A 57671-nucleotide genomic window follows, 5' to 3' on the forward strand; every position below is an offset into this window, starting at 1 on the left:
GGTCGCCTAGTACTGTTCATCATCTATTCTGTCTTGCTCCGCAAGCCAATCATAGTGATTCACAGCAAAAAACTCGCCCTTGTTTTTTATACAAGGGCGAGTTTTGATTACACGCGGTACCACCTAAATTCGAGAAATGTTCTTCTCCTTCGCTCGATTAACGCTCGGTCACGGAACAGCTTTTCTTCTGTTCATCTCCAGATTGTCTTTCCTTTACACGTCCTAAACTGCTTTCAGCCGGGGCAGTTTTCTCTTTTAAGGAATAGAATAAAGTACTCGATCCTTCACTGATTTTTGATATTATCTATAAACTACAAGAAAGCTATGAAAAAGTCAAGGTGTTTCACTGTCTTTTTCACTCCGCTGCTTTCCAGTAGCGTTTTCTCTAGTGATCAACGCAAAGAAGTTCTCCTTCTGTTTGCTTTTCTTTCTTTTTGCGTTATGCTGAATAACGAAGGTTTTGTTTCTATGAAAGGAGCTGTTTTTATGTCTTTATATTCAGGCTATATCCGTCAACCACACTACTATGAGACCGATCAAATGGCGATCATCCATCACGCCAATTATATCCGCTGGTTTGAAGAGGCCCGCGTGGAATTACTGGCGTTTTTGGATTTACCATATCATACCATCGAAGAAGCTGGCTTGATCGTTCCTGTGCTGGAAGTCAGTGCGCAATACAAAACGATGATTCGTTACGAAGATGAGGTGCGAATCGATGTTTTGGTCGACAAATATACGGGCACGCGTTTGGATTTTCGCTATGAGATCTACAAAACTAGCGATGGTCAGTTGGCTACGACGGGGACTTCAAAGCATTGTTTTTTAGCAAAAGAGACCAATCGCATCGTGCAGCTGAAGCGTAGTTTTCCTGAAATCCATCAACGATTTGCTGATTATGCTGCCCTGTCAGGAGAATAATCAATTCTGATCACTCATTTAAGACAAAATCCTTGCTTTTTGAAACGGCTTTCGTATAATCAAAAGTAATTTCAGGGAAGGATGATGGCGATGTACGTGATTAAAGTTTTGCATGGTTACATTGGCAAAGATGGTCGTCGCACTCGTGAAAAAATTCCAGACAAGTTATGGGTCTTTGAAGATCGGAAGCAGTCCGAAGCATTTGCAGATAAAATTGGTGGTCGCGTCAAACCGTTAACTGAAGTCAAACAGCATACGTAAAGAAATAAGCCGTTATCGTCTTTTGCGCATAGACGATAGCGGCTTATCTTTTTTACTGCGTAAAAGGATTAGTCATCCAATTCTGTTTCAAGTACTTCACCTGTTTGGGCATTGATTTTCACATCTGTTTGTTTGTTGCCATCTTCTACTTTGACTTCCCAATAGGTTACATTCATTTCTTTGTCTAAGGACCAATCTGTTGCTTGACCACCGCCAGCTTCTTTCACGGCGATATCAGAAATTTCTTCCAATGAAAGCAAGTTGGTTAGGTCCAATTGATCGGCATCTTTTTTGACACCGTTTTGTTCATCGGCATCCAATTTTTCCGTTCTTTCTTCAGAAGTTTCTTTGGTTTCTGCATCGATCTTTAATTCAAACTCATTCGTGTCATCCACGCCTTCTACTTGGTAGAAGTAATTGCCAAAAGAAGTATCCAAATCAATCGAAGTGATCGCTGCATCTGGGTATTTGTCTTGGAATACTTGGATCGCTTCTTCTACGGTCACGGTAGGCAAGCCCCCATTGGCGATCGCTGCACTGCTTGAAGAGCTGTCCGCTGCTTGTGATGAGGTTGTTTCACTTGATGAGGCAACTGCTGTGCTTGAGCTGCTGTTTTGCGCAGGTTCTGAATTTCCCGTGTTGTTTTGTGTACATCCTGCCAATAACCCTAATGCGGCAATTCCGAATAAAATAGTTGTTTTTTTCATGTTTCATTCCTCCAATTGTTTGTGTATTCCTTTTTTCTATATATTTAGAATAACAAGTTCCCAAAGAAAAAGAATCAAAATTGCTTGAAGAAAATCTAAAAAAATCTTCATCTTTCTCTTTCATTTGGAAAGGCAAGTTTAAAGATACTGCCTTGCGGTTGATTGTCTATCACGGTGATTTTGGCATGATATTTGTCTGCCAGCTGTTTTACCAGTGAAAGCCCAATGCCTGAACCGGCAATCTGGCTAGAACGAGAATCTTCTACCCGATAGAACCGTTCAAAAATCAAGGCTTTCTTGTCATCGGGAATCCCAATGCCAAAATCGGCGACGGTTAAAGACAACTGCCTTTGCTCTTGTGTCAAGGTCACATGAATCGGCTGATCAACAGGCGAATACTTCGCGGCATTTTCTAACAGGTTTTGGATGATTTGCTGGAAGTCACGTTTATGTCCTCGCTTCATACATTGGTTCTCCACAAAATATTCAATCGATTGCGGAACGATCGTCGCTTGTTTTTCACACTCTTCTCGGACGATCTGGGAAACATTAACAAGGGTCATTTCTTCTTGGGATTGATTTTTTTCTAGGTCTAGCAATTGATTGCTCAATGTTTCCAAACGCTTCGACTCTTTGTCAATAAATGCCATCGAGGAAGGAATGACTTCGGGATGTTTGGTTCCACGCCGCTGGATCAATTGGACATGTCCGCGAATCGCAGCCAAAGGTGTGCGCAGCTCATGGGAAGCATCGGCAACGAATCGTTTTTCCCGTTCGATCGTCTCACGCTGTTCTTTCAACAATTTATTGAAAGCCAAGGCCACCGAACGAATCTCGATGGGTTCTTCAGACACTGACAATTCTCCTTGTCGGCTTTGTTCAATGGCAGCAATTTCTTGCGCCATGCCGGTAAGTTTCTGACTCCATTTCCCGACACTCCAATAAATCAGCAGGCTGCCCACCACAACAGCGATCAGATTCAAGAAACTGCTGATCATAAAGAGACCATAGGCTAATTCCACACTATCCTCCCCATTGATAGCGATCGTCACCTGATCCCCATCGACTTCTTGGGTTTTCGTGTAATAGATGCCATCCTCTGTAAAAACGATGTCTTCGAGAAATGGCATCACTCGTCCTTGATTGATATCGGCAAAAATCTCTTCCGCATCTTCTGATGAAACGACACTGCCATCGGCTAAGATCACTTGCAGGGCGTCTTCTTCATCTGCCGAAACATAGGCATTGACGAGAGTGTCCCAGGTATCCCCTGATGCCTCGCCTTTTTCGATGGCTTCAAGAATGTTGTTGGCACGATTTTCGATATGTTCAAACAAATAACCTACGGATAATAAAATAAACAGCAGATTGAAGAGAATCAGCAGACCAAAGAGTATCAAGGAAAAGCGGCTCGTCAATTGAAACTGGGCTGTTTTTCTACGTTGGTTGACTGACTTATTCTTCATGGTCGGTCCTCAAGACATAGCCTAATCCTCGAACGGTTGCGATCATTTTGCCTTTGCCGCAAACATCCAGCTTGTTCCGCAGTGTACGGATATAGACATCTACAACATTCGTTTGACCGTCGTATTCATAACCCCAAATCTCATTCAATAGGTCATCTCTGGTTTTGACGACTTCCGGCTCTTTCATTAATTCATATAAAATCCCAAACTCTTTGGGCGTCAACTCAATGGTTTCACCGGCAACCTGAACCAAGTGCTTGGCAATGTCCATCATCAACTCCCCCGCCACTAATTGGTTTTGCTGGTTCTTTTGTTGTTTGGCTTCTCGTTGCAACCGCCGCTCGATCACCCGAATTCTGGCAAACAGTTCTTCGATTTCAAAAGGTTTCGTTAAATAATCATCTAATCCGACATCAAGCCCCGTCACCACATCGGCGGTTTGATTTCTGGCGGTCATCATCAAAATCGGGATGTCGCTTTCTTTGCGTATCCGCCGCGCCACTGTGATGCCGTCATAGATTGGCAGCATCCAATCCAATAAAATCAGATCAAAGGCATTTGCTTGCTGATTGAACAAGGTCAATGCCTCTTGCCCATCTTTGGCCCAGACCGTGTCATATCCCTCAAAAGTCAATTCGGTCTGAATAAAACTGGCTAAACTTTCTTCGTCTTCTACTAGCAAGATCTTCAAGGCCATATGCACTCCTCCTCCTGTTTTGCTTCTATCATAACGGATTTTTTCAAAACTTCCTAACTGATTGAAAGAAAAAAATCATGAAGATTTTTTCATGTTCAACAAAAAAAGACGGCATGAACCAAGGTCCACTCCGTCTTTCATTTATTCCATATTTTTTGCTAGCTGATACGTGCCAACGAGTTCCCCTTGTTGGAGTTGAAGCACGTAAGGACATGTTTCAGCTAAAAACTCACGATCATGACTGATCACCGCTAATAAATCAACTTCCTTAGCGACTGTTCGCAACAGTTTTGCGACTTCTTCCATTTGCTGCAAATCTAACCCACTCGTTGGTTCATCGAAAAACAACAAGCGTTTACCAGAAAGCAGGGCACTGCCGATGGCAACTCGTTGTTTTTCCCCTCCTGACAAGCTTTGCGGATGTCGGGCAAGGAGTGGTGTTAAGTGCAACAATGAGACAATTTCTTCAAAACGAGCTGGGTTTTGGGCTTTGATCAGCAGCTCTTTTTCCACCGTTTCAAAAAACAGCTGCAAGTTGACATCCTGCATCACAAGAAAGCTTTCCTGCAGCAGCTGCTTTTGGGTCCGCTTTTGTCCATTGATGGCAAATACTGCTTCTGGGCATTTTTTCAATCCTGACAGGACTTGCACCAACGTACTTTTGCCAGCACCATTTGGTCCAACGATCCCCACAGCTTGCTTCGTCGGCAATTGTAGTTCAGGCAAGTTAAGCGCCCAATTTCTGCTGTTTGCTGAGCGTTTCGATTGCTTGATCTGCAGATGCGTTGCCCTTAATCCAGACTTTTCTGGCAAAGATTCTCGGCAGTGCTGGGCTGCCAATGTCACCTCGCCTACTTTTCGCAATCCCAACTCGTGAATTGCCTCCTCGGGCAGTGACAAAAGCTGAGCTGCTGGATAAGACGCCCGCAATCGTCCTGCTTCTAATAGACAGAAGCGATCTGCCAGTGGCGCCAAATACGCCAAGCGGTGTTCGGCGATCACAATGGTTTTCCCTTGTTGTTTTAAAGAAGCCAATCCTTGAGTCAACTTTTGGATCGCTTCTTGATCCAAATTACTGGAAGGCTCATCCAATAAGAACACATCATGGGGCAACATCGTGGCTGCAGCGAGAGCAATCAGCTGCTTCTCTCCACCAGATAGGTCAAAGACACTAGCATCAAGCAACGGGGTCAGGGAAAACTGCTGTGCTACTTCGGTGATTCGCTGCCGAATGTTTTCTGGTGCGACGCCCGCATTTTCCATCGAAAAAGCCAACTCCGAATAGACATCCGTGGTGAAAAATTGCGTCTTGGGGTTTTGAAAGACGACGCCAATCGTCTGGGCATAATGGGAGAAATCGGCAACTGGCAAGTCTGTTTCTCCGACACGGATCTTTCCTTGCACTTCGGCGGGATACAGCTCAGGGATCAAGCCATTCACAACATTGAGCAGGGTCGATTTGCCGCTGCCGCTAGCGCCGCACAAAACGATGACTTCCCCAGCTGCGACCGTCAAAGAAAGCTCAGATAATACGGTTCGATTTTCTCGCTTCACTGACACTTGTTCTAATCTGATCATCCAAGCCACATCCTTTTCACGATAAAGCCGCATAATGCTAAAAAGACCAAGCCATCCCACCAGCGCAGCTTCAGTTCGTGGACGGTGGTATGGGGAGTTTCTGATGCTAACCCGCGAACCAGCGCCGTAGCCGACAGTTCGGTTGCGGTCTTTTCAGCCGACATCAGTAATGGGATCAAAAAATACTCCGCACTTTGCAGTGGATGAAGCAAGATCGATCCTGCCGACAGCGAGATGCCGCGAAAGCGCATCGCTTGGCGAATACTTTTGAAATCTTGTACCAATGTGGGAAAAAAACGAAATAAGACTGCCAGCGGGACTAATAATACATTGGGCACGTGCATTTTTTGCAACGCCGCCATCCACTCACTGTTCTTCGTCCCACTAATGGCAAAAGCCGCCGCCATGATCGTTGGCAATAAGCGGCGATAACCGACGGAAAAGAAATCCAGCAACACGATCAATAGGTGGTTTCCTTGGCGAAACAAAAAACTATCTGCCAGTGTCAGCAAGACAAACACGCCATAGAACATCAGACCTTTTTTCCAAAAGCCGCTGACTAAAAATAGCAGCAGCAAGAACGTGACAAAGACAAACTCATCGATCCAGCTAATGGACACCATCATAGTAAAACTAGCAAAGAGAATCACCGCCAATTTGCTGCGGGGATCAAACCTTGTTTTCGACACATTCCTCACCCTTTATGCGATTGGATCGTTGGTTGAAAATGTTTTTCCATCAAGCGGCTGCCAATGCCTAAACCAACCACCGCACCAATCAAAACGGCCAATGCACAAAGCCCTAACATCACATTGGAGGTATGAGCAAACACGCCGGCAATGTAGGTTTCATCTTTTCCGCGAGCCACTAATGAATCGATATAGGCATTTTTCATAAACCACAGGGGCAAGATCGGGCCCATCAAGCCAAAACTAAAGACGATATAACTCGCCATTACGCGAACGTTCTCTTTGAGCTTTGTTTTGTATTGAATCAAATCAGCTACTAAGGCACAAAGCATATTGGGTAAAAAGGCCAATGGAAAATGTCCTGAAATCAAAAAAAAGAGCCCTACCACGGTACCCATAATGGTGATTGCGCCAAATTTCGGTACTTTATTCAATAAAATCAGATAGATAATGCCAGAAAACAAAGCGGTGACTGCTGGAATAAATAAATTATGAAAACCTGGGATCACAAAACGCAAAATCAATAGACAGACGCTCATTAAAAGAAAATAGATCGCTGTATAGATCCCTACTGCAATTAAATCTTGAACCTTTAGTTTTTTCACTGCGTATACGCTCCTTCTTGCAAGCAATCAATGAAAAAACCGTTGCTGCTTGCTTGTACAAACTTATTTTTACAAAGCCTCAGTATAGCACAAAGCAGACGTTTTTATGGGGAGATATGCTTATCAACAGTCGATTTTCTTCTAGAACAGAACCAACAAACAGACGTGACTTCTGAATGGCTCCATTTCAACACACAGGGACCTTTAAAGATCCACTAATGGAAAAATGATGCTTTCACACGCTTAGTTGCTTTTTCCTATTCCCATCTTTGCGAAATTAATGAATAATAGATAAAGACAAACATTAAAAATCAGCACAGACTCTTCATCATTTTCTTTATTAAGAAACCAGCAGGTGCTTCTAAAAAAAACAATAAGAAAGCTGACTGTCGCTTATTCGTTGAAGAAAATCAACGCTGTACTGCTGTGTAAACAGCATAAACCCAACTGTAAAAACATTTTGACACTTGATTTCAAGGCATTGTCAAAGACATTTGATCGTTAGAACGCAGACATTGTCCTACACTAATGGTACAAGGAGCGGATAAAATGAACTTAAGCAAACAAATAAAAAAACATCGGGAACGATTAAGTCTCTCTCAGGAAGGGCTGGCAGAAAAACTCTATGTCTCCCGACAAACGATCTCAAATTGGGAGAATGAAAAAAGTTATCCTGATGTTCACAACTTATTATTGCTCAGTGTTCTATTTGATGTTTCTTTAGATGAATTAGTCAAAGGGGATGTTGAACAAATGAAAGAAACGATTGAGAAAACAGCAATGGATCACTACACAAAAATAATGTTGGTCTTTACATTGTTGGCCGCATTATCTGTTGGGCCTGCTCTCTTTTTACCAGGACACTGGTGGATTGCCCCGCCTCTATGTTTTTGGCTCGTCTCCATGTATGCCGCATTGAAGATCGAAAAAATCAAGAAAACCCAAAATATCAAAACGTATAAAGAGATCGTTGCCTTCATGGAAAATCAAGACCTCGATGCCATTAGGAAAAAGCGGGACATCAAAAAAGATTTCCTCTCAAAAACAGTCATCGTCTTGGTCTTTGCCTTGATTGTCGGCATGCTTGCATGGCTTAGTACATTGCCGCATTTACTGATGCGCTGATCAAAACACAGGTTGAAGCTGCTTTTATGATGAAGCCGCTTCAACCTGTGTTTTTTTCAATTCAATGATCTCATCCGCATAAATCAAATTTTTCGGGCGATGGGTGATCATAATGACTAGTTTATTTTTCAATTGGTCTTTGATCGCTGCAAAAAGCTTTTCTTCTGTTGTTTCGTCTAAAGCAGAGGTGGCTTCATCAAGGACAATGACTTCTGCGTTTGTGAAAAACAATCGGGCAAAAGCGATCCGCTGTTTTTCCCCACCAGAAAGGTTGGCTCCTTTTTCTCCAATTTCAGCAGACAGTCCTCCCTTGAGTGCCTGATAGAATGCGCCTAATTGACATTTTTCTAATACCGCTATGATTTCCTCGTCTGCGATTTCCTTATCAAAAATGATATTTTCTTTCAGCGTTCCTTGGAATATTGGCGCATCTTGCGATAGATAAAAGACATGCTGATAGTAATCATTTAAGTTGTAAGCAGCCAAATTTTTGTGATTGATCAGAACTGCACCGGTCGTCGGCTGATACAAGCCTAAAATCGTTTTGATCAGCGTTGATTTTCCTGCGCCGCTTTCTCCTACTAACCCATAAATCGCTCCCCGCTTCAGCTCCAGTGTGCTATCGGTTAAGATTTTCTTTTCTTGAAGTATGACGGATAGATCCTTAACTGTGATATAGTTGATGGTCTCAGACAATGGATCTCCTTGTGTTAATGCTTTGTCCTCTGGCAGATAAAAAAATTCATTTAACCGTGCAAAGGCAACTTTATCTAAGCTGTATTGAACAAAAATCACGTTAAATATTGCAACAGGCGTATAGATTCGATCCACATAAATAATCAGTGCTGCTAAACCGCCCAAGCTGACTGTAATCTGATTTGTGAATGCCAATACCACAATTGCGACTTTGATCAATGCGACTAAAACTGCAAAAAAACCAAAGAAAAACTCATGGATCATCGTCATTTTCGTCAAACGTTCTGTTGTGTCAGCAGACATATTTTTATATTGTGCGATCTCTTTTTCAAACCGTTTATTGATCCGAAACGTGACCATTTCCGTTAATCCGCGGATAAAGGTGCTGTTCATGGCTTCTTCTGAAACTAGCGCACGTTCTTTGAGAGAGCGTAAAACTTTCAAAAGCAAATTGGTCACGATAAACACCACTAGATAGCCCACAAGGATCGCTGGAATCAACCTTTTATCGATCATAGCAATAAAAGCTAAGTTAAACAGTGTTTCGGGAAGCAATTCTTTAAACAAGCGTCCATAAAAATTCAAATGGATATTTCTGCCAGCCGCTGCTCCTGCTTCGGTTTTCTGTAAGAGTGCTCCAGAGCCGATTTGTAAGTATTCGGAATAGGCAATCTTGCTGATTTTTACTAAAGCTTGTTCTTTGAGATAGAAATACATGCTGTTGTGCAATTTTGTTTTTGGTTTCTGCTCGAGATAGGACAAGAGCGGTACCAGTACAAGCGTTAACCCATAGATAAAAACAACTGGCCAATCAAATGTCTTGCCAAATGAATCGAGTAATTTTTGAAAATAAAAGACATTCGCAGCACTCAAAAATGAGACCGCAATTCCAATCCCAATATATACCGTCAATCCTTTTTTAAAATGCCGCCATAAATCAATCGCCATCGTAAGCTCCTTTTGCTGCAGTGTTCGTGAAAAAGTCGTGAGATAAATAAAACAACCGCTTTCAAAAGTATAATCTATTTTTCGCTTAATGGAAAGAACCGTATGAAAGATAGTGAGAAACCATTCCTCGGTCATCGAGAAAAACAAAAAAACCCCGCTCAAAGAGCGGGGCTAACGTTGTTGCCAACGATTGATTATTTGTTTAAAGCGTCTTTTGCTTGGTCAGCTAATGCAGTAAATGCTGTTGCATCGTTTACAGCCAAGTCAGCTAACATTTTGCGGTTGATGTCGATTTCAGCTAATTTCAAGCCGTGCATCAATTTTGAGTAGCTTAAGCCATTCATACGAGCCGCTGCGTTGATACGAGCGATCCACAATTTGCGGAAGTCGCGTTTCTTTTGACGACGATCGCGGTATGCGTAGTTGTATGAATTCATTACTTGTTCTTTTGCTGTTTTAAATAGAGTGTGTTTAGAACCGTAGTAACCTTTTGCTAATTTAAGCACTTTTTTACGACGTTTACGAGTTACTGTTCCACCTTTAACACGTGCCATGTATAATTCCTCCTAATATGAAAATCGATAATTGTTTGTATACGTGAAGCTTGGGTTACGCAATTATTTCATGCGTGCTAGTTGTTGACGGATACGTTTGTAATCGCCAGCTGAAACCATTGAAGCTTTACGCAATTGACGACGTTGTTTTTTTGTTTTGCCGTGGAAACGGTGACTGGTAAAGGCACGGAAGCGTTTCAATCCGCCGCCGCCAGTGCGTTTTACGCGTTTTGCTAATCCGCGGTGTGTTTTTTGTTTTGGCATAACTAATTTCCTCCTCAAAATCTTTCGTTATCTGACTTTAAACTGAAACTCAGTGAGTCATTATTTATCGTTTTTTGGTGCTAAGACTAAGAACATACTGCGGCCATCCATTTTTGGCTTTTGCTCAACAGTTGCCAAATCAGCAGTTTCTTCCGCCAAACGATCTAACACTTTCTGACCAATTTCTTTATGGGTAATGGCACGGCCTTTGAAACGGATCGAAGCTTTCACTTTGTCCCCTTTTTCAAGGAATTTACGTGCATTACGCAATTTTGTATTGAAATCATTGACGTCGATCGTTGGACTTAAACGAACCTCTTTAATGTTGATTACTTTTTGTTTCTTACGAGCTTCACGGTCTTTTTTCTGTTGCTCAAAGCGGAATTTCCCGTAATCCATAATTCTTGCTACTGGCGGCTTAGCATTTGGTGCCACCAATACCACATCAAGGTTTGCTCGTTCTGCAATTTGCAATGCTTCAGCTTTACTCTTTACACCAAGTTGTTCGCCGTTTTGATCAATCAAACGCAATTCACGTGCACGAATGCCGTCGTTTACCATCATATCCTTTGCTATGGTCATTCACCTCCGAGTTTTTTGAGAGAAAGAAAAGCTTGTCGATTCGAAATCAGACAATAAAAAAACGAGTTCTTCACGAACCCGCACGTACTCCACACAAATAAATGGTAGGAATCCTATTCTGCCCAGCGATATCTTCACTCAGGCGAGAAGCGGGTGCTTCTGCTTTTGTTTCTCAACTTTTATAGTATACTGCTTTTTCCTCTTATTGTCAACAGTTTTCATGATTGTTTCAAAAAAAAGCCGGAGCATACGCTCCGACTTTCGTGTTTCTTATTCTGCTTTCAACGCAGCCATCGTGATGTAGTTGTATGGTTGATTGAAGTGAGGCAAGAAGAAGATATCTAATAGCTTCATCTTGTCGATCGTTACGCCTTCTTCGATCGCTAGTGAGAACATGTGGATGCCCATTGCGATTTCAGATGTTCGTGATGCCATTTGTGCACCAACGATGCGGCGTGATTCTTCTTCATAGACGATGCGGATTTTAACCGTCGCATTTTCTTTCATGAAGCCTGGTTTTTGGGTATCTTCGTAATCAGAGTATTTCACTTTCATGCCATTACGTTCGGCAGCTTCTACTGACAAGCCAGTTGAAACCATGTTGTAGCCGAAGATCGAAATCCCGTTTGATCCTTGAACACCTGTTGATTCTAAAGAAGTTCCGCCGATATTATGGGCAGCGACGATCCCTGAACGTACGGCATTCGTTGCTAATGCGATATAAGTGGTTTGTTGCAAAGCATTTGAGTACACAGTTGCACAGTCACCGACTGCGTAAACATCTGCATCGCTTGTCCGTTGATGGCGGTCCACTAAGTACGCGCCGTTAGCAAACAATTCCAAATGATCTTTGCCTAGCTCATTGTTTGGTAAGAAACCGATCGCATTGATCACTAGATCAACTGGGTATTCGCCGTTGTCTGTTACAACTGCTTCTACTTTCTCTGTTCCTTTGTATTCACGTGCTAATTCACCGAAATGCAATTCAATACCATTGTCAGCTAAGTTTTTGTCCATATCTTCTGTGAACCATTTGTCGTAGTAGTTTGGCAATGCCCGTGTCGCTGCATCAAAAAGCAACACATTTTTACCACGGCGTTTTGCTGCTTCAGCAATTTCAACACCGATGTAACCAGCACCGATAACGGCAACGTTTTTCACGTCTTCTGAGGCTAACTCTTTATCAACCGTTTGTCCATCTTGGAATTTTTTCAAGAAATGGATGTTTTTCAAGTCACGTCCAGGTACTTTGGGTGAGATCGGAACAGATCCAGTTGCGATGACAACTTTGTCATAAGATTCAACGATCGTTTCACCTTCACTGGTCACAGCGTGTACTTCTTTTTTCTCAAAATCGATATGGTCAACCACTGTTTCCATATGGATTTTTGCACCTTTTGCTTCAAAATCTTCACGTTTTGTATAGAACAAGCCTTCGTATGAATCGATTTGACGTCCAACCCATAAAGCAGTCCCACAACCTAGGTAGCTTAAGTTTGTATTACGGTCGATCATTACGACCTCTTGGTCTTTGTAGTTATCTAATAGTGTATTGGCAGCAGCAATCCCCGCGTGGTTTGCACCGATAATAACTGTTTTTGTCATGGAAAATTTCCTCCTTTTGTTTACATTGTCATTATAGCTCGCTTGTGAATTTGAAAACTATCAACTTTTTCGCGATTTTAAAAATTTGTGACAGTTTTTCGTTGATATACGTCACTTTCAGCGGGTTAAGTTTCTATATCAAAATTATTTTCGTCTTGCAAGTAAAAAGATTGTGAAAAAATATGTATTAAAAATCAAAGATTTTCCTTGTTATAAAAGCATTCTGCAAACCGATTGAATAAATTTCACAATACCCTGCCGCTTTTTCGTAACTATCGCGGCATCGATTCGCCGTGTTATACTGAGAGAAAAACATACAGGATGGGATCTTGATGAAGAAAAAAATCGTATTGCCACTACCGCCCTTATTGTCGGCATTAGAGCCACAGGATTTTTATTTAGAAGAAGAACTGCTTTTCGAAGGGGGGGGTGTTCGAAGGCGGTGATTATAGCTATGATACTTGCAAAAACCTTATCTTGAAGCAATGTCATTTCAAGAAAGTGACGATGCAAAAAACACGCTTGAGTCAATGGGAATGTCAAAATGTCCTCTTTGAGAACTGCGATTTTTCTAATCTGGAATGTTTTGGTGCCAGCTTTCATCGTGTTCACTTTAAACAGTGTAAATTGACTGGTACGAATTTTGCGGAAAGCTATTTCCGTGACTGTACCTTTGAAGATTGCGTGGCAAACTTTGCTTCTTTTAGCAATACCAATTTACGGACGATGCTGTTTCGTCAGTGCCAACTAAACGACAGTGAGTTTTATGAGATGGATTGGAAACACTTGACGCTACAAGAAAACCAGTTGAACAATAGCAACTGGTTTCACACAAAATTAGCAACTTTAGATTTTCGGACCAATCAATTTCAAAAGATCGCGTTGTCCTTTGAACACTTGCGAGGACTAACAGTCGATCAAGAACAAGCCTTGGTCATCGCCGCCGGTCTAGGTTTGGTGATCGACTAACGAATTCTGCGCCATAAAGCAATCAACATCCAGACGGATAACACTAAACTGATCAACAAGGCAATACCCCAACCGAAAATACTATTGGTAAAAGGCAGCGGAACATTCATGCCAAAGAAACTGGTGACGATGGAAGGCACAGTCAATAAGAGGGACCAAACGGTCAAAAACTTCATGGTATCATTCAAGTTATTGTTTAATAGATTATTGTAGGTACCAGACAATTGTTCCAAAATTTGGAATGCCAGTTGGGTCATTTCCACTGCCTGTTTGGCTTCGATCAAGGCATCATCCAGTTGTTCCCGCTCATCATCATCCATCAAACGATAAATGGATAATGCTTTGATTTGCTCCAAGAGGACCGCATTTTGTTTCGTGGCAGACACTAAAAAAACCAGTCCAACTTCCAAATCAGACATTTGCAGTAAGTTTTTATTGGTTGTTTTTTCCCGTAGTCGCTGATTCAAGCGAATCCGCTCACTATTGACTTCTTCGACTAACGGAAAAAACGTGCCAGAAATCAAGAACAAGCTTTGAAACAAAAAATGAATGGGCGTTTGCAGCGGGTTTTGCAGGATCAAGCGCTCCATCATTGGAATCACATAACGGGTATTGTGGGATGCAAAAGTAAAGAGTTGCTTCCTTTTTAAAATAAACGTCATCGGGCTGGTCTCAAAATGATTTTCACGCTTTTCTTGCTGAGGTACATTGAAAACCAGCAGCAATGCTTCCTCTTCGGCATCATATTCGACCCGCGCGCGTTCGTTTTTATCTAAAGAGTACGTAAGCATCTCGTCAGACAAATGATATTGTTTTTGCAGTGCCATCACGCTTTTTGCGTCTTGTTGGTCGACTTGAATCCATTCATAGTTTCCGTCATAAAAGACATGTTTGTTTTCCACAATCCATCCTCCACTCTTGCTTTCTTCTATTATAAAAGAAAACAGCCAGAAGCCCAATCAAAGGACTTTCCTGGCTGTATTGGCTATTACTTATTTACGGGCGTCTTTCAAGGCCTCTTCCACCATCGTTAAAACGGCCTGTGCCGCTTGCGGGTCTTCGACAAAATTGAATTGATCGCCATCGATCTGGATCTTTGGACTCTCATTGTACTCTTCGTACCATTGATCGTAGCGTTTGTTCAACTCTTTGTAATAGTCGTATAACGAAGGATCAAAGGTCAACTGCTCATATTCCCGCCCACGTTTTTCAATACGCTCGAGCATCGTTTCAAAAGAAACGCGAATATGCACCAAAAGATCTGGATGCTTTTTGTGGGCTGCATACGGCAGCTCTTCTAACATATTGGCTAACAATTCATCATAGACTTTGACCTCGGTATCGGTCGCTCGCCCAAGGTCCGCATTTAAATGGAACAACAGTGAATCCTCATAAATGGAACGGTCCAGGACGTTATTGTCGTCTTTCATGGCTTGCTTGATACTTTCAAATCGTTTATTTAAGAAATAGATTTGCAGTAAAAACGCATATTTATTTGGATCTGCATAAAATAATGGTAACACTTCATTGTCATCGATCGATTCATAAAAGGCTTGACTGCCAAAATGATTGGCGATCAATGCGGTCAAACTTGATTTACCGGCACCAATCGTTCCTGCTAATACGATCACGCTCATATCCCCCAACTCACTCATCACTAAATATTGTATGTTGCCTTTGCGATATCAACTATACAACACTATATCTTGTGCCGTCAACTGAAACTTTTGAAGCACAGATCAAGAATTTTTTCAATAAAAGTTTAAAGATTTTTGCTTTTTTTTGAAATCTCATACGGAATGCTTAACGAAAGAGCCTTCTTCTAGTAAAATAGGAAAGGATCTTTAATTAAATTGTGTTTTTGTCAGGAGATAGTTACAATTGACTGACAAACGATAAATGAATCATGTGGGGTAAGCTCCCTAGAGAAATGAGGAAAATAATGTCAATTGGTACTGGCATAGCTACAGGAAAAATCATCTTAATGGGTGAACATTCGGTTGTTTACGGTGAACCAGCAATTGCTTTCCCTTTTGCGGGAGCAAAAGTACAAGTCGAGATCACAGCAAATGAAACAAGCACCTTGATTTCAAGTTACTATCACGGTCTGCTTGAAGAAGTCCCCAGCCACTTAAAAAATGTCAAAGACTTGCTGCATCGTCTGCAACAAGACTTCCACACGGGTCCTTTTGCAACCTCCATCGTCAGCACTATCCCTTCTGAACGGGGAATGGGTTCTAGCGCGGCGGTCGCTGTTGCACTGACTCGCGCTTTTTTTGATTGGATCAAAAAAGACTTTACAAAAGAAGAATTGATGACCTATGTCAACTTTTCTGAAAAAATCGCTCATGGCAATCCTAGCGGGATCGATGCTGCGGCAGCCAGTGGGACAGATGCCATTTACTTTATCAAAGGGCATCCCATCACTTCGTTTCCCCTCACGATCGACGGTTATTTGCTCGTCGCTGATACTGGAATCAAAGGGCAAACGAGAGAAGCAGTCAAAAGTGTCGCCCATCTTTTTGAAACCAGCAAGCAGCTGGCTAGTCAAGCAATCCAGCGTTTAGGGATCGAAACCAAAAAAGCTAAAGAGGCCATCATAGCCAATCAATTAGAAGTATTAGGTGAAAGCATGAACAACGCCCATCAGGCCCTGCAGCAGCTAGGGGTCAGCAATCAGCAACTGGATCAGTTGGTTTCCTTAGCGTTGGCACACGGTGCTTACGGGGCAAAGCTGACCGGCGGGGGCCGGGGCGGCTGTATGATCGCACTAACCAAAACGAAGGAACAGGCTGAGAATATCAGCCGTATTTTATTGTCCGATGGCGCTCGTGCGGCATGGATACAAGGATTAGGAGTTTATGAACATGTATAAGGGAAAGGCTCGCGCCTACACGAATATCGCATTGATCAAGTATTGGGGAAAACAAGATGAAACTTTCATTTTACCGATGAACAATAGTTTGTCCCTGACCCTCGATGCTTTTTACACAGAAACAACGGTGGCTTTTTCACCCGATTTTACGCAAGATCGCTTTACATTGGATGGCGTGGTTCAAACAGACGCTGCCACAAAAAAAGTTGCGGACTTTTTGGATCTGGTACGAAAAAAAGCGGACTGCCCGTGGTATGCCACGGTGGAAAGTCAAAATTTTGTTCCAACCGCTGCCGGACTTGCCTCTTCTGCCAGTGGATTAGCGGCATTGGCGGGTGCCTGTAGTGAAGCACTGGAATTAAACTTGTCGGAGCAAGAGTTATCCCGTTTGGCCCGTCGCGGTTCTGGTTCGGCGTGTCGGAGTATCTACGGCGGCTTTGCTGAATGGCATCAAGGCACCGATGAGACTTCTTTTGCCACGCAAGTGCCGTCGAATGGCTGGGAAGAAGAATTGAGTATGATCTTTATTTTGATCAACGCACAAGCCAAAGAAGTTTCCAGTCGTGAGGGGATGCGTCGAACCGTTGAAACCTCGAGTTTTTATCCGGGTTGGCTTACTGCCACCGCAACTGATCTCGTGAAAATGAAACAAGCGATTGCCGAGAAAGACTTTACTGCTTTAGGTGAAACGACCGAGGCCAACGCCTTGAAAATGCATGGAACGACCTTAGCCGCCGAACCACCTTTTACTTATTGGTCTTCTGAATCTTTACGAGCCATGGAATGTGTCCGAATGCTGCGAAAAAAAGGATTGGCTTGCTATTTCACGATGGATGCTGGTCCCAATGTCAAAGTTTTATGCCAAAAACAAGAAGAACAAACGATTTTACGTGAATTAAGTGCTCACTTTGCCTCAGAACAATTAGTAACTGCTCACGCGGGTAAAGGATTAGCCTTTTTACCGGTGGAAGAATCTTCTGCCATCAACTAAGAAGCCATTAAGAAGCCATCGATTAGGAGTGTCGAAATGATTGAACTATCCGTTCCCGGAAAACTATTTATTGCTGGTGAATACGCCGTTGTCGAACCTGGTCATCCTGCAATCATCGTTGCCGTTGACCAATTTATTACAGTCAATGTGGAAGAGGCCCGTAAAAACGGCAGCATCCAGTCTGCCCAATACAGCGACCTGCCGATTCGCTGGACGCGTCGCAAAGGCGAATTAGTCTTAGACCATCGGGATAATCCTTTCCACTATATTTTGGCAGCCATTCGTCTGACGGAAAAATATGCCCAAGAAAAAGGCATCCCCCTTTCCTTTTACGATTTAAAAGTGACCAGTGAACTGGATAACTCGAATGGTCGCAAATATGGCCTCGGTTCCAGCGGTGCCGTGACTGTTGCCACGGTCAAAGCATTGAATCTGTACTATCAAATGGAAATGGATCGGTTGACCCAATTCAAAATTGCGGCTCTTGCCCATCTCGCTGTTCAAGGCAATGGGTCGTGCGGTGATATTGCGGCCTCTTGTTATGGCGGCTGGATCGCTTTTTCAACCTTCGATCACGACTGGGTCTTAGCCAAACAAAAGGACCATACCTTAACAGAATTGATTGCTTTCGATTGGCCAGGATTATCGATCCGTCCCTTGACGGTTCCGAAATCGCTTCGACTATTGATTGGTTGGACAGGCTCTCCTGCCTCTACTTCTGATTTAGTGGATCAAGTCTATCAATCCAAAGAAGAAAAAGAAAACGCCTATGCCGCCTTTTTAGCAGCCAGCAAAGACTGCGTCAATCGATTGATCGACGGCTTTTTAAATGAAGACAGTCGCACGATCAAAAAAATGATCACGGAAAATCGAAAGCTCCTGCGGGAGTTGTCTGCACTAACTGGTGTACCGATTGAAACCCCCGCACTTAAAAAGCTTTGTGATCTAGCAGAAAATTATTGTGGCGCAGCCAAATCTTCTGGTGCCGGCGGTGGCGATTGTGGCATCGTGATCGTTGACCAGAAAACCGGTATTTTACCATTGATGAGTGCGTGGGAAAAAGCCGAGATCACCCCATTGCCGCTGCATGTTTACCATTACCGGGAGGACCTATCATGAATCGAAAAGATGAACATGTTTCCTTAGCAAAAGCGTTCCATAAAGAACACAGCAACGATTTTGATGCAGTTCGCTTGGTCCACCAGTCCTTTCCGCAAATTGACGTGGCTGATGTGTCAATTACGACGACTGTCTTTGACCGCTCATTTTCCAGCCCTTTTTTCATCAATGCCATGACAGGCGGCAGTGAAAAAACCTTAAAAATCAATCAAGAGTTAGCAGAGATCGCGCAAGCCTGTGACTTGATGATGGCAACCGGCTCCGTTTCGGCTGCCTTAAAAGACCCAAGTGTCGCCGATTCTTTCCGTATCGTCCGTAAAGCCAATCCTGACGGCTTCTTATTAGCCAATATTGGTGCGGGCAGTCCCGTTGAAAATGCACAACGGGCAGTAGAACTGTTTGGCGCCGACGCCTTGCAGATCCATCTTAATGCACCACAAGAATTAGTGATGCCCGAAGGCGATCGTCAATTTAGCCAATGGCTGTCCTTATTGGAAAAAACGGTTGCTTCCGTTGCCGTTCCGGTTGTCGTCAAAGAAGTCGGCTTTGGGATGTCTCGTGAAACGATTCAGCAGTTACTGGCGATCGGCGTACAAACGATTGATGTTGCTGGCAGCGGCGGCACAAGTTTTACTCAAATCGAAAATGCTCGTCGAAAAAAACGTGAATTGGCGTATTTAGACACCTTTGGTCAATCCACCGTGATTTCCTTGCTGGAAGCAAATGAGATCCAACAGCCCTTTACCCGCATCGCTTCAGGCGGCGTTCGGGATGCTTACGATATCTTCAAAGCACTTTGCCTTGGTGCGGATAGTGTAGGACTATCCGCCACGATCCTCGTGCTGCTTTTGTCAAAAGGCAAAGAAGAAACGATCGCCACCTTGCAATCATGGAAGGAACAGCTACAGCTGCTCTACACTATGGCAGGACAGACAAGTACCAAAGACCTCACCAAGATCCAGCTGATTTTTTCTGGTGCTGTCAAAGAGTGGTGTGAAGCACGTCAGATTCCCTTAGCAAAGTATAGTTTGCGTTAACCGATCCAGTCGCTGACTACCACATCGAACAAGCAAAAGCAGTACAATTCGTTTTTTATTGTACTGCTTTTTTTGTGTTCTTTTTTCTATAATAGTGAGTTTCCATTTATCATTTGGATAGTAGCGTTATTTAATCGCTACTTGATAATCACTTTCATTATCAGGTACGTTGTTTTTTTACCATCTTGTTTTCGAATGTGCTATGCTCAAGTTGAGGGAGGAACAATCGATTGTTTCTTGAGAAAAGGATCGGTTTTTTCATTCATAGACTACATTCAAAAGGAGGCGTTTCTTATGAGTAAATCCGAATCGTCGGCTGTTTTTTCAACGATTGCTTGTTTGCTATTGATGGCAACTGGCTTTCTTATGGCATCTTTTTCCATTCCTTATAGCTTTGTCCCTTATCTGTTAGCGATTCTTGCCGGGGGTTGGAAACAAACCTGGGAAGGCACGCAAGAATTGGTGCACGACAAACGGTTGAACGTCGATCTACTGATGGCGTTAGCCGCCATTGGTGCCTGTATCATTGGGCATTGGTTTGAAGGGGCGATGCTGACCTTTATCTTTTGTTTGAGCGGTGCCCTTGAGGAATATACGACCAACAAAAGTACGCGAGAAATTAGTTCATTAATGGCACTGCAACCAACGACTGCCTTAAAAATGATTGAATCTGGGGAGCTCGTCGAAGTACCAGTCGAAGCCCTTCAGTTAAAAGATACGATTATGGTGGCAAAAGGCAGTGCGATCCCGATCGACGGTATCGTGATCCAAGGAACCAGCAGTGTTGATGAGGCGGCCATCAGTGGCGAATCCATTCCTGTCGAGAAACGTTTAGGCAGTGAAGTCTTTGGGGGAACCATCAACCTTGGGCAGCCATTGTACATTGAAGTTACTCAAACGAGTGAAAACACCCGCTTTGCAAAAATCATTCAATTGGTGGAAGAAGCGCAGCAAATGCCAAGTCAAACGGCGACCCTGATCGAAAAAATCGAACGGATCTATGTGCCGATCGTCCTGATCGCCGTCCCACTAATGATCGTTTTGTGTACGTTTTTCACGAATTGGGGGTTCCAAGAAAGTTTTTATCGTGGCATGGTCTTACTAGTAGTGGCATCCCCTTGTGCCTTAGTCGCCTCTGCTACTCCTGCGACGTTAGCAGCCATTTCTCACGCTGCTCGTTTGGGCGTTTTATGCAAAGGCGGACAAGCCTTGGATGCCTTTGCCAATGTCAAAGCGATCGCTTTTGACAAAACCGGAACGCTGACTCGAGGCAAACCTGCTGTCACTGATGTTCATCTATTGCTGGATGAACCGTTTATCCCCCAACTGATTGTTGGGATGGAAAAACAATCAAATCACCCATTGGCTGAAGCGATCTTGGCGTATTTCCACGATGAAAGACCATTGGAATTAGCAGTGGAAGAACAAGCGGGGGTCGGTCTAGCCACCACTTACCAAGCTGCCCATTGGACGATTGGAAAAGAAGTCGATCTAACCTCTGTTGCTGTCAGTGAACAAACCCGCATCCAAGAATTGAAAGCAGCCGGAAAAACCTTGATTTATATCAATCGTGACCGTGTATTAGCAGGGTATTTAGCACTATTGGATCAGCCCCGTCCTGAAGCTCGTGAGAGTCTTGCCTACTTCAATAAGCAAGGAATTCACACGACGATGCTGACGGGTGATCATTTAGGTACTGCCAAAGTGATCGCCGCAGAAATCGGCTTGTCTGACTACGAAAGTGATTGCCTGCCTGATGAGAAAACCACTCGGATCAAAGAAATGAAAGAAACCTACCAAATCAATGCGATGGTCGGTGATGGGATCAATGATGCCCCCGCCTTAGCGACCGCAAGTGTAGGGATCGCGATGGGCGAAGGAACAGATGTCGCAATGGATGTGGCGGAGATCGTCTTGATGAAAAATGATTTGCTGCGTTTGGTCGACAGTCACCGTTTGGCTAAGAAATTACAGCGGATCATCAAACAAAACATCGTCTTTTCTATCAGTGTCATCTTGTTGCTGATCGCTTCAAACTTCCTTGAATTTCTCACGCTACCTCTAGGGGTCGTGGGTCATGAAGGAAGCACGATCTTAGTTATCTTAAACGGGTTGCGTATGCTTTTGCCATTACACAAAGAAACACCCCAGCAAGCCAAACCAACCCGCAAAGATTGCGATGATTGTGTCTTGTATCAACAGTCTTTGCATACGTGACCACTATTTGCACTAGCAAAAACGCCCATTGTTGGCACTTCACTAGAAGTCCATCAACGGGCGTTTTGCTGTTTTTTCTACTTATGCTTGATTGGCAAGTTGTTCCGTGTAGAGTTTGCCATCGTACATCTTAAAGAATGGATAATAGCAGAGAATGGAAACCCCTAAGTTGATCAAAGCGATCAGGATGGCTCGGAAATCACCGCCGGTTCCTAAAAACGCCCCTATGCCCACCGGTGAAATCCAGGGAATTCCCGTAATGACTTTATCGACAAAGCCAAACGAGCTAGCAAAGTAAGCAATCGTCACGTTGATCAAAGGTGTTACGATAAAGGGGATGATCAAATACGGATTGTAGACGATCGGTGCCCCGAAGATCACTGGTTCATTGATGTTAAAAAGCCCCGGTAAGATCGCTGCTTTTCCTAAGACTTTGAGCTGTTGTGATTTTGCCACAAACAGCATCAATAAAACCAATCCAAGTGTACTTCCTGCGCCACCCATAAAAATATACATGTTCACAAAATCCCCAGCAAAAATATTATTGGCACCATCGATATTTTCAGTTAGAGCCACCAATAGGATGGGATTGATGAAACTATTTTTTATAACTGCCGTCCCATGAACCCCCACTGCCCATAAGAGATGGATAAGGAGCATAATCACGATGATTCCTAACCACGAACCCGTCAACTCCTTCACGAATTCAAATGGTTTGGATAGCAATCCGTGAAGATCCGTGTGGAAAACCGCCAGTACTCCATTGATCGCCACCATCAAAAAGGCAATCAAAATCGCTGGGATCAATGACGCAAATGCTTTGCTGACTCCATCAGGAACCCCTTCAGGCATCTGGATGGTGATCTTTCTTTTTACACAAAAACGATAGACTGACGTAGCAAGTACTGCAGTGATAATCCCGATGAAGATCCCTACTCCACTGAAGCGAGTGATCCAACCGCCTAAAGCGACCCCATTATAAACAATGGCGGTTTCGCTCTCTGACTGCAGCAATTGTGCCGCACCATCTGTGATATCGACTTGGACGATCGTCATTAAAAAGGCAAACAAACTTAATAACGCCCCTACAAAACTGCTCATAGTCAAATGCTCTTCTTTATGATAGATCTCAGTTAAATAATACCCTGTTGCTAAACAATAAAAAACAGCAATCGAGCCAACAGACATGGTAGTTACGACACTATAAAGCGGTGAAAATCGTAAAATCGTTTGTTCGAAAAAGCCAGCCAGTGGTGGAATGATTTGTGGTAAATTATTGATGATTAAAAAAATCGATCCGACGATCGTAAAAGGGACCGTAATGATCCCAGCTTGCATGATTGCGCGAATAAAGCGTAAATTCGCCAACTTATTCAATGGCGGCATCAAACGCGTTTCTAAAAAGGTAAAAACACTTGTCATCATTACTCCTCCAACGAAGGGATCGCCCCTTCTTCAATCAGCTTTTGATACCAATAAAAGCTGTCTTTTCTCACTCGTTTTTGTTCTTTTTCCTCTGCATCATTGCGATCTACGTAAATAAAACCATACCGTTTTCGAATCCCTTCATGCACACTAATCAAATCAATGGCAGACCACGGGCTATATCCGATCAGATCCACCCCAGCATTGATCGCGGCTAAGCATTGATTGATATGCTGCGACAAATAATCGATACGGTACGGATCATGAACCGCGCCATCTGCTTCTAGATGGTCTTCGGCCCCTAAGCCGTTTTCAGTAATGATGATCGGCAAGTGGTAACGATCATAAAGTGTTTGCAACGTCGTTTTCAGTCCCAAGGGATCGATGGTCCAATTGAAGGCATTTTTCTTCAAGAACGTATTGGTGAACCCTTTGTAAAAACCACGCTCCATAATGTCTTCACTTTGCTGATCACTGATGCCGTTTTTCATGTCCCCAGCTTCCGTCGGCTGCTCCACTGTCACCGTGGTGTAGAAGTTCATTGCGACAAAGTCAGGCAGAGCCCGTTTCATCAACACCTCATCTTCCGGACCAAAGTCAATCGTGAGGCCGTTTTGGTTCAAATAATCTTGAAAGACCGTATTGTAACGACCGAAGCAGGCGAAATCAAGGTACGCCCAGTTCCGGACACTGTTGAAATACAGCGCCGCTTGGTTGTCTTCTGGTCGACTAGTCGCCGCATAGACCAACGAAATATTCGGCACCGGTCCGATTTTGCCATTCGGTACGATTTCATGACACGCTTCGAAAGCATATTTTTCAGCGATCATCAGGTGATGAAATTGCTGGTATTTTTCTGATAATGGAATCTTTTTCCCTAATATTTTTTGATCCACCAACAGCATGATATTTGGTTCATTGATCGTCAGCCAGTGCGTCACTCGATCCCCATAGGCTGTAAACAGCGTTTTGGCGTATGCGGCAAATGCCTCAACGGTGCTGCGTTTTGTCCAGCCGCCTTCGTCTTCCAATGCTTGCGGCAAGTCAAAATGGTTCAACGTTACAAAGGGCTGAATGCCGTGTTTCAGCAATTCATCAATGACATCGCTGTAATGATCCAATCCTTTTTGATTAATAGTACCGCGCCCTTCTGGAAAAATTCGCGACCAAGCGATCGAAAAACGGAAAATTTTGATCCCCATTTCTGCTAACAAGGCGATATCCTCTTTGTACTGGTGGTAATGGTCGACAGCCACAGTAAAATCCGCGATCTTGTGGTTGTCTCTTGGACGAGTATCTTGGACACTCAGTCCCTTGCCATCGGTTTGATACGCTCCTTCGGTTTGGTGAGCGGAAATCGATGCTCCCCATAAAAAATCAGTTGGAAATGTTTGTTTCATATCGTACTCCTTATCCTAAATAAGATGCGTTTAACATCTTAGAATTATTGCTTGCATGGCAAAGACAATATTCTGAATTATCTCTTATTTTTCGCACTAAAGCAAAAAATAACTCCTGTCAAGTAAGACCCTTTTGAAGATGTGCTACTTAGACAAAAAAAAAGCAAAGTCTAGTTTCCTAGACTTTGCTTTTCAATGCGATAATTTAGAAATAGCAGCTTATTTTTGCTCTGCTTTATCTTCGTTCAATAGTGCTTTTCTTGAAAGGTTCACACGGCCTTGTTTGTCGATTTCTGTGACCTTCACTAAGATTTCGTCGCCTTCTTTGACAACGTCTTCTACTTTGTTGACCCGTTCGTTCGCAAGTTGTGAAATGTGAACTAAGCCGTCTTTGCCTTTGATCAAGTTGACAAACGCACCGAATTTTTCAACACGGACAACTTTCCCAAGGTACACTTCGCCAACTTTTACTTCTTTCGTCAATTCTTCAATGATCTTGATAGCTTTTTGGATCATTTCTGCATCAGCAGAAGCAATCGAAACTTTTCCGTCTTGATCAATATCGATTTTCACGCCAGTTTCATCAATGATGCCATTGATGGTGTCGCCGCCTTTACCGATTACATCTTTGATCTTCGCAGGATCGATTTGGATCATTTCGATCTTCGGTGCGTATTGGCTTAACTCTTCACGAGGAGCAGCCAATGTTGATGTCAATTCATTTAAGATTTCCATCCGTGCTTTTTTCGCTTGATCTAATGCTTCTGTCAAGATTTGTTCAGTGATTCCTTGAATCTTGATATCCATTTGTAACGCAGTGATCCCATCTTTGGTTCCAGCAACTTTAAAGTCCATATCGCCAAGGTGATCTTCTAAGCCTTGAATATCAGTTAAGATCGTGTAGTTTTCACCATCAGATACAAGTCCCATTGCGATACCTGCAACTGGTGCTTTGATTGGCACCCCTGCATCCATCAATGCTAAGGTTCCTGCACAGATACTTGCTTGAGAAGAAGAACCATTTGATTCTAATACTTCTGCAACGAGACGGATTGTGTAAGGGAAGTCTGTTTCATCAGGAATCACTTGTGCTAAGGCACGTTCGCCTAATGCACCATGACCGATTTCACGACGTCCTGGTGAGCCGGCACGACCAGTCGAACCAACAGAAAATTGAGGGAAGTTGTAATGGTGGATGAATCGTTTTGATTCTTCAACCCCTAATCCATCAATGATTTGGTGTTCGCCTAAAGGTGCTAATGTACAAGCAGACAATGCTTGGGTTTGTCCCCGAGTAAATAGACCAGAACCATGAACACGTGGCAATAAGCCAACTTCTGATGCCAATGGACGGATTTCGTCTAATTGACGGCCATCCGGACGAATCTTGTCGATGGTGATCAATTCGCGAACCACATCTTTTTCAAGATCTTCCGCGATTTGTTTCACTTCTTTCAAGAATTGTGCTTCCTCTTCATGTCCAGCAAATTTTTCTGCATACACTTCTTTCACTGTGTCTTTGACTTTATCGATCTCGTCTTCACGAGCCAATTTTTCTTCAGTCATAACAGCAGTTTTCATTGTTTGGTAGTAGCCGTCGAAAATTTCTTTTTTCAAGTCAGCATCTACTTGTAACAATTTGACTTCCATTTTTGGTTTACCCACAGCTGCGACAACTTCTTCTTGGAAGGCAACCAATTCTTGGATAGCATCAAAACCGAATAATAACGCACCTAACATGTCTTCTTCAGAAACTTCCTTCGCGCCTGATTCAACCATGTTGATAGCTTTTTTCGTTCCAGCTACTGTCAATTCGATATCAGTTTGTTCTGCTTGTTCTACTGTTGGATTCAAGACGTACTCACCATTGACCCGACCAACATCAACACCAGCGATCGGTCCGTCAAACGGGATATCTGAAATAGACAATGCTAAAGAAGAACCTAACATTGCCGCCATTGCTGGCGTACAATCTTGTTCAACACTCATTACGATGTTTGTTACTTGTACTTCGTTACGGAAACCTTCCGCAAACATTGGACGGATCGGACGATCGATCAAGCGGGCAGTCAAGGTTGCTTCCGTACTTGGACGTCCTTCCCGTTTGATAAAGCCACCAGGTACTTTCCCTACGGCATACATTTTTTCTTCGTAATTGATTGTTAATGGGAAAAAGTCGGTATCTTTTGCTTCCTTAGATGCAACCGCTGCACTTAGGACAACCGTATCGCCATAACGAACCAATACAGCTCCGTTTGCTTGTTTGGCTAATTGGCCAACTTCTACTTCTAATGGGCGGCCGCCCCAAGTTGTTTTGAATACTTGTTTTTCTGTCATGTTCTGCTCCTTTTCATCGGATCCCAGCAAGTCACTACTAAACAAATGAAAAAATCGGAATGTCGTTCCGCTGCTTTCATTTGGTTAGTAGGATGCTGCTTACAAGGACCCAAAATTCTTTTTAGCTGCGCTTTTTGATTCACCAGTCAAAAGGCCGCTCTTTCGGTGTTTCACTTTTTAGATGACTCGAGATCACCTGTCAGACTGCATCAGCTGTTTTAGCCGACACTGCAGTCGCAGTGATTCATAGCAAAAAAGTGAGATTCGGGTTGAACCTCACTTTTCTTTGTTTGATTAACGACGTAATCCTAAAGCTTGGATTAATTCGCGGTAACGTTGTACGTCTTTTTGACGTAGGTAAGCTAATAAGTTACGACGATGTCCAACTTTTTTCATCAACCCACGGTATGAATGGTGGTCTTTTTTGTGCATACGTGCATGTTCGTTCAAATGGTTGATTTCTTCTGTTAAAACAGCGATTTGAACTTCTGGAGAACCAGTATCTCCTTCATGACGTGCAAATTTGTTGATGATTTCGTTTTTGCGTTCTTTTGAAATTGCCATGTTTTTCACCTCTTTTTCTTTTTCCCCTGCGACTGAGTAAAACGTTGGTGATTCGTTAAACCAAGTAACAGGTACTGTGCTTTTCACACGTAATTACTTTACTTGATTCTAAGTAAAAAAGCAAGTTTATCTACCTATTCTTTTCGTTTCTTTTGAAAGCTCCTCCAAAACTTATGTTATACTGAGGATACTACTCTATCTAAAGGAAGTGTAAGGATGAGCGTTCTTTCCCGAATCGAGAGCATGAAAAATGAATTATCGCTTTCTGAGAAGAAACTCTTCGCATTCATGGAGGCCAATCCTGAAAAAGTGCCGTCGATGACTGCGAGTCAATTAGCAGAAGCCACTGGGATCAGTGCGCCGACTGTCGTACGCTTTGCGAAAAAAACCGGCTTTGCTAGTTTGACAGATTTAAAAATACAATTATCTGCGGAATCCGGCTTGCGCCAAAATGCCAATGAAAACTTGGGCTATGCCGATGTTGAATTAAATGAGCCCTTTCATGCCATCACATCTAAATTAAGCCACAATGCACAGGTGACTATGAATGAGACGGCTCAATTGTTAGAAGAACAGCTGATGTTGGCTGCCGCTGAACTGATCGCGACTCGTGAGCGAATCTTTGTCTGCGGGATCGGTGCTTCTTCATTGATCGCACAAGATATCCAACAAAAATGGACCCGTTTAGGCAAAATCGTCGTGTTTGAAAATGACTACAATCTCTTGTTGCCGCAACTCGTCAAAAACGAGAAAAAAAGTCTCCTCTGGGTCATTTCCAACAGTGGACACACGCCTGATATGGTTCACTTAGCAGAAATCGTTAAAAATCTTGGCGTCCCGATTCTGTCACTCACCCGATTTGGCAGTAATCCGTTAACAAAGTTGGCGGATGTTCCCCTGCAAGTGTCCCGTTCCAAAGAAGCCAACCAACGTAGTGCTGCTACGAATTCGATTATCGCCCACCTATTGGCGGTCGATGTCCTTTTCTATGTCTTTTTAAGCAAGAATGAAAAGCTGGCACGCAATATCTATGCCTCACGCCAAGCCATTGCCGATTTTCGTGAGAAGTATTTATAAAATATTCATAGCCAAAGAAGTCCGCAGGAAAGTTTTCCTGCGGTATTTTTTCTTCTAAGGACACTTTGATCAATCAAGGGCATTCTTGGCAGCTACTTCTGCCAACCAAAAACTGGACGCTTTGGGATAACGCGTGAAGTCATTTTTCAAATCCACTCGATAAAACCCATAACGGTTTTTATATGCATTCAACCAGCTCCAGCAATCCATAAAGGTCCACATATGGTAACCGAAACAAGGAGACCCGTCTTCGATTGCATGATGCAGCTGACGCAAATGGTCTTCAACAAAGGCGATCCGATACGTATCATTGACCTGCCCCGTGGCGTCCATGAACCGTTCTTCCTCAGATACCCCCATGCCATTTTCGGAAACAAACCATGGCATGTTTTGATAGTCATTCTTTAGACGCATCGCGATATCGTAAATCCCTTCTGGATAGATTTCCCAGCCGCGATGAGGATTGATTTTTTTCTCTGGCCAATCGTACCCACGAAATAACTGACGTGGCTCAAAGGGACCGGATGCTGCCTTCTGCGGAAGTGGTGCTTGGATCCGCAACGGTTGATAATAATTGCAACCAATAAAATCTACGGTATTTTCACGAAAAATTTCCGCATCTGTTGCTTCATATTCAGGGGACAATTGATGCTCCTTGAATAAGCTCGTTAGCTTTTCTGGAAATTGTCCATAAACGACACAGTCCAAAAAACTGCGAATATACAAGAGATCTGCCCATTCAGCGGCTTCTCGATCAGCCGCTTCTTGACTTTTTGGATAAACAGGTGACAAATTCAAGATGATACAGATTTCTCCATCAGGAAGTGCGATTTTACGAAACTCAGCAACTGCCTTCGCATGGGCTAACAAGGTATGATAACCAACTTGAATTGCCCGCTTGAAATCACGCACTTGCGGCCAATGAGCATCTCCGTAATACCCACATTCAATATGCACCAATGGTTCATTAAAGGTCGCCCATTTTTTCACTAAATCGCCAAATTGTTCAAAAGCAGTTTTTGCATAAAATGCAAAATGGTCCACGGATTCCCGCGCCTCCCAACCTCCTTTTTCCATCAGCCACCAAGGCATGTCAAAATGAAACAAATTAATGATCGGTTCGATGCCTTGATCCAGCATTTCCTGAAAATATGCCCGATAAAACCGGACTGCCGTCTGATTCAATGTTTTTCCATCTGGTAATAAGCGGGTCCATGCAATCGATGTCCGATAGGAATTCAAGTTCATGGCCTTCATGTTTGCTACGTCTTCCCGGTATTGATAGTAGGTATTTGAGGTGTCGCTTGGTCCGACACCATCGTAAAAGCGTGACGGCTCCAACTCAAACCATTTGTCCCATGTAGAGGGACTTTTGCCGTCAACCACTGCGGCCCCCTCGGTTTGCGGTGCTGACGCGGCCGCTCCCCATAAAAAGTTTTTTGGAAAGTGAATCATTCTTTTGCTCCTTTCTGAATTACCTGCCACGTGCGGTCAGGGTTGGACCGTTGAAATACAAATCGATACTGCTGACCTGCTGTTTCGACTTCCAGACAAAACGATGTTGTTTCTTCCAAGGAAATTGCCAGCTGCTGCAATGATGCTTCACCGATCACGAGTTGAAAAGTTGCTTGTCCTTGACTAGGCACCCATACTTTTTGAAAGCCGCATAAGACTTTTTTCCTCGGCACATATGCTTTTGTATACTCTTTTAGATAGCATTGGACCACTTCTTTACCAGACACAGTAGAATGATTTTCAAGTGTGCCACTGACGATAATGCCTTCCCCTGCATATTCAGCCGAAACCGAGCTGCAAATAAAAGAGGCATAACTAAGCCCATAACCAAAAAAATATACTGGTGCGCCTTTTTGATCGAGGTAGTCTTTTTGAAACGCTGTGTTGCGATAATTATAACAGACAGGCAGTTGTCCAACTGTATCAGGAATAGAAACTGCTAATTTCCCACTAGGTACCGTTTCGCCAAAAAGGATCCGAGCAATCGCTTCCCCTCCATATTGGCCGGGATAGCCAGCGTAAAGCACCCCATCGAACAAGTCTTTCAAAGGAGCTAAGCAATGCGGTCGACCGGAAATCACGATCCCAATCAGCGGCTTTTTACTCTTCTTCAACGCAAACAGTAAATCCAACTGGCATTGCGGCAAATCGAGGGTAGCCAAGTCGATGTTTTCTCCACTGGTCATTTCCTGAGATCCCCTTAAGGCGGCACCGTTTTTGTCAAAATCCGTTGTGAAATCACGGGCACTGGAGCCGCCGATCGTCACTAAGACGACATCCGCTTTTTCTGCAATCTGACAGGCTTGCCTTCGTTGAGCCAGTGTGCCACTAGAGATTTCGCAGCCTTTCTCGTAGAAGAAGTCAGCTTGATGCGTACTTAAACTGGTCAAACCTTCCCAAAGGGTCGTACATGTTGTTTCTTCCTTGAATGGCGTATAATCCCCCAGCTGATGATAGAGCTGTTTAACGTGAGGACCGATGACGGCAATCTTTTGTCGCGTTTTCTTCAAAGGCAAAATACCATTGTTCTCTAGTAAAACAATCGATTCCTCCGCCAATTTCAAGGCAACTTGTTGCGCCTTTTCTTTACGGGGCAATGAAACACGGGGCGTTGCTTCTTTAAACAAGCCAAGTTTTTCTTTCAAAAGAAGCACACGACGGACTGCATCATCGATCGCCGTTTCCGCAAGTAGCCCCTCAAGGACAGCTTCTTCTAACACTGGGAAAACTTCATCCCATAAACTAACATCCACACCGCTGGTCAAGGATTTGGCGGCCGCTTGCGGGCGGCTCCCCAGCCAGTCAGCAATCCGATCTAGCCCGCACCCATCGGCCATCACAATTCCCGTAAAGCCACTTTCTTCTCGTAAAACCTCTTGTAACAAATAAGCATTAGCATGGCAAGGAACACCATCTAGATCATTGTATGCAGCCATACACCCCAAGGCCCCAGCAGCAATCCCTGCTTTCATTGGTGGCAGATGGATCTCGCGGAATTCCCGATCACCGATTGCCACTGGCCCTGCATTGTGTCCCCCCATTCCTGCACCTTGGGCAGCAAAGTGCTTCAATACCGCTAAAACGTTCTGATTTTCTATCGTTGTTTTTGATCCTTGTAATCCTCTGACGGCCGCTTTGGTAAAGCTGCTGGTTAAAAACGGATCTTCACTGAAACATTCTTCAGTTCGCCCCCAACGCGGATCTCTAGCAATGTCCAATGCGGAAACCAAGCCAACATGGGCTCCTTTTGCCCGAATCTCTTGAGCAGTGATAGTTTGGGCCGCTTGATACAGCTCTGGATTCCAACTAGAACCAACACTAAAATTGACCGGAAACGTCGTCGCTTCTAAACCTTGGTGCCCGTGAGGACACTCTTCACTGAGAAGGGCCGGAATCCCCAGCCGAGTGTGCTCCTGCAAATAAGTTTGAATCATAAGGGACAGCTCATAGGACTCCGTGGTCGTCAGGCCTGTTTGCTGATTTCTACCTGACCAAGGATCAGCTCGAAACACGCCGTAAATCCAGCCAAGACTGCCAAAACGAGCTACTTCTTTTTTAAAGGTTTCAGTCAACATAATTTTTCCGTTAGTTTTTTCATAAACTTCCCAACCATACAGACGCTGATTCAGCTGGCCGATTTTTTCTTTCAATGTCATTTGTCGTAAAAGTGTCTCAATCATATGCTTCTCCATTTCTATTTAGTCTTCTAAATAAAGCATGATGGTCTGGATCTCAAATGGCTGGAAATGGATTGTGATGCTTTGGGCATCAAGCGGCTCGATCGGCAGTTCAGCGACGGTTTCTTCCAAAAGATTCGTTAAAACCGCTTTTTTGATTCTTTTTTGACAACGCAATTGACAGGCGGTGGTTTGATTGTGATATTCATACAACCGCACGATCAGTGCCTCTTCATCTTCGGCTTTTTTCACCGTATCCAGCAAGACATTCTTTTGATCGACTGCTAGAAAAGCTTCTGCTGATAGTTGTGGCACACTTGGAACGGTTAGAACGGGAACATTCAATGCCAAAGCTTCTTCCATCGTTTGCGCGTCTTGCCAAGTTCCTTCGTGGGCGTACAAGGAATAGGTAAACTCATGAAGGCCTTGATCCGCTTCAGTATACGGATCGATCGGCGATTTGATCAAAGAAAGCCCGATTTTTTGATAGTCCGTATTGAACCCATATTTCGAATCCGTCAAAATACTAACCCCATAATTCCCTTCTGAGAGATCTACCCATTTTTGTCCACAGCTCTCAAAACGCGCTTGGTCCCATGTCGTGTTTTGATGCACAGGCCGTTTTACCTGCCCGAATTGAATATCAAACGTTGCTTCCAATGTGTTGACATCAATCGGCATCAATGCCTTTAACAGCAGTTGATGCTGGTGCCAATCAACCGCTGTTTCAAAATTGATTCTTCCCGTGCCATGGTAAAAATGCAGCCATTGCGTAATAAAAGAATCTTCAAACTGACGTTTGATCTTCAAGGTATCGCGAATCTCCCCTTGCTCAACAACCTCGGCTGAGAGAACTTGCTTCACAGGATAAGGCTTCTTCTGGTAATAAATATCAATGTCCCACGCATCATAATCCATTGGCAGATCTTCGTAAGCCACTAACTGATTCAACCGCTCGCCTTTTGGCACGATTTCTCGCTGCTGCCGTTTGTCAAATAAAGAGATGATGTCAAAGTGTTTGTCAAAAATCACTTTAAAGTCAGCCGTTTCAAACGATTCCTCTAGTCGTATCGCTACTTGCTTTGATTGAGGCACAGCTGAGACAGGAGTCAATTTTTTGCTACTCAATCCAGCCATGGCGGGAATTTTGACTAAGAGCCGGTCATCATAGGTCCGCTGAGTCAGGTAAGCTTCTTTGATCCCTGTCTGATCGTCTAAATAGACCAGACCCGTCCGCTCTTGTCCCAGCGGATTAAAGACATGCCATGACGTAGCTTCGGCTGCTTGCACCGCTGGAATCAAAGCTTCGATCAGCTTGCAGCCTTTATCAAAGAGCTGTTGATACTCTTGATCCGTCTGATCATAAACTTCTTTGATCGAGCTTCCCGGCAGAATGTCATGGAATTGATTAAATAGCAGCTGTTTCCAAAGTTGTTCTAATTCAGCTTGCGGATAACGATTGATTGCACAAATACTATAAAGTTTTTCAATCGTCTGTAAGAAAAATTCTCCTTGGCGATTGGCCTTCTTGTTTTTGCCAATCGAAGTCAGTGTTCCACGATGGTATTCAAAATACAATTCGCCGTACCAGACCGGGCCAGTTTTTTCCTTAAAAGAATCTGCCAGTCGATCAAAAAAGCCCCCCACATGATTGCCAGTAATCGTCGGCATATCTGGCAGTGTCTTTTGCAGCCGTTTCTGGACTTCTAGCATCTCTTTCGTCGGGCCTCCGCCACCGTCACCGTACCCATAGGCAATCAAAATTTCGTCGTGCTGATCTTTTTGCTGATAACGTTCAAAACTCCCCTTAATCGTATAAGGATCTAGCAATCCATTATACGTCGTATAATAATCTCTTGGACTGTACCCTTCACTGATGGTGGTAATAAAATGCGTCAAAACGCGGCTGCCATCAATTCCTTGCCAATAGAAGGAATCATAAGGAATTTGATTGAACTGGTTCCATGACAGCTTCGTCGTCATAAAGTAGGGCGTATTTGTTTTGCGTAAAATTTGCGGCAAGGCGGCTGAATAACCAAAGACATCCGGTAGCCATAAGATGCGGCTATCGACTTGAAATTCCTCTTTCATAAACCGTTTGCCATAAAGGATCTGACGAACCAGCGATTCCCCTGAAGTCAAATTGCAATCGGCTTCCACCCACATCGCCCCGTCAACTTCCCATCTTCCTTCTCGAACTTTTTCTTTGATTGCAGCGTAAAGTTCAGGATAATGTGTTTTCATGGAGAGATACAGTTGTGGTTGGCTTTGAAAAAACGTGTAATCTGGATACTCCTCCATCAATTTCAAGACCGTCTGGAAACTGCGCTCACCTTTTTCAATTGCTTGCTGTGCCGTCCAAAGCCACGCCAGATCGATGTGGGTATGGCCGACAGCCGTCACTTTTTGTTTTGGTGTATGCGCTGGTAAGTAACATGACGCAAGCAGTTGCTTGGCTTTTGCGAGACTTTCATAAAATGCCGCTGAGTAGGGCGTACGAAAATCCAAGACATTGGCGACTTGACCAAGGACTTGTTGATAAAATGCTTCGTCACCGCCAAACGCACGAATGGCACGCCAACTATCAAACAGCGTATAAAAATCAAACCAGAGTTCATTGACGACAGGATCCAATGCCAATAAGTTGATATGCAGTGGGAATGGTTTATCGGAACGGCCCGAGAACAGATCAATCTTCAGTTTGACTGCTTTTTGTTGATATCCTTCAGCCAAAGTGACCTCTCGATGATTGACATCGATAGCTTGGACATAGGTATCGTCCAAATAAATTTTGATTTGGGGATTGGTGGTGTTGTCCCACTCTGAGAGACTTGAATAGACTTGTAAAACACAAGGTTTCCGTACCCAGTCAGCGGGAACTTGAAAGCTGCCTTTCAACTGGTAATAGGTGTTTTTTTCTCCGAAATAACTCCCTTGTTCATACGGTACCCAATCCTCTTGCTTAAAAAAAAGCAGGTCTATTGGCTGTTGATAGCGTACACGGTACTGTTTTAATTTGTAGAAAATTTTTCGGATGCGTTCAAACTCGTAAGGCTGCATAACTCTCATTTTTCTTTTGACTCCTCTATCTATTTTTTGAAAAAAAACGGGTGGAGATTGATTGTCTCGACCCGTTTCCCTTATCGTATGATATTAGTTTGCTTTCCAGCGGTCATAGGCCGTTTGATAGACTTCGACATATTCGTCAATGCCCATTGCTTCGATCGTTTTCACATAATCGTCCCAATTGTCTAATGGCTCGACACCTGTGATAAACTTCGCTTCCATTTGTTCTACATAAGTTGTCAAATCAGTGGCAGTGGCTGCTACTTTGTCATTTTCTTCAATCGTTAAATACAGTAGCGGAAATGGTACTTCAGCGATGTCTTCCATCTTTTCTGCCGTTTCTTGTGCAACCCAATCACTAAAACGAGTATCTGGTTCTTCATCAGCCGTTTTGCGGATATGGTATTCACCTGTTGTATCAATGACAATGTTTGGTGTAGTCAATCCATACGCCGGCGTGATTTTGCCGCGTTCGTCTTCCGTGTTTTCTGTATCAATGCCATCCACATAAACCCGGACTTTTTCGCCATCCGCATTTTCTTGGTACTCCCAAAGAACACCTTCTGGCCCTTGTTCAATATATTTTGTACCTTCTTCCGAATAGAAGTAATCCACCCAACGCATGGAAGCTTCTGGGGAAGGATTGACATTGGTCAATGCAAAAGTTCCGCGGGAGATTCGTGGACTGCCAGGAATCTTGGCTTCTGGTGCCCATTCAGAGGTCAACGGTTGGAACATTGGATCGTTCATTGCCTCTGCCTCACTACGACCAGTAGTAAAGAAGCTGAAATAGTCGGCAAAAAGCCCTAGTTGATTGTTTTCACCCTTCGCTTTTTTCTGCTCATCGGACTGTCCATAAACTTCTTTATCCAGTAATCCTTCATCGTACAGTGTATTCATGTATTCCAAGAATGCTTTGTAGTTTTCTGATGTCGGTGTGTAGGAGACCACATCATCGTCCACTTGAATCCCGCGAGTCCGTAAGCCAAAGGCGGCCATCAACCAAACACGTGTCGAGTTCATATCGACATCCGTCAATGGAATCTCGTCTGCTTGACCATTTCCGTTAGGATCTTCGTCTTTGAAACGCGTCAACAATTCTTGCAGTTCCTCTGTGGTTTTCGGCAGTTCTGATACACCTAAATTATCTAGCCACGTGCCGTTGTACCACATCGGGCCTTGCCACCAGATTGAAGTCGCATTCCGAGAGATCATTGGTAAGGAGTAAATGTGCCCATCTGGCGTGGTGATCGATTTCAAGATTGAGGGATCTTCTTGCGTCAGTGCATAAAGATTTGGCATGATTTCTGGCGTGATATACTCCTCTAAGGGAAGTAAAATCCCTTGTGAACCGTAATCGATCTCCATCGAAGCCGTCAGTGCTTGCGAACCAGCACCGTAAACGATATCCGGCAAGTCGCCGGAAGCAAAGGCTAAGTTCAGTTTCGTACTAAAGTCAGCCGATGGCGGTGTCGTATAAGTCAGTTTGATACCGGTTTTTTCTTGGTAATCCTGTAGCGTCGGCATGTCTTCCCACTCGGCCATTCCCACACCTGGTGCCATGATATTCAAGGTCAGCTCTTCGCCTTCTTTGATGATTGGAAATTGGCTGTCATGATTGATAGCAACCTCTTTTTTTTCTCCAGTTCCCTCATCTGAAGAATTGCCGCAGGCACCCAAGACGAGGGTACTGCATAAAGCGACGCCCGCCATTCCTAAAAGTTTCTTTTTTAATCCCATTTTCTTCCTCCTTTGATTTTTTTATCCTTTAATTGAACCGACCATCATGCCCTTGACAAAATACTTTTGTAAGAACGGATAGACGATGATTACCGGTAACGAAGAAACGATCATGACACCGTACTTGATGACTTGAGCGAGTTGCTGTTTGCTGTATAGCATATTCGCCATTTCTGAAGTCACATTGCTGACGGTATTTGAAGACATATCTTGAAGAATCAAAATTTCTCTTAAAATCATCTGCAGCGGGTACATCGATCGATCAGAAAGATAGATCAATGCGTTAAAGAAGCTGTTCCAATGTCCGACGCCATAGAACAAAGCCATTACCGCAATGATCGGCGTTGATAATGGTAAAACGATCTGCATGAATAGACGAAAATCGGAACAACCATCCACAATCGCTGCTTCTTCCATCTCTCGCGGAATTGTGGATTGAAAAAACGTTCGTGTGACAACCACATTGTAAACCGAGACGGCCCCTGGAATCACCAGTGCCCAAACGGTATTCAGCATACCTAAGCTGCGAATCAGCAAATAGCTGGGAATCAAGCCACCAGACAGGAACATGGTAACCAGCATAAAATTGGTGAAGGCCCGTCGCCCATAAAAATCTTCTCGCGATAACGCATAGGCACAAGGCAAGGTTACCAAGAGATTGATCGATGTTCCTAACACTGTATAGTAGATCGTGTTCAAATAGCCACGCCAGATACTGCTGTTGCCCAATAATGTTCGATAGCCTTCGAAGGTGATTCCTTTTGGTAAAAGCCACATTTCACCTGAGTTTACCAGATGCGGATTTGAGATCGAAGCGCTGACGATATAGATCAGCGGATATAAAACGATCAGCAATGAAATTGCTAAAAACACATAAACAAAAATCAAAAAGATTTTATCAGCACGGGTATCTTTTATTAAAGAAGTTGTTTTCACTTTTGGTCCTCCCTCCTACAATAGACTAGAATTGCTTAAACGTTTGGCAATATGATTGACTACGATCAACAATACGGAATTGATCAATGAGTTAAATAGGCCGACTGCCGCAGCAAAACTGTACTGCGCATCTAACAGCCCTTGCTGGTAAACAAAGGTCGCAATCACATTCGAGGATTGCATATTCAAAGGATTCTGCATCAAGATGATTTTTTCAAACCCAACTGACATCAAGCTGCCGAAGCTCATGATCAATAAGATCACCATCGTGGGCATGATCGTTGGAATATTGATATACCAAACGCGTTGCAGACGAGAAGCGCCATCGATCGTTGCCGCTTCGTGCAGTTGCGTATCGACTCCAGATAGAGCTGCCAGATAAATCACAGACCCCCATCCCGTTCCTTGCCAAACTCCGGACAGGACATAAATCGTTTTAAACCAACGGGGATTAGTCATAAAGCTGATCCGCTCGAAACCCAAAAATTCTAATAGGTGATTGATGATCCCTGTTGAAGGAGATAAGAAAGCAATGACCATACCAACCATGACCACCACAGCAATAAAGTTTGGGGCATAGGTGACTGTTTGGGTAATCTTTTTAAACGGGCCGTCTTTGATCTCATTCAAAGCCAATGCCAGGATGATCGGCAGCGGAAAACCGACAACCAATGAATAGATACTGATTCCTAAAGTATTTTTGATGAGTTCCCAAAAATAATAGGAATCGAAGAAACGTTGAAAATGTTTAAATCCAACCCAAGGACTGCCCAAAATCCCTAATGAAGGCATATAATCCTTGAATGCAATAATGATTCCATACATCGGTCCATAAGAGAAAATCAAAATAATCAAAAATGCTGGCAACACAAACAAGTACAATTGCCGATTTTTCTTGATTTTCATTTTTATATCCTGTTTCTTTGTTTTAGGTACTGAAACGGTTTGTCTGATTGGCGCTGTTTCCATTCTTCCTCCTCCTTGCTTGGTGTTAGCCTTATCATGAATTGTATTCGCTTTCAAATCAATGTGTATTTTTTTCCCTATGTGTCGAAACGCGAATCCCAACTGCCCCAACGTTCGGCTGACTGATATCCGACCATAAGAGGTACGGTTCGGTAGCGTTTTTATAGACTGGTAACGCTTTTTTAGTGGCTAGATCAATTAGCTCGTCTTCTTCAGTTGCGCCAATCTCTGTTAAAGGAATCTGTTCGAAAGCGCCTGCAGCGATACTGCGAAATGCAAAATGAGCCTTGCCCTCTTTTTGATAGGTCAAATGCCATTCATTTGGCCAAGCTATTGGGTTCGCCCGCGTTTCATAGATGCCTTCACCATATAGCGCCAACCAATTGCCGATTTCTTCTAAGCGTTGGGTCTCTTCGAATGTAAATTCGCCATCAGGTGTTGGGCCGACACCTAAAATCAAATTTCCCCCTTTGCTGACTACCTCAATCAAGGTTTCCAGCAGTTCTTGGCTGCTCTTGAAGGTATCATTTGGCACATATCCCCAATCATTCCCAATCGGGATATTGCTTTCCCAAACTTTTTTAGGAATTTCTGCTAATGCAGGAATTTTGCGTTCTGGTGTCACATAGTTTTCATGACGGCCACCCATCATTCGATCAACGATGATCAATTCCGGCTGTTTCTCACGTGCAATCTCAGCTAAACGATCCATTTGTAGGTCTTCTTTTCCTTGCCCGCACCAACCGGCATCTAGCCAAAGAAAATCGACTTTTCCGTAATTGGAAGTAATCTCTACAATCTGACGATGCACAAATGACACATAGCGCGCCCAGATTTCTGGGTGAAGGTGGGTGTCATAGCTGGCATGACGGCCTTTGACGGTATCATCATCCAACCAGTAAAAAGGAGAATACCAGTCAGCTTTAGAATAGTAGGCTCCTGTTGCAATCCCTGCTTCTTGAAACGCCGTAAACACTTCTTGTAAAATGTCGCGTTTAAAGGGACTTAATTTCCCGCCGATTTTAAACTCTGACTCCATTGTGTTGAACATCGAAAACCCATCATGATGCTTTGTTGTGAATAAACAGTACTTAAATCCCGCCTTCTTACAGATCTTGGCCCATTTACGGGTATCCAGCTTCTTCGGCTCAAATTGATTAATCAACTGCCAATAATCCAAACGCAGTGCTTCGATAGTTTCTCGATAGGGCTGGTTTTCTCTAGCCCATTCATCTTTTTCAGATAATTGCCATGATTCAACGATCCCCGCTTCAGCATACAGCCCATAATGGAAGATTACTCCGAATTTCAAGTCTTGAAACCATTCCAGACGCTGCTTGAGCATTTCTGTTTCTGGGACCCACGCTGCTTGCTCTCTCTCCTTGGCTTCTTCAATATCGCCGCGAATTTTTGTCATGCATTTGCACTCCTTTCTTTGTTCTAAATGTAAGCGAAAAAAAGTCCATCTAACAATATGTAACTTTTTTCACTGTGTTAAACCAAGCAAGAGCGTTTGCAAAATTTGTAATGAAGAAAGCTTCCTTCCATAAAAACGTGAGGAGAAATAAAGCGGGTCAAACATATTTGCTGTGTTTTTCCTGTATGGGATGTGTGATTTTTTCATCCATGCCCATTATCCATGGATCAATGGTACGATAAGGACAACAATTAAAGCGGATACAAAATGGTAATCCGTAAGAAAGTGAGGATTTTATGAAACAATCCAATGGTCTTTATCATGTTTCCTATCAAGTCGGTGAATGGCTCCTCCATTGCCTAAAATTGCAGTTTCTTTGGTTTTATTGGGTATTTCGATATGGGATATTTTTAGGCATTTTCCCTGCCACCGCTACGATTATCCAAGCTTTTTTCAACAGTTTCCAAAAAAAGGAACGCCCAGCGGCTTTGAAGCCTTGGTTCAGAACTGTCGTGAAAAAAAATTTCCGTCGCGCCAATCAATTAGGAGCCATGCAGGCGGGTTTGCTGCTTTTCTTATGGCTAGAATTGCGCATCTCTAGTACCTTTATCCAAAATAGCTTGATTCACTTTTTTTTGCTGCTGTTGTTTATCAGTGCCCTTTTGATCAGCTTGTATCTGCTGCCAGTGTATTTGCGTTATGACTTGCCCCTTCTTCACTATTTTAAACAAGCAGTAATACTGATGGTTATCAGTATTCCCCAAACGATTGCGATGATTTTGGGAATCTTAGTAACTACAATCATTTTGACTTTTTTACCGATTTTATTAGTCATCGGCTTTGTTCCTTTTTTCCTTTTTCCAAATAGTTGGTTCTCTTTTCAAGCGATCCAACGTTCAGAATCATTGCTGATAAAAGAAACTTAAGAAGGGACGTTCGTAATGAAAGACATTTTTATCCAAAGTAATGAAAATCTTGATGATTTTTTTAGTCACATACTACCGGAACTAGCGTTGCGAGAATCACCGCAAGGGCATCCATTACAGCTGATTCAACGGCCCGGTTCTCTGAAAATTTGCCACGGTCCGCTAGCAACAATCATTTACTATCAAGAAAAGGCCCATTTATTTCGGGCATTAACTTTATGGGTGCATGAAGACCGCCCAGTCTATGTCTTAGAAGAACAGCCGCATTTTGAAGCAATTGGACCAATGATCGATCTGTCCCGCAATGCAGTAATGACCGTTGAAAAACTGCAACGCTTTATTCTATTGACAAGCAAGATGGGGCTTAATCGTCTCACGCTTTATATGGAAGACACTTATGAAATTCCAGAGTATCCTTATTTTGGTCATTTACGAGGCCGTTATACACAAGGTGAGTTAAAGAAGCTTGATAGCTACGCGCAATCTATAGGTGTAACTTTGATTCCGGCGATTCAAACATTGGCACACTTAACGAATCCCTTAAAATGGGGATTTGCTAAAAACATTCGGGACACGGAAGATATTTTACTGGTGGGAGAAGAAGAAACATATACCTTTTTGGAAGCAGCGATCCGTTCGATCCGTTCGTGTTTTACGACGGATCAGCTACACATTGGCATGGATGAAGCACACCAATTGGGGAAAGGAAGATATTTGGTATTGCACGGTTTAAAAGACCGTTTCTCGATTATGGCCGAACATCTGCAGCGGGTAGCTGCGCTTTGTCAAAAAGTGGGTTTTAAGCCGATGATGTGGAGCGATATGTTTTTTAGGATCGGTGCACCTACTGGTGATTATTACGATCCAGACGTGTGTTTTCCAACAGAATTGTTTGCTGACCTTCCTGCTGTCAAAATGGTTTACTGGGATTATTACCACCATGATCATGCCTCTTATCAGCGAATGTTTGCGAAACATCGGGAATTAAAACAGCCGATCGTCTTTGCTGGAGGTATCTGGACTTGGAACGGTTTGGCGCCGAACTATGGCAAAAGTTTTGCCACCATGCGTCATGCCTTGCAAGCCGCCAAAGAAAACGATGTTCAGGAAGTTTATGCCACACTTTGGGGCGACGACGGAGCCGAAACACCATTGATTGCTGCGCTACTAGGTTTGCAATATTTCAGTGAAGCGCAGTTTGGAAACGACCTTTCGTTAGAGAAATTAACTAAAAAATTTCAGCTCTTTCACCAGTCAGTTAGTAGCGATTTCTTGCTGCTTGATCGTTTTGATCAAACTGCAGGTGTACCAGAAAACAATCCTCACGGAGAAAACCCCAGCAAGCTACTGCTCTACCAAGACTTGCTGTATGGTTTGTATCAGGAAAACTTAACCGATCTTTCTTTAGCATCCCACTATCAAGCATTGGCTCAAGAGTTGGCCGCTGTGAAATCAACACGGGACACACAAACGATGTTTGCCTTTTATCAGCAGCTGGCTGATGTTTTGGCACAAAAAGCCTGTATTACCGACCAAATCACCAGTGCCTATAAAAGCAAGGACTTCACGGAATTGCGCCAAGCAGTCGATGAGCTCAGTGTCTATAAATCCGCCTTGCAATCCCTTTATGAAGCCCATCGTCAAGTCTGGTTCGACTGGAATCGACCTTTCGGTTTTGAGATTATCGATCTGCGCTATGGGGCCCTGCTGATGCGCTGTGACACGACACTCTGGCGGCTTACTGCCTTCTTGGACGGGGAGCTCGATACTTTGGAAGAATTGACTCAACCGTCCTTACCAATGGTGACCCCTTTCAGCGGCAACACTTCTGTGGGTCGCAAATTATTTCATGGAATCTATAGTGCGGGGAAAATTTCTGATGTTTAAAAGAAGGAGTGAGAAATTATGAAAACATCCTTGCTGCGCCGAACCATCATCGTGAGTTTGCTGGCTGTTGTTAGCCTATTCTTTCTCTATTTTCTAACAACCGATTCTTCTGCTCCAGTTCATGCCCAACCTTCAGAAAAACTGGAGATGACAGGTAATATTACAAATCAAGCAGCGGCGGAGGCTTGTTTGGCAGTGCTGAAAGAAAATTTACAAGCAGCCTCTGACCAAGATGCGACAGCTTATACCGCCACGCTCGTGGCAGCGGCGCGAGCAGAGACGAGCCAAGAATTGGCTGCTTTTTTTGCAGAAGAACAGCTGCAGCACACGCTGCTTTCTTTTGAAGTCGTTAAACAAGAGACAGGATCCATGCTGGTCGCGGCGCAGCAGAAAACGATCAGCCCAAAAGATTCTTCCTACCGTGATCACATCACAGAGGCTTACCATACTTTCGTTAAGGAAGCAGATGGCTGGAAAATTCAAGAAACAGTCATGACGAATACAGAATTTCTTTAAGTGAGTGAAAAAGGAGTGATTTTTAATGAGAACGTATAAGAATTGGCCTGCCAACTACCCTGATCCAAACTGGTTCCTCCATGATCGGTTTGGCTTATTCATCCATTTCGGCCTATTCAGTATTGGCGCTCGACACGAATGGTTTATGACGACAGAAAAAATTGAACCCACCACCTATCGCGAGAACTATTTTTCTCAGTTTGATCCTGATCTTTTCAACGCGGAGGAATGGGCTCAAACCGCAAAGAAGGCCGGTTTTCAATACATGGTCTTCACGACGAAACATCATGAAGGCTTTGCCCTTTGGGACACCGCGCTCAGCGACTACAAAGTAACCAACACCCCATTCAAGCGAGACCTCTTAGCAGAACTGCTGCCGGCATTTCGCAAGGTAGGCATTAAGGTCGGACTGTATCATTCGCTGATCGATTGGTATCATCCAGATTTCACGCTCGACGGCCTGCATCCGCAACGAGAGACTATTCAAGCCCGTCAAGCCAATGACCAGCGGGACATGCGCCGTTATCAAGATTTTTTGGCTGGTCAAGTCACCGAACTATTGACCAATTATGGAACCATCGATTATATGTGGTTTGATTTTCCTTATAGCCATCGAGATTGGGGCTGGTCAAAAGGCAAGGGTGCCGCCGATTGGGATAGTAAGCGGATCGAAGAAATTTGCCGAAGTCTACAGCCGGAGATGTTACTGAATGACCGTTTGGATTTGGGCCGAGGGATTACCACCCCTGAGCAATTCCAACCAGACAAACCATTAGAAGCGAATGGATTGCCTTTAATATGGGAAGCGTGCCAAACGATGTACGAAACGTGGGGCTATGATCGTGATGCTCAGCACTGGAAATCCAGTGAAATGATGACCAAAATGCTGATTGACACAGTAGCAAAAGATGGGAACTTTCTCTTAAATATCGGCCCGAATGCTCGTGGAGAAATCAACTTACCAACTCGCGGCCATTTAGAAGCCATCGGTTCATGGATGCATTATCATCAGCAAGCGATTATCGGCTGTGGTGCCAGCACTTTTCAACCGCCTATTGACAGTCGTTACACCCAAAACGGGAATAAACTTTACTTGCACCTCTTCTCCTACCCCTACAAATCCTTGCATCTTCCGGGACTTGCAGGATGCGTGAAGCATATCCGTTTCTTACATGATGGCTCCGAGTTGTTTTATCGAGGATTTGATCCCGAGGAAGTTCTCACGTCAACGGAAGCCATCATCAACAAAGAGGACCTTGTTCTCAGCTTACCCGTCTGCTCCCCAGATGTGTTGGTACCAGTGGTCGAAATCACTTTAAAAGAAATATAAGCGCCTATTGCACTGTCCTAAATGAATATTTTATTGATACAAAAACATTGTCCTTACTTTCTTTACAAAAAAATGACTAGAAACTGATCGTTTCTAGTCATTTTTTATGGCTATTTTTTCAAAAACTCCCCAAATTCGCTTATACGAAAGTAGCGAGCTAGCTTGTTGAACAGGTGATGAGAACATGCAAACAAGCTGCGGGATTAATCCTTTTTTAAAGGTACTTACCACGGGAGGGTCAAAGTTCCTTAGACAAATAAAGAACAAGATCGTCATTGTTACAACAAGGCACATTCATCGCACAATTCTGATTATTGAACCAAACACCAGATCCATCTGGAATATAGCCTTGTTTTACATACAGTCTCTGGGCCGATCCATAACCATTGTGTAAACCTACCCCTAATGTCACCACGGCAGCTATTTCTCGTGCCTTTTCTTCGGCTGCTTTTAAAAGCTGACTGCCTACCCCTTGTTTTTGATAAGATTCAAAAACATTAAAATCCACAATTTCTGGGTACAAGCCTTTAAATGGTCCGTGCTTTGCTAGAGGGACCAATGTCAAATACCCGGCAGTTTTGTTGTTTATTTTGGCAAGCAAAATGTATCTCTCCCCCGCTTCTTGCTCGTTTAAATACTCCATCAAGAGCTGCTGGCGAGAAGGCCACCCTTGCTTTAAAAACATTTGATCCATTTCAAGGGTATCTTTTTTCTTCAACGGTTGAATGTCTATGATCACTTATTGCTCCATTTCTCCCCTCACTCGGAGTTACGTTCATTTTATCAAAATACTATTGGCTTTTGTTTCACTTGTCGCTAAACTTATTCATCATAAAGAAAACAACAGGGATTGTCAGCGATGTGCCCTTTCACCCAATTCCTCTAACAATCAGCTGAGTGTCGCTTCCCACCCATCATAAAGCTTTCGAAATGTCTCTTTTGGTCGATTTGGCTCATTATAAACTTTTTGGCTAATGGCCGCTTGGAGCCAAAAAATCGCTTGGATCACTTCACGACTAGTCTGAGCCTCAGGTACATCCGCCCAGACGGATAAAGCGATCGCCTGTGTTTGGGCAAGCTGTTCCTGTGCAACTTGTTGTCCATTGGCAAACGTCGTCAACTGGAATTCATTGCTGATTTTTTCGTAAGTTGGGTAGGTATACCCTGCCGCTTCTCCTAAGACATAATAGAAAAAATTATCATTGTGATTGATCATGGTATAGCCCTTTTCAAAAAAGACATCCGCCGGCGCCATATTCTGGTTCCAACGGGTCCAATAGGAGATTTGACAATTCTCCGTCAACGTTGTCTGCTCTTGGCGATTCAAGCGGTAAAAACCATCATTCCAGACCCGCACAACAAAGCCGAGACTTTCAACAAAGGCCGCCAGCTCATTGACATAATCAATAAAGACTTCGATTCCGCTGGCTTTTTCCCCATAGCGCTCGCGGGCAGCTTCGATCATTTGTGGAAAGTTTTCTAACTGGTCAAAATCAATAAACTCATCGGCCCCGATGTGAAAATAGGTGCTGTCTTCAAACAGTTGCGCATATTCTCGATAAACTTCCTGAATAAAGGCTACCGCTTCTGAATCCAAAATGTTCAGTGCTCGATCATCACGAGTGCCATCTGCTGTCGGCAATTGCCATTGAGGTTTTTGTGCTAGGACTTGACGCAAATGACCAGGAGAATCAAAATCAGGGATAATGGCAATTGCATGATTTCGAGCATACGCAATCAATTCACGAATTTCTTGCTTGGTCAAACATTCTTCCGAAACAATTTCTGGAAATTGCTGGGATTCAATCCGAAAGCCTTCGTTTTCCGAAAAATGAAGTTGCAGATGCGTGAATTGGAAGCAAGCCATGCTGCGGACGATTGCTTTCAAATCAGCAAGCGAATAAAATTTGCGCCCAATATCGATCATCAGACAGCGTTCTTTAAGCGCTGCTAGATAGCTTTTCTGTGCTAATTGACCCGTCGCCTGATCTCGGCCATATTTGGTTAACGCGTAAAAGGCATGTTCTGGCGAGGACACACTGATTGTTTGGTTTTCAAATCGAAAATCAGCATCCAGCTGCGGATCGATCACTATTTTCGGTAACGGATCTTTCGCCGACTGCCAACCTATTTCCTCAAAAAAGACGGCTGCTCGTTGCTGAACTTTTGTCAAATCAACTTGTTTGTTCATCTCATTTTCCCCCATACTTTCAATAATTTCTCATTTTTTGGTTCATTTCACGGTATTGCCCTGGTGTCACACCCACTATTTTTCGGAACTTTCTCGTATAATTGGAAACATCATAATACCCATTGTTGCGAATAATTTCTTTGATTGGCAAATCTGTTTCAATCAGTTCCTCTTTGATTTTTTTCAGTCTTAGTTCTTGAATATATTTGGAGAAGGTTTTGCCGCTTTCTTTTTTTACAAAACGGCTGACATAAGAGACAGAAACACCAACCTCCTCTGCCACCGATTCCAAGGAGAGCTGTGAGGAATGGTAATTTTCTTGAATAAAACTGAAGATTTTCTCATTCATTTCCGACTCGTCATCCAGCGGCTGTTTCTGCACCTTTGTACAAATCTGCTGGGCAATCGTTAACAAGGCCGTCTGCAATTGATTCAAGCTGTTGAAATCGGCACTTTCAGAAGCAGTATGCAGTACCTCTGCCCCCACCAATTCACCGCCGACTTGCGCAATCGTATTCAACAAGTAGTAGCCGTACATTTTTTGGACACGAGGCGAGGTCTGCTTGCTCTCGCCTTCTTCAATCAAACGTTGGATCGTTTCACTGGCAATTTCAATATTTCCTTGATTCAAGGCTTGGATCAATTTTAATTTTTGATTGTCTGGATAATTGATCGGTAAATGTTTGGTCTCTTGGGAAAGCTCCGCATAGTAGCTGATTTGCTTCCCTTGACTTCCTTGATTTTCCAGTGCCGCCAATCCTTCGATATACGATTCATTAATAGCCGTTAGTTGATCCACCGTCATCCCGACACCCATTGCGGGTGTTAGGGAGATCGCTTGGGTAATTTTTTCCGCGATAGCATCTACAATTTCTTTTTGTTCTTTGCCATCAACAAAGCCAACGGTCAATGCCAGCATTTCTGTGGACAAAATTTCAGTGGCATATGCCGTATAATCAGCCTCTTTGATTTCTTCGATATAATCAATTAAAAATTTCTTATCTCCTTGCTTGGCTTTGGTATCAACAGTTTTCGTATCAATGGCGATCACAAAGTAATTCGACTTAGGAAAACAAACATGGACAGCTTCCAAAAGCAGAGCCAATTCTTGTTCTGAACGGAAACGTCCACTCATTAATTTGCGCAATACTTGTTCTCTCGCATGGGGTGTTTGTAAACGTACTTCCTGATGCAGTTCTTGGTGCTCTACCAAAAATGCCGCTAGCGTATTATGGACATCATCCATCGAATGAAGGGTCATTTTGGGGTCCCGATGAAACTCCTGAACCAGATTTTCGATTTTGCGAATTGGGCGATAACTACGTAACCCAAGCATCACGACTGCAGTGATACCCGTAAATAATATGGCGATAAATACTAGGACGAACTGCTCTTGTACACGGTTGACCGATGCCAGCGCTTGATTCGGATTAGCAACGGCTACAACTGAAATATTCAATTCATTATTGGCAATCGCTTGAACAAAATACGTTGATTGTTCAAACCGCATTCGTCCTGTTTGAATGCCTTTTTTCATGCGTTCGGGATGATTTAAAAAGCGCGCTAACTCATCATTGGTGGTACTGGCTAATAACTGGTACTCATCATTGATAATATAGGTGTTACTGATCCCATCGTTATTGCTGAGATCAAGAATTCTCTTCAAATTGTTCTCTTTGATTTCATAGATCGCTGAGCCATAGACAGTCATCTCTTCACTTTGAATGGGAACGATATAAAAGAAACGGGAATATCGCTGCTCCTCACCGGCGCCTTCTAATGTCAACAATGTAGGCGCTGAGGAATCCAATTGTGCGGCTAACTGTTCCTGGCCCATTTCATTTTTCGGCAGTACTTTTTTCAAAAATGTGTCAAAAGAGAATGATCCTACGGTTGAATACAAGGTTGCTGGGGACTCTTTATAATATAAATAGACTTCTTCGACTAAGTCGTTGGTGATTTTGTACGTTTGCATGGCCTCTCTTGCTTCTTTGGTCAAGTAAGGATGCTGCAAATATTTCAATGAGACAACATGATCATTGGTCATTTTTTGCGTCAGATAATTCAATTGAATAAACGTATTTTCTAAAGAATATTTCAACTGAATCAATTGATTTCTAGCGGTCAGCATCACTTGTTCATTGATACTTTTGACAGATGTATCATACCAAATCCATGACACGGCTAAAAAAGGCACTAAAAACACGATTAAATAAGAGCTGATGGCACGAATGATTCCCCTAAATAGTTTTTGACGATTCAGTTCCGTGTACTTTCCCATTTGCATCACCTATTCTCTGTTATTTCGAAAGCTCAAAAACGCTTTCATTTATCGGTACTTATTTAGGAGAAAAGAATGTATGATACTCTAATAAAATACGCTTTATTTTAATAAAAAACAATGCTTTTTTACAAGTCAGCTATCAGGCTTGTATTTTCTTAACCAGTTATAACAAGCGCCCAATAAATTAGATTCATTGCCGAAACGACAGGCACAAATGTTTGGCACGATAACAGTACTAGGAATTTGCTCAGCAATCATAGCTAATCGTACGTTTACATGTGGGATCAAGAAACGGCTCGCACTGATTCCACCGCCAATCAAGATGATTTCCGGATCAATCATATATTGCAGGCTATAGCAAGCCGCCGCCAGTTTATCGACAAAATCAGCTACTACTGGCAGACATCGCGGATCTTGTTCTTGAACCAGTGTATCAATACGCTGGCCATTGATTGTTGGGTCTCCGATACGTTTTGCTGTTTTCTCTACTAATGTTCTGGTTGACCCTGCGATGCTCCAAAGTTCCCAATCCTTCCTTTCGGTCGGAAAAAGCAGATAACCAAACTCTCCTGCTAGTAAATGTTTGCCGCGAATCAATTGATGATCGATCATCAAGCCACCGCCAACGGATGTACCTAGGACAATTGTCGCAAAGGACGCACAATTTTGAGCGTGACCCAACCATTTTTCTGCCAATAGCGCACAGTTGCCATCATTTTCGGCAGCAACTGGACATTGGTATGTACTGCGCAAATGCTTAACCAGTCTTTTACCAAATCCTTCATATAAAGGTGATGTCATCCCGATTTCTTGGCTTTGTGGATCAACCAGTCCCGTTGAGCTAATAGCGATGCCATCAAATGCTGCTGCATAGAATGCATCGATCTGTCGACATATACGTTGCGTGACTGTGGAATATTCCTTGTTCATAGGAAATTGAGTCAATTGTCTGCGTTCCCCTTGACTATTCACTAACCCACATTTAATAGCAGTACCGCCAATATCAATTGCTAAAATCCACATTTTCTTGACCTCACAAGGTTTTCTTTTGTCTTGCATCCAGTATACGCAACCAATGTTTTCAGCGACCATATGTATTTCTTGCAACAATATGTCAAATCCGTCCAAGCCATAAAAAAGCCCGCAACGAAAGATATCTTGCATTTAGAAAGAATATACATTGTACATACAGAGATAGCTTCTCTGCTTATTTTTTTAGCACTTGAAAGACCTGGTTTAACGTTCAGCTTCACAAAAGTGTTCATCATGCAAAGCTAAAAAATAGAACTATTAGATACAATGTCTGAGAATTTTATAAACAAAGGAATCAGCTACTCCCGTTTTTTCTATTAAGATAAGCTATAAACAAAAAAACCGTCACGCATAAGACATCCTCTCATGCGTGATCGGCATTCTACTTACTCATTGAATTTTAGGAATAGATCAAACAATTTTAAGAACTTAGTTGCAGACTCTTGGTGTCACAACAAAAAATCTATTCGCAGTAAACTAATTTTGTTCTGTTCTTACACTCTGGTCACTTATTGCTCATTTGATTCATAAAACCTCAATAAAGCGCTTGTGCTCGTTCAATACAATTCCTGCTCCAAATAATCCACCAACGGAACCAAGTATTTTTTATCCGTCCAATCGCAATCTTGTCCATTGGCTTCCATGAGTACCTTCGTCTGTGGGTCATAGGTGTGTGGCTCTTTTTTAGCGGCCGCTTTTCTTAACATTTTCACTAAGGTTCGATCGAAAAAGTTCATTTTGCTTTCCTGCCATTGTCCTCTTCCGTAAAAAAAGGGGATGTCCTTTAGCGGACCCGTGAGATTCTGTTCTCTGAGTTTTTTCACTACCACTTTTTCAGGAACAGAAGCTCCCGCACAAAAGATGAGTATCTCTTTGCCTTTTAGCTGATTGCTATTCTTTTTTAAAAAGGACAGTCCAGCAATACCCGAAGCATAGATTCCCCCACAGAAGATAATTGTGTCATAATCCATTACTTCAGCTATTTTGGCTTTTGGGGTTTCTAGGCAGGGAAAACCTGTTGCTTCTTGAAGCCAGTGGACATACTTTTTGACAGCGCCGTATTTCGATTGATAAACAATAATGCCATTTTTCATGAGGAATTCCTCCCTGCAGTTAGGACTGCGACCTACTTTTTGCGCCATCTATTGCCTGTTTCAAAAACATCTCGTAAGCTTTTTCCTGTTGTGCATAGATTTCATCTAGTGGAATACCAGGTGTCGTTACTGCGAAAATCGTACCGATTCCGATCGTGTAAATGAGCATATGCATGTGTAGCTGTTTGGCGGTTTCTATGCTAATATTCAAATCGGCGGCAATCCTTTGGGCTACTTGAGGATTCGTCTCCAACTGATACAGCTCTTCTAATGACGAAACATTCGCTCTTTTTTGTAAGACAAAAATTCTCAAAATTTGGGGTTCTTCTTTCGCCAATTGCAAATATGCGTGTCCGGTACTGCGAAACAGATCCTGGGTGTCACTATGGGCTTCTAAAAACTCTTGTAAAAATTGCCGTGCTCTCTGCTCTACTTCTGTCCGCAGTCCTTCCATATTGGTGCAATAACTATAAATGGGCTGGACTGAACAGCCTAACCTTTCCGCAATATTTTTTACAATCACTTGCTCCATACCGCCTTTTCGAGCAATCTCAAAAGCGGCATCAACCACCATTTCCTTTGTTATTCGTTGTTTTGGCATCCAAGTCCCTCCCTAAGCACAAGTCACATTATATAAACGATTTATATAACTCGATTATATTCTTTTGTTCCTGCGAAGTCAATCGGGTCCAAGACACTACTCCCTCGCTCTTTCTATTGAATAAAGAGCTGTCGATTTCTCACAAATCATCGTTCATAGGTTGTAAATCTTCCGTTACTTTCCAATGATTGCTGGCTCTTTTATCCGCACAAAAAAGGTACAGCCCACAGAAAAAGGCTGTACCGTTGATAATACGTATGGACTCTTTTGCACTCGAAGCTGCTAAACTTCTGGGGTGTCCTCTGGTGGTGCTTCGAGGATTGGTTCTTCCTCTTCATACAAGGAGGAAACCCGCGTATACCATTCAAACACATGGGTAATGATCACCTTGGCAGCCGCATAGACAGGAATCCCTAAAATGACCCCAACAAGACCAAACAATTTTCCTGAAGTCAAGAGGACTAACAGGATCGTGACAGGATGGATCGACAACTCATTTCCTAGAACTAATGGCGAAATCAAGCGTCCTTCAATGGTTTGCTCAATAACAAAAACGATCAGAACTTGGATCAGTAACACTGGTCCGCCGACGATTCCTAAAAAAACCGCAGGGATCATGGCCAAAAAGGAGCCTAAATAAGGGATCAAATTTAGAAATCCCGCTGCAATCCCCAGTGTGATGGCATAATCTAAGCCAATAATACTAAAGCCGATCATAAACATCACTGCGACCGCAAACGCCACTGTCAGCTGTCCCCGAATATAGGAGGATACCTGGTCATTCATTTCTTTTAAAACGATCAGTGACGGCTGGCGCATTTTGGTTGGTAAAAATTTGACAAAATAAGGGGCTAGTTTGCGGCCATCTTTCAGTAGGTAGAACAAAATAAACGGCATGGTAATGACCGCTAAAACGATCGTCGCAACGGCCCCGAAGAAACTACCTAGATTTTGAATCGTACTGCGGGAAAGATTTTGGACGATATCCGTCAGAGAAGAAATCAACTTCTCATTGGAAGCTTCGATCTGATCTTGGACTTGCGAGAAGATTGGATCAGACAAGATTTCATTCACCTTATTCTCAATAATCGTCAAATACCCCGGCAGATTATCCGCAAAACTCATGGATTGCTCTTGGATCTTAGGAATGATGACCACCACCCCCCAGACAATCAGACCAACCACCAAAACAAAAAGACCAAAAATACTGTAAATTCGTTTGATTCCTTTGCGCTCCAAATAGTCAACAGTGGGATTCATCAAGTAATACAAGATCCCCGCCAAAATGATTGGCAATCCGACGATGGCTAAAAATTGCCAGACAGGCTCAAACAAATATGAAACTTTCGTGAAGAGCAGCAAAATTAAGAGAATCAATAAAATGACCAGCAAGCTGGTCACTGCTTGATTGTTTAAAAACCATTTCCAAAACCAGGAATGCGGCTTTTTCTGCGTTTCTTTCATGACATTCTTTGCCTCCTAGTTGTACGTCACTTGCATGCCGACTTCTAGGTTCGGCAAAACAGTTGGCGTTAAATAAATCGCACTTGAAAGCGGTTCTTCATCCGGCACTTCGTCAAAGACAAAGGTCACATGCTGGATCGTTTGCAGGATTTGGTTAGCCACCGTTCCTACATATTGGACTTGATAGGTCTGATCACCAAAAGTAATCTGATCCTCTTTCTTTACGACTAACGCTTGCGAATCAGGAATCGTTTGGATGACTGAATATTCTCGCAATGTATCGGTCGCTTCTTCCCCAAAGAAGATGATCATTCTTTCTTGCGAATCGATCGCCTGTGGACCGATTTCTTTGATCGTCCCTTTTTTCATATGACAAACTCCCCTTTCTATCTTCTCGTTTATTATAACATAAAGAGTTTTTCTACCCGCCCAAAACCGCATTCTATGGTAGAATTAAATAGGAATGAAACTATTAGGAGGTTTTTTTATGTTGCAAACGATTTATTTAGGTACGTACACTCGTCGCGAAAGTAAGGGGATCTATTCGATCGCTTTAGATACGGAAAAAGGAACACTGACCGATTTGACCTTATGTGCGGAAGAAAAAAGTCCGACTTATCTTGCCCGCAGTAAAAAAGAAGCAGTTTACAGCGTCACAGAAGTAGCTGGCAACGGCGGTGCCGCTGCTTATACCCCAGACTTTACCTTGCTGAATACCGCAACGGAAGAAGGCGCACCCCTTTGCTATGTAGCAGTTGATGAAACCCGTCAGCTTTTATATGGTGCCAACTACCACAAAGGTGAAGTGAATGTTTATAAAATTCTAGAAGATGGCAGCATCGAAGCAACGGACAGCATCTACCATGATGAACCCGTCGGCTCTCATGAAAACCAAGACAAACCTCATGTCCATTATACTGACTTAACACCAGACCAACGTTTAGCAGTTTGTGACCTTGGAACGGACCGGGTCTATACTTATGATATTTCAGAAGATGGCAAACTGACAGAAGTAGCTGTCTATGTGGCAGAAGACGGAACTGGTCCTCGTCACTTAGTCTTCCATCCAAATAACCAATACGCTTACTTAGTGGGCGAATTAGACAGCTCATTGACTGTTTTACGTTACAATCAAGCAGATGGCAGTTTTGAGAAAATCCAAAAGGTGCCAACGATCCCTGCGGACTTTACGGATTTCAACAGTGGCGCTGCGGTACGTATCTCGAACGATGGACGTTTTGTTTACAGCTCAAATCGCGGTCATAATTCAATCGCTGTTTTTGAAGTAACCGATGAAGGCGCTGGCCTGGCTTTTGTTCAATCAATCTCAACAGAAGGCGACTTCCCTCGCGATTTCGATTTGGACCCGACAAACGATTATCTGGTTTGTGCCAACCAAAATTCTGATAACCTAACGTTATACAAACGCAATGAAGCCACTGGCAAATTGACTGTCTTAGAAAAAGACATCTACGCACCAGAATGTGTCTGCGTCTTATTCAAAAAATAAAGTTTTGGAGGATTCCCCCATGTTTGATAAAACACCAAAGGAACTCGTGCTCAAAGATTTTTCTAATATCTACAATAAATGTCAATCAACCTTTGAACTAGTGACGAGCCGCAAATACAATGAATCATTGGTCCTATTAACGACTGCGGAAACGTATGCGATCGCTGAAAAAGCCTATATTCGCTGCGATACTGCCAAAGAGCTGCAAACAGCGGAAGTCATTGCTTTCTTTGATGCTTTTGAGATCTATTATTTTGAATTAAAACAAGTCCTTTTTCATGATGACGATGATTTTGTTTCTTTAAAAAATCGTTTAGAAAAAATGAAAGACACTTACGAAGCATTGACAGCCTCATTTCATTTGTTATGATGAAATCAAATCAAAAGTGAAAAAGGTGACGTTATGAACCAAGAACAAGTGTTGGATCGTTTACGAGAAGAATTGGCCATGCCATTTTTCGAAGCAAAACTAGAAGACAAAGACTATTCCGAAGAAGACTATCAACAAGTCAAAGCGGATTTGGTAAAATACTTTGATGACTATGTACGTAATGTAGAAAATTAAGAAACAGCCTGCGATGATTCATTCATCGCAGGCTGTTTTGCTATTATAACGTCACTAGAAAGTTTTGATTCGTCGTGGCTTCGATCTGAGGATGCTGTTTCAAATAGTCAGCAATCAGTTCCGTCATATCGACTTGAATCTCACGAACGATTTTTTCGGCAGAAAACATGGCGTAGTTGCCACCGCCCACGGCACGGTATTGGTTGATGACGATCTCTAATTCCTGGTCCATCGCAATGGCTTTTTCTTCAAAGTCCAAACGGGTGATTCGTTGACCAACGGGTTGACTAAGATCGATCGTATACTCGATGCCTTCATACATATCGTAGTTATAATATTGCGGTTTTGGTTCAATAAAAGCAGGATTGAAAACGATCTGACCGTCAACAACGGCTAAATAATCCGCCGTTTGTTCTAAAGCAGCTTTTAATTCGGCACCTGTTATTTTGACTACAGCTAACGTATTTGGGTAAATATAATTGGTAATCACATCCCGCATCGTGATGGTTGCGCCAAAGCCTTTGCCTTCATTGTTGAAAAGAGCAGTGCCAGAAATTTTGGCGCCACTGGCAGCCATCTGAACACGATTGATGAATTCAATATAAGGATGCTCTTTCAAGCGTGCCCCCATCGGATCGGTGATTCGCATATCCCCACTGACTTTGCCTAACGGCTGATCTAGCCATGTTTGTAACTCTTCTTCGATGGGTGCTAACAAAGCCAACGTCTCTTGATCTGGGACAGCATCCGCAACAGGGATCAACGCAGCCGTACTGTTTGTGACATGAACCCCTGTCTGATTTTTTTCAACCGTCAATTCGATGGCGCCGATAAAGCTTCCACGATAACCGGGCTGTACAACGGGAACACCATTGATTTTTGTGGCGATCTCACGATGCTGGTGTCCTGTGAAGAAGGCATCGATTCCTGAGACTTCCTGCAATAATTGATAGCCCTCATTTTCGCCGGTCAATAATTCAGTCGGTTCCCCAGTGACTAAATCACGCTCGAAGCCGCCATGATAACTGACAACAACAATATCGGCTTGTTCTCGTAAGTAAGGTACATAGTTTTTCGCTGTCTCAACGATGCTGACAAACTGCATCCCGCGAATCGTCGCAGGTTGTTCCCAATGAGGAATATAGGGCGTCACCATTCCTAAAATCGCGATCTTTACCCCTTCTTTTTCAATGATGGTGTAAGCTTGCCCAAAGAATGGTTCCCCCGCTTCATTTAAAATATTGGCTGCAAGTACCGGCGTTTGGTAGCTGGCGATCGCTTCTTGCAAATAAGGCAGACCGTAGTTGAACTCATGATTGCCTAAGACATGAACATCAACGTCTAGGTGGTTGACGACAGCGGTCAATGCGGCAACGGAGTGCTGGCTTTTGGCAATGTAATAGCTTAAGGGCGAGCCTTGGATAAAGTCGCCATTTTCGATCGTTACGACCGGTCCGGTGGCTGCTTGGCGCAGTTCTTTCATTTTGGTGGCAACTTTTGCCACGCCGAATCCTTGTTCCGTGTCATCGGCAAAATTGGTTGGATAAACATAGCCATGCATATCGCTCGTTTCTAAAAACGTGATTTTCATTCAAAAGACTCCTTTTCCCCTCAATACACCAAAAGGGCATGCGCATAAGTCGAAAACCCTCGAAAGCCAGCAAATTTTGCTTCCTTGCGTCTTCAAACCTTATGATACAAACCCTTTGGTGTTTCATCTCAGGTGTTTCCCTGATTATACCCTA

The 57671-nt window shown here is 43.2% G+C and carries 49 protein-coding genes, 1 pseudogene and 2 other annotated features; of the genes and pseudogenes, 17 read left to right on the top strand and 33 right to left on the bottom strand.

What is annotated here, in order from left to right:
* Positions 1-89: 89 nt before the first annotated feature.
* Positions 90-297 (bottom strand) — a binding site (T-box leader).
* A 189-nt stretch (positions 298-486) separates the two neighbouring features.
* A complete protein-coding gene (locus tag A5882_RS01880; protein ID WP_008379539.1) occupies positions 487-921 on the top strand; it encodes a thioesterase family protein in 435 nt (144 codons plus the stop codon).
* A 90-nt stretch (positions 922-1011) separates the two neighbouring features.
* On the top strand, positions 1012-1182 hold the full coding sequence (locus A5882_RS01885) for a hypothetical protein (protein ID WP_008379536.1): 171 nt from the start codon (positions 1012-1014) through the stop codon (positions 1180-1182).
* Positions 1183-1250: 68 nt separating this feature from the next.
* Here the strand turns inward: A5882_RS01885 and A5882_RS01890 are convergent, their stop codons facing one another.
* The 6 genes from A5882_RS01890 to A5882_RS01915 form a co-directional block, all read right to left on the bottom strand.
* Positions 1251-1889, bottom strand: coding sequence for a PepSY domain-containing protein (locus A5882_RS01890; RefSeq protein ID WP_005233880.1), 639 nt, complete (start codon positions 1887-1889; stop codon positions 1251-1253).
* Between the two features lie 107 nt (positions 1890-1996).
* Complete coding sequence (locus A5882_RS01895) at positions 1997-3355, bottom strand: cell wall metabolism sensor histidine kinase WalK (RefSeq protein WP_016612884.1); 1359 nt, start codon at positions 3353-3355, stop codon at positions 1997-1999.
* Positions 3345-4052, bottom strand: coding sequence for a response regulator transcription factor (locus A5882_RS01900; protein WP_008379528.1), 708 nt, complete (start codon positions 4050-4052; stop codon positions 3345-3347). The genes A5882_RS01895 and A5882_RS01900 overlap by 11 nt, the downstream gene beginning before the upstream one ends.
* A 141-nt stretch (positions 4053-4193) precedes the next feature.
* The gene (locus tag A5882_RS01905) at positions 4194-5630 is read right to left on the bottom strand and encodes an ABC transporter ATP-binding protein (protein ID WP_016612885.1); all 1437 of its coding nucleotides are present in this window, start codon (positions 5628-5630) and stop codon (positions 4194-4196) included.
* Positions 5627-6328 (bottom strand): energy-coupling factor transporter transmembrane component T, encoded by a 702-nt coding sequence (locus tag A5882_RS01910; RefSeq protein ID WP_016612886.1) that lies wholly within the window; start codon positions 6326-6328, stop codon positions 5627-5629. Before A5882_RS01910 ends, A5882_RS01905 begins: the two co-directional genes overlap by 4 nt.
* On the bottom strand, positions 6325-6924 hold the full coding sequence (locus A5882_RS01915; protein WP_016612887.1) for an MptD family putative ECF transporter S component: 600 nt from the start codon (positions 6922-6924) through the stop codon (positions 6325-6327). The genes A5882_RS01910 and A5882_RS01915 overlap by 4 nt, the downstream gene beginning before the upstream one ends.
* 549 nt (positions 6925-7473) lie before the next feature.
* On the opposite strand from A5882_RS01915, the gene A5882_RS01920 reads away from it, so the two are divergent.
* Positions 7474-8049: a helix-turn-helix transcriptional regulator gene (locus A5882_RS01920; RefSeq protein ID WP_034872143.1), complete on the top strand. Its 576-nt coding sequence runs from the start codon at positions 7474-7476 to the stop codon at positions 8047-8049.
* 24 nt (positions 8050-8073) lie between these two features.
* Here the strand turns inward: A5882_RS01920 and A5882_RS01925 are convergent, their stop codons facing one another.
* The 5 genes from A5882_RS01925 to nox form a co-directional block, all read right to left on the bottom strand.
* Positions 8074-9693, bottom strand: coding sequence for an ABC transporter ATP-binding protein (locus A5882_RS01925; protein ID WP_034872144.1), 1620 nt, complete (start codon positions 9691-9693; stop codon positions 8074-8076).
* A gap of 194 nt (positions 9694-9887) precedes the next feature.
* Positions 9888-10247: a 50S ribosomal protein L20 gene (gene rplT, locus A5882_RS01930; RefSeq protein WP_003128653.1), complete on the bottom strand. Its 360-nt coding sequence runs from the start codon at positions 10245-10247 to the stop codon at positions 9888-9890.
* 63 nt (positions 10248-10310) lie between these two features.
* On the bottom strand, positions 10311-10511 hold the full coding sequence (rpmI, locus tag A5882_RS01935; RefSeq protein ID WP_003128650.1) for a 50S ribosomal protein L35: 201 nt from the start codon (positions 10509-10511) through the stop codon (positions 10311-10313).
* A 60-nt stretch (positions 10512-10571) separates the two neighbouring features.
* Positions 10572-11093, bottom strand: a complete 522-nt coding sequence (gene infC / locus A5882_RS01940) for a translation initiation factor IF-3 (protein WP_005228103.1) — start codon at positions 11091-11093, stop codon at positions 10572-10574.
* 47 nt (positions 11094-11140) lie between these two features.
* Positions 11141-11264 (bottom strand) — a sequence feature (ribosomal protein L20 leader region).
* A 99-nt stretch (positions 11265-11363) separates the two neighbouring features.
* Positions 11364-12698 (bottom strand): H2O-forming NADH oxidase, encoded by a 1335-nt coding sequence (nox, locus tag A5882_RS01945; protein ID WP_008379508.1) that lies wholly within the window; start codon positions 12696-12698, stop codon positions 11364-11366.
* Positions 12699-13030: 332 nt separating this feature from the next.
* On the opposite strand from nox, the pseudogene A5882_RS01955 reads away from it, so the two are divergent.
* Positions 13031-13667: pseudogene (locus tag A5882_RS01955) on the top strand (pentapeptide repeat-containing protein).
* Here A5882_RS01955 and A5882_RS01960 read toward each other — a convergent pair.
* Positions 13664-14527 carry a magnesium transporter CorA family protein gene (locus A5882_RS01960; protein WP_225869353.1) on the bottom strand — a complete coding sequence of 288 codons (864 nt, stop codon included), beginning with the start codon at positions 14525-14527 and terminating at the stop codon, positions 13664-13666. The pseudogene A5882_RS01955 and the gene A5882_RS01960 sit on opposite strands and share 4 nt — an antisense overlap.
* Before the next feature lie 132 nt (positions 14528-14659).
* Positions 14660-15304 (bottom strand): deoxynucleoside kinase, encoded by a 645-nt coding sequence (locus A5882_RS01965; RefSeq protein WP_008379503.1) that lies wholly within the window; start codon positions 15302-15304, stop codon positions 14660-14662.
* Between the two features lie 305 nt (positions 15305-15609).
* Here A5882_RS01965 and mvk point away from each other — a divergent pair, with 305 nt between their 5' ends.
* The 5 genes from mvk to A5882_RS01990 all read left to right on the top strand — a co-directional run bounded on the left by mvk (position 15610) and on the right by A5882_RS01990 (position 21906).
* Positions 15610-16542, top strand: coding sequence for a mevalonate kinase (mvk, locus tag A5882_RS01970; protein WP_172634709.1), 933 nt, complete (start codon positions 15610-15612; stop codon positions 16540-16542).
* Positions 16535-17533 (top strand): diphosphomevalonate decarboxylase, encoded by a 999-nt coding sequence (mvaD, locus tag A5882_RS01975; protein ID WP_034872145.1) that lies wholly within the window; start codon positions 16535-16537, stop codon positions 17531-17533. The genes mvk and mvaD overlap by 8 nt, the downstream gene beginning before the upstream one ends.
* A 36-nt stretch (positions 17534-17569) precedes the next feature.
* Complete coding sequence (locus A5882_RS01980) at positions 17570-18652, top strand: phosphomevalonate kinase (protein ID WP_005233792.1); 1083 nt, start codon at positions 17570-17572, stop codon at positions 18650-18652.
* Positions 18649-19689 carry a type 2 isopentenyl-diphosphate Delta-isomerase gene (gene fni / locus A5882_RS01985; RefSeq protein ID WP_016612893.1) on the top strand — a complete coding sequence of 347 codons (1041 nt, stop codon included), beginning with the start codon at positions 18649-18651 and terminating at the stop codon, positions 19687-19689. Before A5882_RS01980 ends, fni begins: the two co-directional genes overlap by 4 nt.
* Before the next feature lie 294 nt (positions 19690-19983).
* Positions 19984-21906: a heavy metal translocating P-type ATPase gene (locus A5882_RS01990; protein WP_051154593.1), complete on the top strand. Its 1923-nt coding sequence runs from the start codon at positions 19984-19986 to the stop codon at positions 21904-21906.
* 81 nt (positions 21907-21987) lie between these two features.
* Here A5882_RS01990 and celB read toward each other — a convergent pair whose 3' ends face one another.
* The 4 genes from celB to rpsO all read right to left on the bottom strand — a co-directional run bounded on the left by celB (position 21988) and on the right by rpsO (position 27632).
* On the bottom strand, positions 21988-23328 hold the full coding sequence (celB, locus tag A5882_RS01995; RefSeq protein ID WP_034872146.1) for a PTS cellobiose transporter subunit IIC: 1341 nt from the start codon (positions 23326-23328) through the stop codon (positions 21988-21990).
* 2 nt (positions 23329-23330) lie between these two features.
* Positions 23331-24731, bottom strand: a complete 1401-nt coding sequence (locus tag A5882_RS02000) for a glycoside hydrolase family 1 protein (RefSeq protein ID WP_008379488.1) — start codon at positions 24729-24731, stop codon at positions 23331-23333.
* A 219-nt stretch (positions 24732-24950) separates the two neighbouring features.
* Positions 24951-27068, bottom strand: a complete 2118-nt coding sequence (gene pnp / locus A5882_RS02005) for a polyribonucleotide nucleotidyltransferase (RefSeq protein ID WP_008379486.1) — start codon at positions 27066-27068, stop codon at positions 24951-24953.
* 294 nt (positions 27069-27362) lie between these two features.
* The gene (gene rpsO, locus A5882_RS02010) at positions 27363-27632 is read right to left on the bottom strand and encodes a 30S ribosomal protein S15 (protein WP_005228072.1); all 270 of its coding nucleotides are present in this window, start codon (positions 27630-27632) and stop codon (positions 27363-27365) included.
* Positions 27633-27848: 216 nt separating this feature from the next.
* Here rpsO and A5882_RS02015 point away from each other — a divergent pair, with 216 nt between their 5' ends.
* Positions 27849-28709: a MurR/RpiR family transcriptional regulator gene (locus A5882_RS02015; protein WP_086372368.1), complete on the top strand. Its 861-nt coding sequence runs from the start codon at positions 27849-27851 to the stop codon at positions 28707-28709.
* Between the two features lie 69 nt (positions 28710-28778).
* On the opposite strand, the gene A5882_RS02020 is transcribed toward A5882_RS02015, so the two are convergent.
* The 7 genes from A5882_RS02020 to A5882_RS02050 form a co-directional block, all read right to left on the bottom strand.
* On the bottom strand, positions 28779-30164 hold the full coding sequence (locus tag A5882_RS02020) for a glycoside hydrolase family 1 protein (RefSeq protein ID WP_086372369.1): 1386 nt from the start codon (positions 30162-30164) through the stop codon (positions 28779-28781).
* The gene (locus A5882_RS02025) at positions 30161-32416 is read right to left on the bottom strand and encodes a glycoside hydrolase family 3 N-terminal domain-containing protein (RefSeq protein WP_086372370.1); all 2256 of its coding nucleotides are present in this window, start codon (positions 32414-32416) and stop codon (positions 30161-30163) included. The genes A5882_RS02020 and A5882_RS02025 overlap by 4 nt, the downstream gene beginning before the upstream one ends.
* A gap of 6 nt (positions 32417-32422) precedes the next feature.
* The gene (locus A5882_RS02030) at positions 32423-35470 is read right to left on the bottom strand and encodes a glycoside hydrolase family 38 C-terminal domain-containing protein (RefSeq protein ID WP_086372371.1); all 3048 of its coding nucleotides are present in this window, start codon (positions 35468-35470) and stop codon (positions 32423-32425) included.
* 84 nt (positions 35471-35554) lie between these two features.
* Complete coding sequence (locus tag A5882_RS02035; RefSeq protein WP_086372372.1) at positions 35555-37207, bottom strand: extracellular solute-binding protein; 1653 nt, start codon at positions 37205-37207, stop codon at positions 35555-35557.
* Between the two features lie 21 nt (positions 37208-37228).
* Complete coding sequence (locus A5882_RS02040; protein ID WP_008379474.1) at positions 37229-38143, bottom strand: carbohydrate ABC transporter permease; 915 nt, start codon at positions 38141-38143, stop codon at positions 37229-37231.
* 15 nt (positions 38144-38158) lie between these two features.
* A complete protein-coding gene (locus tag A5882_RS02045) occupies positions 38159-39112 on the bottom strand; it encodes a sugar ABC transporter permease (protein WP_008379472.1) in 954 nt (317 codons plus the stop codon).
* Between the two features lie 55 nt (positions 39113-39167).
* Positions 39168-40526: an alpha-L-fucosidase gene (locus tag A5882_RS02050; protein ID WP_005233770.1), complete on the bottom strand. Its 1359-nt coding sequence runs from the start codon at positions 40524-40526 to the stop codon at positions 39168-39170.
* 296 nt (positions 40527-40822) lie between these two features.
* Between A5882_RS02050 and A5882_RS02060 the strand changes: the two genes are divergently transcribed.
* From A5882_RS02060 to A5882_RS02075, 4 genes are read left to right on the top strand one after another with little or no spacing between them, the layout of a single operon-like run.
* Positions 40823-41452, top strand: coding sequence for a YesL family protein (locus A5882_RS02060; RefSeq protein ID WP_005233769.1), 630 nt, complete (start codon positions 40823-40825; stop codon positions 41450-41452).
* A 15-nt stretch (positions 41453-41467) separates the two neighbouring features.
* The gene (locus tag A5882_RS02065) at positions 41468-43339 is read left to right on the top strand and encodes a beta-N-acetylhexosaminidase (RefSeq protein WP_086372373.1); all 1872 of its coding nucleotides are present in this window, start codon (positions 41468-41470) and stop codon (positions 43337-43339) included.
* 18 nt (positions 43340-43357) lie between these two features.
* Positions 43358-43855, top strand: a complete 498-nt coding sequence (locus A5882_RS02070; RefSeq protein WP_086372374.1) for a hypothetical protein — start codon at positions 43358-43360, stop codon at positions 43853-43855.
* 25 nt (positions 43856-43880) lie between these two features.
* On the top strand, positions 43881-45185 hold the full coding sequence (locus A5882_RS02075) for an alpha-L-fucosidase (RefSeq protein WP_086372375.1): 1305 nt from the start codon (positions 43881-43883) through the stop codon (positions 45183-45185).
* A gap of 238 nt (positions 45186-45423) precedes the next feature.
* Here A5882_RS02075 and A5882_RS02080 read toward each other — a convergent pair whose 3' ends face one another.
* The 8 genes from A5882_RS02080 to A5882_RS02120 all read right to left on the bottom strand — a co-directional run bounded on the left by A5882_RS02080 (position 45424) and on the right by A5882_RS02120 (position 54220).
* On the bottom strand, positions 45424-45924 hold the full coding sequence (locus tag A5882_RS02080) for a GNAT family N-acetyltransferase (protein ID WP_086372376.1): 501 nt from the start codon (positions 45922-45924) through the stop codon (positions 45424-45426).
* Between the two features lie 150 nt (positions 45925-46074).
* Positions 46075-47376, bottom strand: a complete 1302-nt coding sequence (locus A5882_RS02085; protein WP_086372377.1) for a family 20 glycosylhydrolase — start codon at positions 47374-47376, stop codon at positions 46075-46077.
* 19 nt (positions 47377-47395) lie between these two features.
* Complete coding sequence (locus A5882_RS02090) at positions 47396-49663, bottom strand: helix-turn-helix domain-containing protein (protein WP_086372378.1); 2268 nt, start codon at positions 49661-49663, stop codon at positions 47396-47398.
* A gap of 129 nt (positions 49664-49792) precedes the next feature.
* On the bottom strand, positions 49793-50719 hold the full coding sequence (locus A5882_RS02095) for an ROK family protein (protein ID WP_086372379.1): 927 nt from the start codon (positions 50717-50719) through the stop codon (positions 49793-49795).
* Positions 50720-51249: 530 nt separating this feature from the next.
* Positions 51250-51786, bottom strand: a complete 537-nt coding sequence (locus tag A5882_RS02105) for a flavodoxin domain-containing protein (protein WP_008379457.1) — start codon at positions 51784-51786, stop codon at positions 51250-51252.
* Positions 51787-51805: 19 nt separating this feature from the next.
* A complete protein-coding gene (locus tag A5882_RS02110; RefSeq protein ID WP_086372380.1) occupies positions 51806-52387 on the bottom strand; it encodes a TetR/AcrR family transcriptional regulator in 582 nt (193 codons plus the stop codon).
* A gap of 282 nt (positions 52388-52669) precedes the next feature.
* Positions 52670-53851, bottom strand: coding sequence for an AI-2E family transporter (locus A5882_RS02115; protein WP_005233743.1), 1182 nt, complete (start codon positions 53849-53851; stop codon positions 52670-52672).
* Positions 53852-53866: 15 nt separating this feature from the next.
* Positions 53867-54220: a PTS glucitol/sorbitol transporter subunit IIA gene (locus A5882_RS02120; protein ID WP_034872148.1), complete on the bottom strand. Its 354-nt coding sequence runs from the start codon at positions 54218-54220 to the stop codon at positions 53867-53869.
* A gap of 118 nt (positions 54221-54338) precedes the next feature.
* On the opposite strand from A5882_RS02120, the gene A5882_RS02125 reads away from it, so the two are divergent.
* From A5882_RS02125 to A5882_RS19700, 3 genes are read left to right on the top strand one after another with little or no spacing between them, the layout of a single operon-like run.
* Positions 54339-55361, top strand: a complete 1023-nt coding sequence (locus A5882_RS02125; RefSeq protein WP_086372381.1) for a lactonase family protein — start codon at positions 54339-54341, stop codon at positions 55359-55361.
* 19 nt (positions 55362-55380) lie between these two features.
* A complete protein-coding gene (locus A5882_RS02130) occupies positions 55381-55731 on the top strand; it encodes a hypothetical protein (RefSeq protein ID WP_005233740.1) in 351 nt (116 codons plus the stop codon).
* Positions 55732-55764: 33 nt separating this feature from the next.
* Positions 55765-55926: a hypothetical protein gene (locus tag A5882_RS19700; RefSeq protein WP_005233739.1), complete on the top strand. Its 162-nt coding sequence runs from the start codon at positions 55765-55767 to the stop codon at positions 55924-55926.
* 43 nt (positions 55927-55969) lie between these two features.
* Here the strand turns inward: A5882_RS19700 and A5882_RS02140 are convergent, their stop codons facing one another.
* Positions 55970-57517 carry a bifunctional UDP-sugar hydrolase/5'-nucleotidase gene (locus A5882_RS02140; protein WP_005228018.1) on the bottom strand — a complete coding sequence of 516 codons (1548 nt, stop codon included), beginning with the start codon at positions 57515-57517 and terminating at the stop codon, positions 55970-55972.
* Positions 57518-57671: the final 154 nt, after the last annotated feature.

Source organism: Enterococcus sp. 4E1_DIV0656 (assembly GCF_002140695.1).
GTDB lineage: Bacteria > Bacillota > Bacilli > Lactobacillales > Enterococcaceae > Enterococcus_D > Enterococcus_D entomosocium.

Coding starts and splice junctions, on each gene's coding strand:
- A5882_RS01880 (WP_008379539.1), top strand. CDS start 487: ATGTCTTTATATTCAGGCTATATCCGTCAACCACACTACTATGAGACC.
- A5882_RS01885 (WP_008379536.1), top strand. CDS start 1,012: ATGTACGTGATTAAAGTTTTGCATGGTTACATTGGCAAAGATGGTCGT.
- A5882_RS01890 (WP_005233880.1), bottom strand. CDS start 1,889: ATGAAAAAAACAACTATTTTATTCGGAATTGCCGCATTAGGGTTATTG.
- A5882_RS01895 (WP_016612884.1), bottom strand. CDS start 3,355: ATGAAGAATAAGTCAGTCAACCAACGTAGAAAAACAGCCCAGTTTCAA.
- A5882_RS01900 (WP_008379528.1), bottom strand. CDS start 4,052: ATGGCCTTGAAGATCTTGCTAGTAGAAGACGAAGAAAGTTTAGCCAGT.
- A5882_RS01905 (WP_016612885.1), bottom strand. CDS start 5,630: ATGATCAGATTAGAACAAGTGTCAGTGAAGCGAGAAAATCGAACCGTA.
- A5882_RS01920 (WP_034872143.1), top strand. CDS start 7,474: ATGAACTTAAGCAAACAAATAAAAAAACATCGGGAACGATTAAGTCTC.
- A5882_RS01925 (WP_034872144.1), bottom strand. CDS start 9,693: ATGGCGATTGATTTATGGCGGCATTTTAAAAAAGGATTGACGGTATAT.
- rplT (WP_003128653.1), bottom strand. CDS start 10,247: ATGGCACGTGTTAAAGGTGGAACAGTAACTCGTAAACGTCGTAAAAAA.
- rpmI (WP_003128650.1), bottom strand. CDS start 10,511: ATGCCAAAACAAAAAACACACCGCGGATTAGCAAAACGCGTAAAACGC.
- infC (WP_005228103.1), bottom strand. CDS start 11,093: ATGACCATAGCAAAGGATATGATGGTAAACGACGGCATTCGTGCACGT.
- nox (WP_008379508.1), bottom strand. CDS start 12,698: ATGACAAAAACAGTTATTATCGGTGCAAACCACGCGGGGATTGCTGCT.
- A5882_RS01965 (WP_008379503.1), bottom strand. CDS start 15,304: ATGAGCGTGATCGTATTAGCAGGAACGATTGGTGCCGGTAAATCAAGT.
- mvk (WP_172634709.1), top strand. CDS start 15,610: ATGTCAATTGGTACTGGCATAGCTACAGGAAAAATCATCTTAATGGGT.
- mvaD (WP_034872145.1), top strand. CDS start 16,535: ATGTATAAGGGAAAGGCTCGCGCCTACACGAATATCGCATTGATCAAG.
- A5882_RS01980 (WP_005233792.1), top strand. CDS start 17,570: ATGATTGAACTATCCGTTCCCGGAAAACTATTTATTGCTGGTGAATAC.
- fni (WP_016612893.1), top strand. CDS start 18,649: ATGAATCGAAAAGATGAACATGTTTCCTTAGCAAAAGCGTTCCATAAA.
- A5882_RS01990 (WP_051154593.1), top strand. CDS start 19,984: ATGAGTAAATCCGAATCGTCGGCTGTTTTTTCAACGATTGCTTGTTTG.
- celB (WP_034872146.1), bottom strand. CDS start 23,328: ATGACAAGTGTTTTTACCTTTTTAGAAACGCGTTTGATGCCGCCATTG.
- A5882_RS02000 (WP_008379488.1), bottom strand. CDS start 24,731: ATGAAACAAACATTTCCAACTGATTTTTTATGGGGAGCATCGATTTCC.
- pnp (WP_008379486.1), bottom strand. CDS start 27,068: ATGACAGAAAAACAAGTATTCAAAACAACTTGGGGCGGCCGCCCATTA.
- rpsO (WP_005228072.1), bottom strand. CDS start 27,632: ATGGCAATTTCAAAAGAACGCAAAAACGAAATCATCAACAAATTTGCA.
- A5882_RS02015 (WP_086372368.1), top strand. CDS start 27,849: ATGAGCGTTCTTTCCCGAATCGAGAGCATGAAAAATGAATTATCGCTT.
- A5882_RS02020 (WP_086372369.1), bottom strand. CDS start 30,164: ATGATTCACTTTCCAAAAAACTTTTTATGGGGAGCGGCCGCGTCAGCA.
- A5882_RS02025 (WP_086372370.1), bottom strand. CDS start 32,416: ATGGAGAAGCATATGATTGAGACACTTTTACGACAAATGACATTGAAA.
- A5882_RS02030 (WP_086372371.1), bottom strand. CDS start 35,470: ATGAGAGTTATGCAGCCTTACGAGTTTGAACGCATCCGAAAAATTTTC.
- A5882_RS02035 (WP_086372372.1), bottom strand. CDS start 37,207: ATGGGATTAAAAAAGAAACTTTTAGGAATGGCGGGCGTCGCTTTATGC.
- A5882_RS02045 (WP_008379472.1), bottom strand. CDS start 39,112: ATGGAAACAGCGCCAATCAGACAAACCGTTTCAGTACCTAAAACAAAG.
- A5882_RS02050 (WP_005233770.1), bottom strand. CDS start 40,526: ATGACAAAAATTCGCGGCGATATTGAAGAAGCCAAGGAGAGAGAGCAA.
- A5882_RS02060 (WP_005233769.1), top strand. CDS start 40,823: ATGAAACAATCCAATGGTCTTTATCATGTTTCCTATCAAGTCGGTGAA.
- A5882_RS02065 (WP_086372373.1), top strand. CDS start 41,468: ATGAAAGACATTTTTATCCAAAGTAATGAAAATCTTGATGATTTTTTT.
- A5882_RS02070 (WP_086372374.1), top strand. CDS start 43,358: ATGAAAACATCCTTGCTGCGCCGAACCATCATCGTGAGTTTGCTGGCT.
- A5882_RS02075 (WP_086372375.1), top strand. CDS start 43,881: ATGAGAACGTATAAGAATTGGCCTGCCAACTACCCTGATCCAAACTGG.
- A5882_RS02085 (WP_086372377.1), bottom strand. CDS start 47,376: ATGAACAAACAAGTTGATTTGACAAAAGTTCAGCAACGAGCAGCCGTC.
- A5882_RS02090 (WP_086372378.1), bottom strand. CDS start 49,663: ATGCAAATGGGAAAGTACACGGAACTGAATCGTCAAAAACTATTTAGG.
- A5882_RS02095 (WP_086372379.1), bottom strand. CDS start 50,719: ATGCAAGACAAAAGAAAACCTTGTGAGGTCAAGAAAATGTGGATTTTA.
- A5882_RS02105 (WP_008379457.1), bottom strand. CDS start 51,786: ATGAAAAATGGCATTATTGTTTATCAATCGAAATACGGCGCTGTCAAA.
- A5882_RS02110 (WP_086372380.1), bottom strand. CDS start 52,387: ATGCCAAAACAACGAATAACAAAGGAAATGGTGGTTGATGCCGCTTTT.
- A5882_RS02115 (WP_005233743.1), bottom strand. CDS start 53,851: ATGAAAGAAACGCAGAAAAAGCCGCATTCCTGGTTTTGGAAATGGTTT.
- A5882_RS02120 (WP_034872148.1), bottom strand. CDS start 54,220: ATGAAAAAAGGGACGATCAAAGAAATCGGTCCACAGGCGATCGATTCG.
- A5882_RS02125 (WP_086372381.1), top strand. CDS start 54,339: ATGTTGCAAACGATTTATTTAGGTACGTACACTCGTCGCGAAAGTAAG.
- A5882_RS02130 (WP_005233740.1), top strand. CDS start 55,381: ATGTTTGATAAAACACCAAAGGAACTCGTGCTCAAAGATTTTTCTAAT.
- A5882_RS19700 (WP_005233739.1), top strand. CDS start 55,765: ATGAACCAAGAACAAGTGTTGGATCGTTTACGAGAAGAATTGGCCATG.
- A5882_RS02140 (WP_005228018.1), bottom strand. CDS start 57,517: ATGAAAATCACGTTTTTAGAAACGAGCGATATGCATGGCTATGTTTAT.